Raw genomic sequence first — 57,671 nt, 5'->3', positions numbered from 1 at the left:
TGGCCCACGGCTTCCTCACCGGCACCCTTCGGGTAGACGGCGACTTGGCCCTTGTCCTCATACTCTTCGGCGAGGGAATGAGCGAAGAACAAGTCGCCTTCGCCCGACATGCTCAGACCCGCCTTCAGGAAATCACCGACCTGGAATAGCGGTCAGCCTTATCCGGAACTCCCACCCTCCTCCTCGTCGGGGCGGGTGAACAGGTCTACGCACGTGCCGAAGTCCACGACGGTATCGGCGGGAGGGTTGGACGCCAGGATCTCGGATTCCAGCGGACCCTCGATCTCGCCAAGACACAAACCCGCTTCTTCCAGAACGCCTAGGGCATCGCCAGCTCCGAGGGTGGCCACATCGGGTACTCGTACCTGTTCAGGCCCTGTGGAGACCACCACAGTGATTATCGAGTCGGCGGCCACCTCGGTTCCCGGCGGAGGCTCCAATCTCACCACGTGGTCGACCTGCACCTCATTGTCTGACACCCGCCACTCCAACACTCCCAGACGGACTTGTTCCAGCCTTTCCCTGGCCACAGCCAGCGAAGAGCCGGTTTCGATGTCGGGCACCACGCGGGGCAATGGCCCCAGCGAAACCACCAAATCCACGCTGGAGCCCGGTTCCACCTCGGTGAAGAGCTCGTCCACCTCGATGACCACTCCGGCAATCACTGTTTCGTCCGGCCGCTGGGTGATATCCCCCACCGAAAGGCCCACCGCACCCAGCGAAATCTCAGCATCCTCCACGGCGAGGCCGGCCAGGTTGCTGGGAATGGCCACCAGCTCAGGACCCAATGACACCCACACCGTGACGGTCTCCCCCTCCTCCAATTCGGTACCCGGTTGGGGCGCTTGTCGGAGTACTTGGCCCGCCACCGTGCCGTCTTGTCTCTGGTCGAGGCGGTTGAGAACCCAGCCGAATTCGCTCTCAATGCGAAGCAGTTCAGCGTCGTCGGCGCCCGTCAGATCCGGCACCGGTTGGGTTTCAGTACCGAACTGCCTCTCCCAGAGGGCAAACACCCCAAATCCGGCCGCCCCCAGCAAGACCACGACCACCAGTGCCGCCAGCAGCCGTCGGTACGGAGGACGACCGGCATCGGGCGGTGCGCTTGCGGCCTCTGAACGACTCGGAGGCACCCCTATCGCAGCGGTCTCCGCGGTATCGGGGATCTCCGGCCCTTCTTTGGGCAGCGGAAGCGGCGCCGGCCGGGGCAGTGTTCCCGCCGACGCCAGCAGCGCGAGTCCCAGATCGTGGGCGCTGGGACGATCGTCCCGTTCCGGCCGGCCTGCCATTTCCAACACCCGTCCCAACCGGTCGAATTGACCGGCCAGGTCGAGCTGGCGGCTCATCTTGGCCATCTGCGTGTATTCGGGATCGTCGGATTCAAATGGCACTCGGCCTGACAACGCCTCGGTAAGCACCAGAACCAGGGAGTACACGTCGCTCTTGTGGTCGGGAACCAGTCTCTGCGCCTGCTCCGGGGAGGAGTAGCGCACCGCGTCGATCTCCGAGAAGACCGACCTCGACATGAGCACCCCGCCCGACTCGAACGAGTTCAATACCGATGACGTTCCCAGATCAGCCAGGCGGGATCGACCGCGGCCGTCGAACAGGATGTTGGAGGGCCGAACATCTTGATGGACGAGGCCAAGGCCATGAATGTGCTCAAGCCCGCGGGCCACCTCCAATCCGACCATCAGCGTCTGAGAGGGCGACAGCAAGTGTCCAGCATCGAGCATGCCCCGGAGGCTTCCGCCCACCAGATACTCGTACACCACATAAGGGCCGACATCGGAGTCTCCCCAGTCGTACACCGCGGCCAAATGCGGGTGGACCACCGCGGCAGCCTCCTCAGCCGCCTCCAGGAAGCGGCTGGCGAATACCCCATCTCTGTTCCACCCTTCGGGCAAAACCTCCTCGGCCAGCAGCTTGACCGCCACCCGACGCGACTGAGACAAGTCGTAGGCCAAGTAGACATGGGTGAATCGACCTGCGCCGATGCGGGTCACGAGCCGGTAGCGCCCGCCCAGAACTCGGCCGATCTCCCCGCCGCCTTGGGTCATGCTGACCACCGAGGCGGTGTAGTTGACTGAGGGTCACCGGGCGCCCCGCTTGCTTGGGTCACACTCTGAGGGTACCTGGCGAATCAAGAAGTTCCGCGCCACCCAGGGTGTCTCCGCACCCTGTCAGCGGGCACACTTGAAGCGTGCTGGAATCCATCGTTCTGCGCCGGGTGCTGTTGGGCATTGCGGCTCTGATGGGGGCCGCGGCCATCCTCTTGGCTTTGTTTCTGGCCGACACCGATGACAACGACGTGACCGTTACCGGCAACGCCGCGGTGGACGAACTCATCCCTCCCCGCAACGCTGAAGTCCTCTCCCAGGAGACTGTGGGCATCGACTTGGCCGTCGGCTACGACGCCCGGCTGACCATCAACGGAGTGGAGATTCCGCCTGGTCAGATTCGACATCTCCCCAATCTCAACCGGTTCACGTTTCGACCCGATCAAGGCAAGGCGATCGAGAGCCTGCGCGCCGAACAAAACTGCGTACTGGTGACCTATTGGCGCCAAGAGGTCGGCCCCGCCGACTCCGACACCATCTCTTGGTGCTTTTCAGCCTCCTAGTCGTCAGACCCCTCTGTCTGCACCCCTCCGTCGAGGGACCGCAGGGATGCCTCCAGCATGCGCAAGTAGTCGGCGAACTCCACCGACTCTCCGTCCTGCAACCACTCCAATCGGTCCCGCTCGCGCTCTAAGTGCTCGCCCATGAGCCGGTCTATGAGGTCTTTGCCCTCCGGACTGAGCTGGGCCATCATCACCCGGCGGTCGTCGGGATCGGGCACACGACAGACCAGATTCAGCTTCTCGAGCTGGTCTACGCGCCCGGTCATTCCCCCCGAAGTGAGCATGGTCATGGCGGCCAGCTCGCTTGGCTTGGCCTGAAACGGCTCCCCGTTTCTCCGCAGCGCCGCCAGTACGTCGAATAGGCCGAGCGTGAGGCCATGGGGGCGGAGGAACTCGGCCATTGACTGCTCGAACAATCGGTCGATCCGAGATATCCGCCCGAATATCCCAATGGGCGAGGCGTCCAGATCAGGATCAGTGAACTGACTCGCCATGCTCGCCCCCCTAGTTGCTTCAGCACTCGGAATCTTAGTGCCTAAGTTCTAGGGGTGCTCAGGGGCTCAGGAAATGAGCTGGCGCTGGTGGGCCAGGGTCACTGCATAGCCAGGACGCGAAATGGCGATGAGGATGCCGCTGGTCTGGACCTCTTCGGCCGAACCCTTGCGTCGAGTGGGCGGGGTCAGGGCGATTGGCTGGCTAGTGGCCAGCTCCAATATCAAACCAGCGGCACCTTGGGTGAGGTCCAAGGCATCGGACCCTTGTCTAGCGGGCCCGAAGCTGGCCACCGCCCGGCGACGGAGCAGAACGGGATCTTGCACCGCAAGGTGGTCGTGGAGCACGACGCCGGCAGGAACGAACACCAGCCACCGCCTGGTGAGCGAATGGAGTGAGCGAGCGCCGACCATTGCGAGAGCTCCGCCTGCCGCGGTGACCACCCCTCCGATAGCCCAATGCTCAGCAGCCAACAGCAGTGGACCGCTCACCACGCCTCCGACCGTGACTGCCGCCGCTACAGGCAGCGGCCCGGCCAGCAGCAGCGCCGACGGTCTCAGCAAGAGCCGTGCTTCGTCACCATAGGAAATGCCATTCACAAACAAATGGCCCACTGGAGCGCTCAGCGACACTGCGGCCACCCCGGCGGTGATGGCCGCAACCAGGGCAACCTCGCCCCAGTCGGCCCCCTCCCTCCCCGACCAAACCAAAGCCACGACTGCGGAGGGTGTGGCCAGTCGTACCAAGACCAGAGTGGCCGGATGAGCCAGCAACGACCCCACCAGGACTACGCCCCACACCACCCATAGCCCCACCGACGCTGTGGTCCGCCAGGCCGCGCCGGTCTCGTGCAATCCATCGGCCAAGAGCGGCCCAGCAGTGAACGGCAATGCCGCCCACCACACTCGCACCAACCAGGCCCAAGCCCGATCCCCCGAGAGACCCTTCACTCGTCCCACTACAGCATCTTCCCTACCCCAAGGAAAGCCAACCTCTACCATCTCGGCTGTGAGTCGCCTTTGTTGGGTACGTCACGCTTGTTCGTCGGCTCAGATTCATGGGTGACGCACGCGGGCGTATCGCCTGGACCCGTCGCCACATGCCTGTGCTGGCATCTGCGGCCGAAGAATTCAGCCGCACCCGTCCCTTCGACGGCCTCGGCATCGGCCTGCGGATTCACTTGGAGCCCAAGACTGCGGTGCTGATCGACGCGCTCATTCGCGGGGGTGCGCAAGTAACCGCCTTGGGAAACGTGGGCACCACCCAATTCGACACCGTCGCAGAAATCGAGTCGTGGGGCTGCGAAGTGCTCGACCGTCCCGACGACGACGCCCACTCGGTGTCTGCGCACCTCGAACATATGGCCGCCATGGGATTCGATCTCTTGCTGGACAACGGCGCGGAACTGATCGTGGCGTGCATAGAAGCCGGCAGGTTGCCGCTAGGGGCCACAGAGGAGACCACCTCGGGCGCCTTTCTGCTGAGAGAGCAGTATGCCCAGCGGGTGGGGATGCCCGTTATCGTCATCAACGACAGCCCGCTCAAGTCGATTGTGGAGAACAAGTACGGGGTGGGCGAGTCGGTGGTCGACGCCGTCGTGAGCACTACCAACATCTCGCTTCACGCCAAGGTCGTGGTGGTGTTCGGCTACGGCTGGTGCGGCAGAGGCGTTGCGCAATTCGCCGCGGCCCGCGGTGCCAACGTTGTGGTGGTGGATCCCGACCCGGTGAAGTTGCTCGAAGCGGCCATGGACGGATTCAGCATCGCCAGCGCATCCGAAGCGGCGCGAATCGGGCAAGTCTTCATCACTGCTACCGGACGGGAGGGCGTGGTCGACGTCGACCTGATCCGCCAAATGCGCGACGGCGCCGTGCTCGCCAACGCGGGCCATACCGACCGGGAGATCACCGTGTCGGAACTCAAAGATGCGGCGTCAGCCAGCCCCCTGGAACCGTCGCTCACCCGCTACGACCTCGGTGCCGACAAGAGCGTGTTCGTGATTGCCGATGGGCAGATCGTGAACCTTGCCGCGCAAGGCTCACGGGGCAACTCCATAGAGTCAATGGACCTCGGCTTCACCCTTCAGGCCCGCTCATTGGAGCTTCTGGCCACCCATGGCGAAACCCTGCCCCTGGGTCCCCACCCCGTGCCCGAGGCCATAAACCACGAAGTCGCCCTGGCCGTACTAGAAGCCATGCGGTCCGCCTGACATCCGCCAGACCAAAGACTGACACCATGGGGCTAGACACTGGTCTAGCAATCTTGCTGTCACCAGCTAGCAGTACTATCCGGCAAGTGACTGAGGGAGCGGAAAACCGCCCGGAAGAGCGCATCGCGGAGCTGATCGAGCTCATCCGCTATCACGACCAGCGGTACCACGCTGACGACGCCCCGGAAATTCCCGACGCTGACTATGACCAACTGAAACAGAAGTTGCTGGAGCTAGAGTCCGCCCACCCTCAGCTAGTTCAAGCCGACTCCCCCACTCAAACGGTTGGGGCCGACCCGTCGACATTATTCGCTCCGGTGGAGCACCGGGTGCCGATGATGTCGCTGGACAACGCCTTTGACCAGGACGAGCTGAACGCATGGGCCGACCGGGCCCGGCGCCGTCTGGCTGCGGAAGACTTTGGCGACCTGGTGTGCGAGCTCAAGTTCGACGGACTGGCCGTTTCTCTGCGCTATGAGGGCGGCAGGCTGGTACAGGCTGCTACCCGAGGCAATGGGCGCGTAGGCGAGGACATCACGGCGAATATCCTGACCATCGAGTCCGTACCCCATCGGCTTCCGACGGGCGCGCCACAAGTGCTCGAAGTGCGCGGTGAGGTCTACATGCCCCTGGCCGCCTTTGGTGCTCTAAACGCTCAACAGGAAGCCGAGGGCAAGCCCCGCTACGCCAATCCCCGCAATACCGCAGCCGGGTCACTGCGACAGAAAGACCCGTCGATCACTGCCACCCGAGGACTGTCCATGTGGTGCTATTCCGTCGGCGAAGTACAGGGAGGACCGGGGCTGGATACTCACAGCGCCACCCTGGAGTACCTGAAAGAGCTGAAGCTGCCGATCAATCCAGAGACAACCACGGCCGGATCCATCGACGCAGCCTGGCAGTTCATAGAGCACTGCGGAGCCAAGCGCCATGACCTGCCCTATGAAATCGACGGCGCCGTCATCAAGGTCGACCGCCTCGATCTCCAACAGGAACTCGGATCTACTAGCCGAGCTCCCCGCTGGGCTGTCGCCTACAAGCTTCCCCCCGAAGAGAAGACCACCAAGCTGCGAAGAATCCAGGTGTCCATTGGCAGCAAAGGGAAGGCCACCCCATTTGCGGTGCTGGAGCCGGTATTCGTCGGCGGTTCCACCGTGGAGATGGCCACATTGCACAACGAAGACCAAGTAAGGGCCAAGGACGTCCGCCCCGGCGACACTGTGGTGGTCCGCAAGGCTGGCGACGTGATCCCCGAGGTGATTGGGCCGGTGCTAGCCGACCGCCCAGACGAATTGGCCGTGTGGGACTTCCCCTCGGTTTGCCCCTGCCCCCGCCAGCAGCCGCTCACCCGCCAAGAGGGTGACGCAGCCCACTACTGCCGCTTCCCCCGTTGTCCCGAACAGCTCCGAGGCTGGATTGAGCATTTCGCCGCCCGCAACGCACTGGACATCGAGCACTTGGGCGAGCAGCGAGTTCGATTGTTTATCGATCTCGGGTTCATTTCCGACGTTGGCGACATCTATGCCCTTCCCTATGAACGCATCCGCGAGCTTGAGGGGTTTGGTGAGCTCTCCGTATCCAACTTGGCCGCCGCCATTGAGGCCTCCAAGCAACAGCCCCTGTCCCGGCTGCTGGTGGGGCTCAACATCCGGCATTTGGGTGACACCACCAGCGAGCTATTGGCCGATGCCTTCGGCGGCTTGAACCGGATCATGGAGGCGCCCGTGGAGGACCTGGCCGAAGTAGACGGAATCGGGCCGATCATGGCGGAGAGCGTCCACGAGTTCTTCCAATCGGAGGTCAATCGAGAGATCGTGGAGAAGCTACGGGCAGCTGGTCTCAACTTCGCCCAAGGCACCGGCGGCGATGCAGGGGCCGAAGCACTACCCCAGACCCTGGACGGAATGACCATCGTGGTCACCGGCGGGCTCGAGGGCTACACCCGCGACGGTGTGGGCGCCGCCATCAAGGCCCGGGGCGGCAAGTCGCCGGGCAGCGTGTCGGCCAAGACCACGGCGTTGGTGGTGGGCGAGAATCCCGGGGCCTCCAAATTGGACAAAGCCGAGGAGTTAGGCGTTCCGGTGCTCGATCAAGCACAGTTCGAACGGCTGCTGGAAACTGGAGAATTCGCTTGAGGAGAAGAGTGAAGCGCTACGCGATTGTCTTCTCGGCAATCGCAATGCTCGCAACCTCGTCGTTTGCTCTCGGAAGCGGTGTGGCGGTCGCGCAGAATGACAGCGCAACCCTCCACGACATCACTGTCCGAGATCAGCTGATTGCCGCCCAGGAGTCGCTCCTCAACGTCTACCGCTGCCGATTCGACATCGACACCCAACAGGTGCCCGGCGGCTGCGTGAGTAGCCAGCCCAGCCAGGGTCCAACCGAGCCTGCTGCCTTTGCGGGAACGCCCACCCGAAACCAGGTCACGCTACGCGATGAGCTGATCGCCGCCCAGGAGTCGCTCCTCAACATCTACCGCTGCCGATTCGACATCGACACCCAACTCGTGCCCGGCGGCTGCGTCCTACAACCCGACCCGGAACAGCCCGCCCTAGCACCAATCGAAGTCCACGTCTTCTACTGCGTCCCGGCCAACGCCGGATACACCCAAGCGAACCTGCAATCTGAAGCCGACAGACTCAACGGCGACATCCGCGACTTCTTCTTGCGCGAGTCTTCGAACACGGTCGCCCTGAACCTTGTACCCGGCGGCATTGTGTCCCCCGATGTGGCGTGGAACAGCGCAAGAATTGGCGACTGGTCGGCTGAGCACGGCATGAATCCATGCGAAGCAGAGATATTCGCTTCGGGCCAATACCAATTCACGCTGATTCTTGCTGGAATCGCTCCTGGAAGTGGCGTATCAGGTTATGCAGTCGTCGAACGCGGTAGCGCCACCGTCCCGACTCTGGAGAGGTACTCCAACGACAGCAGGAATCACTCCATCCTCATAGGCCATGAATTGGGCCATTCAGTCTTCCAACTCGGTCATGACTCGCAATTCCTGTCCATCATGACTACGCCTAGTGCTCGTGCCACGCTCGGCGACAATCGCATAGGCTGCGACGACCTCTTCAAGCTGGGGTGGCCTCAGCACCACCGCTGTGATCTGAATAAGCTCAACATCCCCAAAGGCACTTTCTCCACCGTGACTGCTGCTCAGTACCACAGTTGCGGTTTACGTCAAGACGGCACCGCAGAATGTTGGGGCGAGAATTACCTTGAGGCAAAAGACGCTCCGGCAGGCTCATTCACCTCGATTGCTGCCGGTCTGTGGCACACCTGCGGCTTGCGGGCCAATGGCCAAATCGAGTGCTGGGGATTCAACGATGATGAGCGGGGAAACGAGATAGGCCTCACAAGTCCGCCTAGCGGCCAGTTCACAGCCATAACCGCGGGAAATCTACATACCTGCGGCCTGAGAGATAACGGCACGGTCCAATGCTGGGGCAGCAACCTTGACATCTGGCACAACATCTACGTAAACCAATCGAGAGCGCCCGGCGGGATCTTCACTGCCCTGTCCGCTGGCACCTGGCACACCTGTGGCCTACGGCCCAACGGCACCGCCCAATGCTGGGGATCCAACAACGACGGACACGGCAAATTCATCGGCCAATCAAGTCCCCCTGGCGGAACCTTCATTTCCCTCTCCGCTGGCACCTGGCACACCTGCGGCCTACGGCCCAATGGCACTGCCAAATGTTGGGGTTCCAATGACAACGGCGAGTTGGATGCGCCCATTGAGACCTTTGCCTCTATCGCCGCGGGAAGAGGCTACACCTGTGGATTGAAGCAAGATGGCGCCGTCAAGTGTTGGGGCACGAACGCATTAGGTGCTCTGGAGGTACCGAGCGGCCAGTTCATGACAATCGCAGCAGCGCCCTGGCATGTGTGCGGAGTAAGGGATGATGGCTCCCTCAGTTGCTGGGGCGGCGACTATTTCAAAGGCTTGCCGGTTCCCGGAGGCGCATTCACGGACATCGAGGCCGGGAGGGGATTTACCTGTGGCATTCGACGAGACGGCACAATCCAGTGCTGGGGTAGCGGAGGCCATGGATCATCCAACGCTCCCCCTGGAGCCTTCGCTGCCGTCTCCGCTGGCTATATCCACGCCTGCGGGCTTCGCGACAACGGTACTGTCATCTGCTGGGGGTCGGAGTCCGACGCGCCCTCGGGACAGTTCACAGCGGTTTCTTCGGGTCAGTGGTTTAGCTGCGGCCTGAGAGTCGATGAGACAGTCCAATGCTGGGGCGAGAACGACCATGCAAGAGCGGATGCCCCCACCGGAAGATTCACCTCGATCTCAACAAGCAGGGGTTTCACTTGTGGACTGCGCCCTGAAAGGACTGCTGTGTGCTGGGGCGAGAACAGCTGGGGACAGACCCGAGTCCCCTCCGGGCAGTTTTCGGCAATAAGCGCTGGCGGCCACCACGCTTGCGGATTACGCAATAGCGGGAACATCATCTGCTGGGGCCGCAACACATACGGGCAGTTGGACAACATCCCCAAGGGCAATTTTGCTGTCGTCTCAGCCGGGTTATTCCATACTTGCGGACTTCGAAGTAACGGCTTTATCGAATGCTGGGGATCCAATCAGGACATAGACGGAAGTGTGGTTGGACAACTGGATGGGATCCCTAGTGGAAGCTTCACTGCCATTACGGCCGGCGACTACCACACATGCGCATTGCGCGAGAACGGCTCGGTCAGCTGCTGGGGTGGCCGATACGCTTCGGCCTGACCTTCAAGGAGCTCTTGATGATCAAGGCAGTGTTTTGGGATTTTGGCGGGGTGTTCACCGGATCGCCATTCCACCTCGACGACTATGCCCGCTCGCTGGGCACCACCAACGAGCGTCTCCTGGAGCACGTCTTCGGGCGCTATGAGGCCAATGGCGACCACCCCTGGCATCGGCTGGAACGGGGCGAGGGGACTCTGGCTGAGGCACTGGATGCGGCGGCGGCGGCCTGCCGGGCTGACGGCATTGAGGGATTCAACTCCGAGGGGTTCTTCAATGCCATGTCTGGTACCAACAGCGACGAGCGACGAGAGATGGCGGTGTCAAAAGTCCGAGAGATCAACGAAGCGGGCATACCACAGGCCATCATCACCAACAACGCCAAAGAGTTCGGCGACATGTGGCGCAACCTCATCCCCGTCGACGAGCTGTTCGAGGCGGTGATCGATTCCAGTGCGGTGGGCATGCGCAAACCCGACCCGAGGATCTACCAGCTAGCCCTTGATCAGCTGGGAGTTCCCAGCCCGGATACGAGCGCATTCTTGGACGACTTCGAACCCAACGTGGATGCCGCACGCCAGCTCGGCATGCACGGAATCCTGGTGGAACACGACATTTCTAGCGCTCTCGCTGAACTCGACATGGTAATAGCCTCGAAATAGAGCCATTTGGGAAATTTCGGCTTGACCATTTGGCAAGATCACTAGCAAAATGGGGCATTGGAGGGGCGCGAAGAAGGGGATCCGGCGCGCACATGACACTGTTTGAGCGAACCGCGACCGCGCCCATCAGTTGGGGTGTGTGCGAGATGCCCGGCTGGGGATTTCAGCTTCCTGTTGAAGCCGTCCTGACGGAGATGTCCAGCGCCGGATTCACCCATACTGAGCTTGGGTCACTGGGGTATTTGCCCACCGATCCCGGCGATCTGCGAGCCGTACTCGAGCTCCACAAATTGTCGCTGCTCGGGGGCTTCGTACCCCTGGTTTTGCACGATCCCCTTCTTGCCGAGGACAGCCTGGCCTCGGCTGCTGAGTCTGCGGCGCTGATCGCCGGTGGAGGCGGTCGCTTCTTCGTCACTTGTGTGGTCAGCCACTTGGACGACTGGCGCCAAGAGCCGTTGGCCGATCACGAATGGCAAATCGTGGCCGACGCTCTGGCCGAAGTAGGACGAGTGGCCAGCGACCATGGTCTGACTCAGGCTCTGCACGCCCACTTCGGATGCCTGGTGGAGACCGCAGAGGAGGCCGAGCGCATCCTGGAAATCAGCAATACCGCTCTGGTGCTCGACACCGCGCACTTTCTGTTAGGGGGCGCTGACGTCCTGGACATGACCAAGCGCTATCTGGATCGCATTGCACTTGTGCACATCAAAGACGTCGACCTGGGCATCGCTGCCCAGGTCATGGCGGGAGAGCTGTCGCTCATGGAGGGCGTACAGCGTGGCTTGTTCCCGCCGCTAGGTCAGGGAGGGCTGCCGATCACCGAGATCGTCGACCTCCTTGAAAAGACAGGACGCGACCTCTGGTACGTCCTGGAGCAGGATGCGGCAATCTCAGAGGATGATCCCTCTGCGGTAGCTCGGCTGAGGTTCGACGCCCGCCAGAGCATCGATTTCCTGCGCAGTCTGGAACCCGTACTCGCGGGTGCCGGAACCTCACAAAACCAATGACAACTACCTTGAGAGGGGTAATTCAATAATGAGAAAGCTATGGAAGCTGTTTGCTTTGCTCCTGGCGTTCACGCTCGTAGCCGCAGCCTGCGGCAACGACGACGATGACTCCAGCGAGCCTGCACCCAGCGCACCTACCGAAGCAGCGGCACCAGCCACTGAAGCTCCAGCGCCGACGGAGGCCGTGGAAGTCGACCCCACCCAGGGTTGCGACCACACCTACCACGTCATCACCCACGGTGACTCCGGCACCTTCTGGTCAGTGGTCGAGGTGGCCGTGCGCGACGCCGCCGCAGCCATCGGTTGCGACGTCGTCTACTTCGGCTCCAACAACGACGCCTTGAGGCAAGCCCAGGAGATTGAGGCGGCCATCGCCGCCGGCTCCAGCGGTATCGCCATCTCGCTGGCCGACCCGGCCGGCGTCCAGTCGGCTGCTGAGGCCGTTGTCGCCGCGGGCATTCCGCTATACACGCTCAACTCTGGTGTGAACAACTACAAGGCCCTGGGCGCGACCACCCACATCGGGCAAACCGAGACCGTGGCCGGTAACGGCGCCGGCGAGCGGTTCAACGCTCTGGGTGCCACCCACGTGCTCTGCGCCCGCCAGGAGCAGACCAACGTGGCTCTGGAAGAGCGCTGCAATGGCTTGGCCGAAACCTTCAACGGCCAGGTGACCTCGGAGTTCGTCGGACTCGACGCCACCCCCGATGAGCAGCAGAACAATATCGCTGCTCGCCTACAGGGTGATCCAACAATCGATGCTGTTCTGGGTGTAGGACCGAACTTGCCCCTGCGGGCCCTGGCTGCCGGTGAGCAAGCCGGACGGGAACTCATCATCGGCGGCTTCGACCTGTCCAGCGACCTCATCGATCAGATTGAGCAGGGCAACGTGGCCTTCACCGTCGACCAGCAGCAGTACCTCCAGGGCTACCTGCCGGTCATCCTGATGCACCTGCAAGCCACCAACCTCAACACCGCGGGCGGCGGCTTGCCCATCCTCACCGGTCCTGGCTTCGTCGACACCGCCAACGCGGCGGACGTCAAGGCACTGGTGTCCCAGGGAACCCGATAATCCCAAAAACTGATTTGCGACGCTGAGCGCGTCGCAAGAAATAAGGAGCGCTGCCCGGGTATCCGGGCAGCGCTCCTTGCGTTTCGCTTATAGTCAACAAAATTCATTGGCCGGGTATATCGCCCAGGTATAGAGGGGGGACTCTCGTGGCCGAAGCGACCACTACGACTGATACTGCGGACAGCTTGCCGCCGGTTGAAGACGAGCGACTAGCCCATCGAGGCCCGGTCCAACAACTGCTGACCAGACCGGAGATCGGCGCGCTCATCGGCGCAGTCGGCGTTTGGCTCTTGTTCTGGCTGGTGTCAGCGCCATTTGGCACCGCAGGGGGCACGGCCAACTACCTGGACGTGGCCGCCACCCTCGGCTTGATGGCAATACCGGTGGCCCTTTTGATGATCGGGGGTGAATTCGACCTCTCCTCGGGCTCCATGACTGGGGCCACCGCGGTAATTGTGGTTTTGTTGAGCAGCGACACCGCCGAGTTGGGCGGTGCCGGGCTCAGCCTTCACCTTGCGGTCCCGCTCTCCTTGGCCTTTGCCTTGGCCATCGGCTGGTTCAACGGGACGCTGGTGGACAAGACCTCGTTGCCCAGCTTCATCGTCACCCTGGGCACATTCTTCATCCTCATCGGGGCCAAACTGGGCTTCACCAAGCTGTTCACCAACAAAGTGATCGCCGAGGGTCTCGACCGCTCGGGCGGCTATGAGTTCTGGGACAACATCTTCGGTGCCACCTGGGTCCGAAACGGTCACATCTGGGACGATCGAGACTGGGCCTGGAGCGGCCTGCTCATCATCGGCGCGGTCGTCTTGATCTTGGGCACCATGGAGTTGGCCTACGCCCGACGCGAGAAGCCCAACATGGGCGGATACCTGATCTCGGCGATCGGTGCGGCCGTTGGCGCCATCGGCTACATCCTTTTGCTCAACCAAGACAGCAAGAGCTCCAACTGGGTATTCGGAATCATTACTGGAGCGGGAGTGCTGGTGGGGGTGGCTGGCTGGTGCTTGGCCCGCTACCAACCAGCTGAGCGAGAACCAGCCCCTACAGAACACGACCCGAGGGTGGTCCAATTCCTGATCGCCGGGGTTGTGGCCATCATCGGAGCCATTTTGATCGCCGCGGTCATGGACTCCAGCAACGCCGATCGCCTCGACTTCTTGACCGGCACGCCGGGCCGTGCCGTTTTGGCCATCGGCATCGGCGCCACTGGGGTGTTGGCCGTGCTGGCCGCACTGGGCCGGGTCAGCGTGGGATACCCCGCCATCGGTGCGCTCATTGCCCTCGTCCCCGGCGTCAGCTACATGATCACCGTGCAGGGCGCCCGGGCCATCCTGTTCGGCATCTTGGCCATCGCCGGGGTGGTGCTGCTCAGCATTGCCGCCCGGCGCCGCGGCCTGGCGGCGCTGTTCACCCTCCTCACCTCGGTGGGTATCGTGATTCTGGCTTTCTTTATCCAGTCGGAAGCAGATTCCCGCAAGCTGCGGGTGGAGCTGTTCACCGCGCTGCTGTTGATCGCTCTCCTACTGGCCGCCTCCGCCGTCGCCGGGCTGATCGCAGCTCGGCGCACAAGTGCCCCACCACCTCCGATTCACGGACCCCTCGCTCGACAAATAGGGACAGTGCTCGGATTGGCCGCGGGGCTGGTGTCATTGGTCTTGGAATTGGCCGACGGCGACGGAATTCTCTACAGCATCATCATGGCGGTGGCCAAGGGTGGCATCGTCGCATTTGCGGTCTTCGCCCTGGCCACCCTCTTCCGCACGCTGTTCACCTCCGATGAGAGCGTGGGCCGTTCGCTGGTCTTCGTCGGGCTCGGATCAGTCATGCTGGGCATAGCGGCCAAGCTGATGTTCATCACCAGTGAGGAATTGGCCGCTACCCGGGCCGAGACCCGATTCGGCGTCGGCGTGATGTTGTTCTTGTTGTTTGCCGTGTTGGGGGCCTGGGTACTGGCCCGCACCCAGTTCGGCAACTGGATCTTTGCGGTGGGCGGCAACAAGGATGCTTCCCGCTCGGTGGGTGTGCCTGCGGCCCGCACCAAGACCACGCTGTTCATGCTGGTTTCGGCGTCGGCCTGGGTCACCGGCATGGTGATCGCCTTCCGGCTCAATTCGGTGCAAGCCAACGTGGGCGACGGAAACGAGTTCCGCTACATCATCGTGGCGGTGGTCGGCGGCTGCCTGCTCACCGGCGGCTACGGATCGGCTATCGGCGCGGCTATCGGCGCGGTTATCTGGGGCATGATCACCTCCGGCATCGGTTTCGCCACATGGAACAGCGACTGGCGCTTCCTGGTATTGGGCGCCTTGCTGCTGGTGGCGGTGCTGGTCAACAACTACGTGCGCTCTCAAGCGGAGAAGGTCCGATGACTATCTCGCGGCAAACCAAACGGACTACCAAGAACCTCAAGGAGACCTGCTGATGGCCGACTTCCTCGAACTGAACAACATCTCGAAGTTCTACGGGAACATCATCGCCCTAACCGGGGTGAGCACCACGGTGAACCCCGGCGAGGTCACCTGCGTGTTGGGTGACAATGGCGCGGGCAAGTCCACGTTCATCAAGATCCTGGCCGGCGTGCACCAGCACGACGAGGGCACATTGCGCATGGAAGGCGAAGACGTGCGCTTCAACTCGCCCCGCGAAGCTCTGGCCCGAGGCATCGCCACCGTGTACCAGGACTTGGCCATTGTCCCGCTGATGTCGGTATGGCGGAACTTCTTCCTCGGTGCCGAGCCCAAGACCGGCATCTGGCCCTTCCGCCAGATCGACATCGAGGGGGCCAAGCGCATCGCCAAAGAAGAGATGGCCAAGATGGGCATCGACATCCGCGACGTCGAACAGCCCGTGGGCACGCTCTCCGGCGGCGAAAGGCAGTCGGTGGCCATCGCCCGGGCCAGCTATTTCGGCGCCCGGGTGTTGATCCTCGACGAGCCCACCTCAGCGCTGGGGGTGAAGCAGTCGGGGGTGGTGCTGCGGCGCATCATTGAAGCCCGGGACCAGGGCTTGGCGGTCATCTTCATCACCCACAACCCCAACCACGCCTATCCGGTGGGCGACCGTTTCGTGATCCTCAACCGGGGCGTGTCCATGGGCAATTGGGCCAAAGAAGAGCTGTCTCAGACCGATCTGACCCAGCTCATGGCCGGTGGCGCGGAACTAGACGCCCTTCAGCACGAGCTGGCTCAAGCCGGCACATAGAGGTTGATTCGGGCCACAACTAGCATCACTGCGTGGCTGAGACCCAGGCAACCGATCTCGAAGTGCTGACCATCGGACGGGTCAGCGTCGATCTGTATCCCCAGCAGAGCGGTGTTCCACTGAGCAAGGTCCAGACTTTCGCCAAGTCGATTGGCGGATCGCCCACCAACGTGGCCGTGGCCTGCGCGCGATTGGGACGAAGGGCCGCGGTGGTGACCCGGGTGGGAGACGACGGCTTCGGCGAGTACATCCGGGCCGATCTGGCCGAGAAGTTCGGGGTGGACAACCGCTATGTGACCACCGATCCCGACCTGCGCACCGCGTTGGCCTTCTGCGCCCTCGACCCCCCGACCGATCCGCCGCTTCTGTTCTATCGCGAGCCCCGCGGCCCGGAGATGAACCTGCGGCCTGCCGATGTCCCCAATATTGCCGACGAGGTACCCGTGCTGTGGACGGCCGGATCCCGCTTCGCCCAAGAACCGTCCCGCTCCACCGTGATGGAGGTACTCGACCGGCGGAATCGCCGTCCCCACACCGTGCTCGACTTGGACTACCGCCCCAGCTTCTGGAACTCCCCCCAAGAGGCCGGGACCCACATCGGTCAGGCCGTCGAATTGGCCACCGTGGCGGTGGGCAATCGCACCGAGTGCGAAATTGCCATCGGCACCTCCGATCCCCATACCGCCGCCGATCGGTTGCTGGATCGAGGAGTGTCGCTGGCCATAGTGAAACAGGGGGCCGACGGCGTGCTGGTCGCCACCCCAGAGAGCCGCGCCGAGGTGCGCCCCATGCCAGTGGAGGTGGTATGCGGCCTCGGCGCCGGTGACGCCTTCGGAGGGTCGCTGGCCGATGGGCTGCTGGCGGGCCTCGACCCGGTTGAAATCGTCACTCGGGCCAACGCCGCCGGGGCTATCGTGGCTGGTCGCCTGGCCTGTTCTGACGCCATGCCCACCCCTGCGGAGATCGACGAGATGCTGGCCCGAGGACAATGATCGCTCCAACAGATTTCACCGGCGAGGCCGGAGCATGACCAGATCAGACAACAAGATCCGGATCTGGATCGACCGCACTCCCCCATCTGAATTGGTTATTCCCCCCGACGTTGAGTTGGTTGACGGCCCAGAGCACGCCGACGGCGTGGTGGTGGCCGCCGACCGGCCGTGGGACGACGATGCCTGCCGCCGGCTGCCCAATCTCAAGGTGGTGGCCCGCTCGGGCATCGGCTACGACAACGTGGACGTCGCTGCCTGCGCGGCCCACGGGGTGGCCGCCACCAACACCCCCGACGCCCCCACGGTTTCCACCGCCGAGCACGCCCTGGCGTTGATGCTGGCGGTGGCCAAACGGCTCAAGGGCTCAGAAGCACGTCTGGCTGCCGGTACCGCGGGTGGCCCTGGCCGACTTACTGGCCCCGGCGCGCTGGAGTTGGACGGGCGAGTGCTGGGTTTGGTGGGCTGCGGGCGGATCGGCTCCCTTCTGGGGGGTTACGCCGAGGCATTGGGGATGAGGGTTCTGGTCTACGACCCCTATCTGGAGGTCTCTCCCGTGGGCGAGTTGGTCGGCCTAGACCATCTATGGGGCGAGGCCGACGTGGTGTCGCTGCACGCGCCGGCCACCCCCGAGACCCACCACATCATCAACTCGAATTCGCTGGCTGCCATGCGCCCCGGCGTGATCATCATCAATTGCGCTCGGGGGACATTGCTGGACCAAGAAGCCCTGTTGGCCGCCCTCGACTCGGGTCTCGTGGCCGGCGCGGGCCTCGACGTCACCGAACCTGAGCCGCTGCCCCCCGACCATCCCCTGCTGGGCCGCATCAATGTGGTCGTCACCCCCCATGTGGCCTCGACCACCACAGTGGGCATCGTCAGGCTGATAGGCCAAGCGCTGGACCAGGCTCTCGCCTGGCTGCGGGGCGGAATACCCGAGCACCTGCTCGACCCTGCCGCAGCCCATCCGGGAGTGGACCGCCGGGTAGGGACCGGGTCATGACCTCCCCAAAGCGACTCGGGCTGGCCGTGGTGGGCTTCGGCTGGATGGGCCAGGCCCACACCCGCTCCTACCTGCGGCTGCCCACGCTATTCGAGGATCGGGCCTACGACGTGGACTTGGTGATCTGCTCCGACAACGTGGAGTCCCGCCGCCATGCGGCGGTTAGTACCTTCGGTTTCCGGGAGGCCACCGAAGACTGGGAGCCCGCAGTCGAGCATCCCGACGTGGATGTTGTCGTTGTCTGCGCTCCCAACATGCTGCACGAGCCATTGGCCACGGCGGCTGCCGAAGCCGGAAAGCACGTGTTCTGCGAGAAGCCGGTGGGAGGCACCCCCAGCCAAACCGCCCGAATCGCCCATGCCTGCCGCCAAGCCGGGATAGTCACCGGGGTGGGCTACAACTACCGCTTCGCTCCCCTGGTGCTCTACGCCCGAGAGCTAATCGCCACCGGTCAGCTGGGGCAGATCTCCAACTATCGGGGCCGGTTCTTCTCCATGTATGGGGCCGACCCCATGGGCCTGCTCTCCTGGCGTTTTCTGATCGACCAGGCCGGTCACGGCGCCACCACCGACATTCTGAGCCACGCGGTGGACCTGGCTTTGATGCTCAACGGTCCCATTTCCCGGGTGGTGGGCATCGGGGAGACCTTCATCAAGGAGCGCCCGCTTCCCTCGGGAGCCGGCACCCACTACGACCGAGGCAGCCCCGGCGACCCGACTGGGGAGGTCACCAACGAGGACTACTTCGCCGCGCTAGCCGTGTTCGCCAACGGCAGCCACGGCGTGTTCGAATCAAGTAGGGCCATCGTCGGCCCCCAGAGCCAGATGGCCTTTGACATTTACGGCACCGAGGGTGCGCTGAGCTGGAACCACGAGACCCTGAACGAGCTCCAGTTGTTCAGGGCATCCGACCCCCAGCAGGGCTACACCACCGTGCGGGCCAGCGAACGCCACCCCTATCACGGCGCTTTCGTGCCCGGCGACGCCAACTCCATCGGCTTCGAGGACATGGTGACCATCCAGGACCACGAGTTCCTAACCGCAGTGGCCGAGGGCCGACCCCACAGCGCGGGCATGGAGCAGGCTCTGGCCTGTGTGAGCGTGCAAGCCGCCATGCTGAAAAGCTGGGAGACCGGTGCCTGGGAAGATGTGGTATCGCTAGAGATCGAGTGAAGGGAGGGCAGCCATGGAAACCGTCCGAATGACAACTTCCGGGGCCATCGTGCGCTACCTGGCCGCGCAGCGAATCGAGATCGATGGCCAGACCGTTCCCCTCTTCGCCGGCGTGTTCGCCATCTTCGGCCACGGCAACGTCACCTGTTTGGGCCACGAGCTGGAGCAGGCCGGGGAGGCGCTGCCCACCTGGCGGGGTCAGAACGAGCAAGGCATGGCCCTGGCCGCGGTGGCCTACGCCAAGGCCAACCGCCGCCGCCGCATCATGGCCGCCACCAGCTCCATCGGCCCCGGTGCCACCAACATGGTGACCGCAGCCGCAGTAGCCATGGCCAACAGAATGCCGCTGCTTCTGCTGGCCGGCGATACCTTCAACAGCCGCATACCCGACCCGGTGCTTCAGCAAGTGGAGCACTTCGGCGACCCGACGGTGACGGTCAACGACGCCTTCAAGCCCGTCGTCCGCTATTGGGACCGCATCACCACGCCGGAGCAGTTGGTTCACTCGCTGCCCAACGCCCTCGGCGTCATGCTCGACCCCGGCGACTGCGGCCCGGCCTTCATCAGCCTCCCCCAAGACGTCCAAGGCGAGGCCTTCGACTTCCCCTCCCGCTTATTCGAGCAGGCCGTCCACGAGATCAGCCGCCCCCGCCCTGACACCGGCCAATTGCGCCGAGCGGCGGCTGCCCTGGCTGCTGCGAAGCGACCCCTCATCGTGGCCGGCGGGGGGGTTCACTGGTCGCTGGCCGAAGACCGGCTACGAACCTTCGCCGAGGCTCACAACATCCCGGTGGTGGAAACGGTGGCCGGTCGCACCTCGTTTGTGGCTGACCACCCGCTCAACTGCGGTCCCATCGGGGTCACCGGCTGCACGTCGGCTAACGCCATGGCCGCCGAGGCCGATGCGGTATTGGCGGTGGGCACCCGCCTGGGCGACTTCGTCACCGGATCGTGGACGGTTTTCGCCGGGGGCGACGACGTGCAGATCATCGGCTTGAACGCGGCTCGTTTCGACGCCTCCAAGCACCGGTCGCTGCCCCTGGTGGCCGACGCCCGCGAAGGCCTGGCCGAATTGGGCGATGCGCTGGCCGACTACCGAGCCCCAGAGGAATGGTCTGACCGGGCCTCTTCGGAGACCTCGCAGTACCACGCCTACATCGACAAGATCGCCGCCCCCGAGACGGTGGCATCGGCCGGTGGGTCCTCTGGCGATTCCGACATCTCCGACGACGAACTCCCCACCTATGCCCAGGTGGTGGGGGTGGTGGACCGGCTCGCCGACGAGTCCACCTATGTGCTGGCCGCGGCCGGAGGTTTCCCCGGCGAGCTGGTCAACGGATGGCGGGGCCAAACCGTTCACTCCTTCGACTGCGAATACGGATACTCCTGCATGGGCTACGAGATCTCCGGCGGGTGGGGGGCAAAGATGGCCCTGCCCGACCGAGAGGTGGTGGTGCTGGTAGGCGACGGCTCCTACCTGATGATGAACAGCGATCTCTATAGCACGGTGCTCACCGGCCACAAGCTCATCGTCATCGTGTGCGACAACGGCGGCTACGCGGTGATCAACCGCCTGCAATTGGCCCAAGGCGGGGTGCCGTTCAACAACCTCATCGCCGACTCCCGAGTGCAGGAGCCAGCGGCGGTTGACTTCGCAGCCCACGCCGGCTCCATGGGCTGCGAAACAGAGACCGTGACGTCCATCGCCGAACTCGAAGCCGCGTTCGGCCGTGCCCGAGCCGCCGAAAGCACTTATGTGATCGCCCTGAACACCCACGCATACCGCTGGACCGAGGGCGGCTCGTTCTGGGAGGTTGGCGTGCCCGAGGTGAGCACCAGCCCCGATGTGCGGGCCGCCCGGGCCGCCATGGACTCCGGCAAAGCCGATCAACGCGTGGGATGGTGACTTCCGTCCGGCGCGACTACCGGGTTGGAGGCCCCGAGGCAGACCGGGCCACAGCCGACGGATTGGTGGAGGCCGAGTGGTTCCGCCCGCCCATTGACCCCGAGCGCCTGCGCCAACTCCAAGTAAGGGGCAACGCCAGAGCGGCCCTCGATACCGCCGCCTGGCTCGGCCTTTTGGCCGGGTTCGGCTATCTGGCCTTCTTATCGCTGGGCACTTGGTGGGCAGTCCCGGCCTTCGCCGCCTACGGCGCCCTCTACGGCGGAGCAGGCGACTCCCGCTGGCATGAGTGCGGGCACGGTACCGCCTTCAAGACCAAGTGGCTCAACGACGTGGTGTACTACTTGGCCTCGTTCATGCTGCTGCGCCAGCCCACCTTGTGGCGCTGGTCGCATGTCCGTCACCACACCGACACCATCGTGGTGGGCCGAGACGCCGAGATCATCTTTCCCCGCCCCTCCTCACCCACCTCCATTGCGCTGCTGTTCGTGCCGGTGATGAACGTGCCCAACATGGTGGTGCGCACCGCCAAGCACGCCATTGGGCGCATCGACGACGAGGCCCGCTCGTTCATCCCCGTCGACGAGCTCGGAAAGCTGAAGTGGGAGTCGCGGGCCTACATCGCCATCTTGGCCGGAGTGACGGCATGGTCGATCGCGATTTGGTCCATCGTGCCGTTGCTCTACGTCGGGCTGCCCACCATTTACGGTGCCTGGCTGATGGTGTTCTTCGCCATCACCCAGCACGCCGGGCTGCGCGAGGACGTGCTCGACCACCGCCTCAACACCCGCACGGTGTATATGAACCCCGTCTTCCGGTTCTTGTACTCCAACATGAACTACCACGTGGAGCACCACATCTTCCCCACTGTGCCCTACTACTCCCTGCCCGCCCTTCACCAAGAGGTCAAGGTATATCTGGCCCCGGCTTCGCCCAATACCTGGTCGGCCTACCGGCGCATCCTGTCCACCCTGCGCCGGCAATGGCGCAATCCGGCCTATGACGAGCCCCGCGACGACGTTCCCGCGGTGTCCGACGCTGGACGCTCATTTGTCAACACCGGACACACTGTGTGGGCCGGCGACCGCCACGACGGGTTGTTCGACCTCGGCCCGGCCAACGCGCTGGCCCCTGGTTCGGCCCGACAATTCGAAGTGGGCGACGAGACTTACGCCCTCTTCCGACTGGACGACGGCACCCTGGTGTGCACCGAAGGGCTCTGCACCCACGGCCAGGCCTATCTGGCCGAGGGTTTGGTGCTCGACTGCCTGGTGGAGTGCCCCAAGCACAACGGCCGATTCGACCTTCGAACCGGCGAGGCGGTTCGGTTTCCGGCCACCGATCCCCTTACCTTGTACCCCGTGGAGATACGCAACGGCCGAGTGGTCTCGAGCCTGCAATCTGAATCCAAGGGGACCGGATCATGAGCCCGGTGCGCATCGGGGTGCTGGGCTGCGGGCGGATAGGGCGGATGCATGCCGAGCTGATCGCCAAGCAGGTGCCCAGCGCCGAGTTGGCTGCTGTCTACGACGTGGTAGACGCCGCTGCGGCCGCGGTTGCCGAGGAATTGGGAGCGCGCCATGCCGCAGCTCCCGAGGAGATCTTGAAGGCCGACGACGTGGACGCGGTGGCCATCTGCTCCTCCACCCACACCCATATCGACCTCCTGGTGGCTGCGGCTGAGGCCGGCAAGGCCGCCTTTGTGGAAAAGCCGCTGGCCCTCAACCTTGCCGACGTCGATCGGGGTATCGCCGCGGCAGAGGCCGCAGGGATCCCGGTGCAAGTGGGATTCAACCGCCGCTTCGACCCCAGCCACCGCTACGTACACGACCGAGTGGCCGAGGGCGAACTGGGCGACGTCCATCTGGTGCGCGTGTCCAGCCGCGACCCCGAGCCCCCTCCGCTGATGTATCTGGATGAGTCCGGCGGGATCTTCTGCGACATGACCATCCACGATTTCGACATGATCCGCTTCATCACCGGGAGCGAGGTGACCGAGGTATACGCCACCGGAGCGGTTCGGGTCGACGAGGCCATCGGAGAAGTAGGCGACCTCGACACCGCAGTGATCGTTTGCACTCACGAAAACGGCGCCATCAGCACCATCGACAACAGCCGCCAGGCGGTGTACGGCTACGACCAGCGAGTGGAAGCGTTTGGCTCCGCGGGAATGGCCGCCTCTGAGAACCCCCTAACCGCCACTGCGGTAACCCGAACAGCCGACGGGTCGCACAGCCCGACGCTGCCCTATTTCTTCTTGGAGCGGTACATCCCCTCCTACCTGGCTGAATGGGCCGCCTTCGCCGACATGATGGATGGCACACCCTCGCCGGTCACCTTGGCCGACGGGCGGGCTCCCTTGGTCATCGGACTGGCCGCATGGCGCTCGGTAAGAGAACAGCGGCCCGTGCGCATCGACGAGATCGGCTAGCTAAGGGGAGAAGCATGACTAGCGACATGCCGCAAACCGGAGAGGGAGCCTGAACAGTGCGGGCCTATGTCACCGGGGGCACCGGATTCCTCGGCTCCAACATCGTCAAGGTGTTCGCCGAGCGCCACCGCGCCACCGTTCACTGTCCAATCCACACCTTCGTGCCCGACAACCCCCAGGGCTACACCACAGAGCCGCTGGATTTGCTCGAGGCCGACGCGGTGCTGGCCAGCGTGGCCCAATTCGACCCCGACGTGATCGTCCACTCCATGATCCTCAACGACTTGGCCGGGATCTACGCCCAGCGGGATTTGGCCTGGCGCAGCTATGTGGATGCCACCCTCACTTTGGCGGAGGCAGCCAACCGAGCCGGAGCCAAGCTCATATTGGTTTCCACCGACTGGGTGTTCGACGGAACCCAATCCGGGGCCGACGAGCACACCCCACCCAACCCGGTGAACTACTACGGCGTGCTGAAGGCCCTGAGCGAGCAAGCTGCCCTGCTGCGGGCCGACCGAGCCGCCGTGGCCCGAGTATCGGCAGTCAACGGGGTCCACTGGGCCCGCGACGAGATGCCACGGGGCCAAGACCCCGGTTTCGGCTACTTCGTGACCACGGTGCTCGATGCCGTTTCTCAAGGGGAACCGTTCGGGGTGTGGGAGGGCGACGACATCAACATGACGGCCACCCCCAGCCTGGCCAGCGAGTGCGCCGAAGTCATGTGGTTGATGGCGTCAGATGGCGATGCCGATGGCATCTTCCACTGCTGCGGGGCCGAGCCGGCTGGGAGGATGGAACTGGCCCAGATGGCCTGCGAGGTGTTCGGCCACGACCCGTCGCTGCTCCGTTCGGTGCCGCCCGACCCGGAGATGATGGCATTGCTGGGCGGTGCCCGAGTTCCCTACGACACCACGATGCGAACTCCTCGCACGACTGAGATCTTGGGCTATGAGCCTCTGGGCAATCGGGAGCTGCTGGAGCGGTTCAAGCAGGAGATGGACGCCGGAGACCTTGTGCCGGCAGGACTAGGAGGCTGACCATGGCGACCGCACCCGCATCAGGACCCATCCGACCCCAGCCGGGACCGGGGCGGATTGTGGACGTAACGCCAGATTCGGCCGGGTGGGACAACGTGGCCTTCTCGGTGGTGGAGCTAACCCCAGCGGACCCGTGGTCGGGGTCCGAGACCGACCGGGAGACCGCCATCGTTCCGCTGTCCGGTTCGGGACGGGTGCGAGCCGGCGATATCGATTCTCCCATCAGCCGCACGTCGGTGTTCGAGGAGCTGGGCCGCATCGCCTATCTGCCGCCGGGCACACCCTATGAGATCACCACCGAGAGCTCGTTGACCGCCGCGGTGGGCTCGGCCCCGGCTGAGGGTCGCTACCCGGCCCGGATCTTCGAGCCCTCGGAGATGAGGGTGGAGATCCGGGGCGGCGGCCAGGCCTACCGCCAGGTTGTCCACTCGCTGGCCCATCCCCTGCCCGCGGAGAAGCTCATCCTCTATGAAGTGTTCGTCCCCCGGGGCACCTGGTCGGGGTGGCCGCCCCACTGCCACGACGGCCGCGACGGCTCGCCCTATCTGGAGGAGGTGTACTACTTCCGCCTGGACCGTCCCGAGGGCTATTGCATGCACCGGAACTGGCGCTCCGAGGAGGGATTCGATGAGGCGGTGGTGGCCCGTGACGGCGATGCGGTGCTGGTGCCGAAGGGCTACCACACGTCGGTGGCCTGTCCCAGCTCCAACATGTACTTCCTCAACTATCTGGCCGGCGAGCTGATCGGAGACGAGCGCCGCACGCCCCCCTGCTTCGCCGCCGAGCACACCTGGATCGAATCCGACTGGGGCGCCGGTTCCTGGACCCTGCCAGTGGCCGGAGCGGTACCCTCCAACTGACATGAGCGTGTCCGACCTATCCCACAACGGGCAGTTTGCGGTACTGGCCATCGACCACCGCGACTCGCTGCGCAGCGTTCTAGCGCCCGATGATCCCGCCTCGGTGACCAGCGATGCCATCGTCGATCTCAAGCGCGACCTCGTTTCCGGGCTGGCCTCCGGAGCCACCGGCGTGATGCTGGAGCCCGAATATTCCATCCCTCAGCTTCTGGACGGCACGCTTCCTCCCGGTGTGGGCTTCACCGCCGCACTGGAGGCCCAGGGTTACATGGCCGATCCCGAAGCCGCTCCTGTCGGCCTGCTGGAAGGCTGGTCGGTACAGGCCGCCGCCGATTGCGGCGCGGCTGCGGCCAAACTGCTGGTGCTCTACCGGCCCGACCGCCCCCACGCCGCCGCCCAAGAGCAGGCTGCGGCCAAAATATTGGCCGAGTGCCGCCGAGTGGGCATCCCCATGCTGGTGGAACCGCTGTTTTACGGCTTAGACGACCCCTCGGTCCGCCCCCAGATTGTGCTTGAGACCGTGGACCGCTTCGCCCCCATGGGATTCGACGTGTTGAAGCTGCCCTTCCCCGTCGATCCTGTCCACGACCCCGAACAGTCCCGGTGGGCCGCAGCCTGCTGGGAAATCACCAAACGCTGCGACATGCCCTGGACTCTGCTGTCGGGCGGCGGCACCTTCGAGAGCTACCACGCCCAACTCGAAGTGGCGGTGGCCTCGGGCTGCGCCGGATTCACCGTCGGCCGAGCCCTTTGGGGCGAAGCCGCCTTGGCCCGGCCCGCCGACCGCCCCACAGTAATCGCCGATCTGATCGCCCCCCGCTTCGCCGCCCTGCGCGAGCTGGTTATCTGATCAGTCCCCTTCAGGCCGCGACCGCTCCGCCGACTACCAGATCGCCCTGGTAGAAGACCACCGCCTGACCGGGGGCCACCCGGCGCTGGGGCTCTTCCCAGTTCACCATGCCCGCCTGGTCTACCACCCCGACCGCGGGGGTCCCGTGGGCGCTCACCTGGATGTCCATTGGGCCTTCCACGGGGCTGTCGGCCCACTGGATGCCATGCACTTCCTGGTTGGGCGTGTAGAGATCGTCGCGGCGACCCACCGTCACCCGGCCCGCGGCAATGTCCACATCGGTCACATACCGGGGCTCGTCGGTGCCGCCCAGGTTGAGGCCTCGGCGCTGGCCGATGGTCACTGCCTGCACCGCCTCAACGGTGCTCAGCTCCGTCCCATCGGTGTCCACCACGGTGGCGGGCGACTCCCCCAAACGGCGAGACAGAAAGCCCTGCCGTCCCCCGGCCCGGTTGGCAATAAAGCAAACGTCCTGGCTGTCGGGCTTGGCCGAGTTCCGCAGGCCGAGGGCGGCGGCCCGCTCCCGTACCTCGGCTTTGGTCAAGTGGCCGATGGGCAGCATCAGCCGGGCCATCTGCGGCTGACCCAGCATGTAGAGCACGTAAGACTGGTCTTTGGCCTCGTCCACCCCCCGCCGCACCCGGAACCCGTCGCTAGCCGTTTCAAGGCGGGCATGATGGCCGGTGGCCACCACATCGAATCCCAGGGCCTCCGCTCTCACCATCAGCTTGTCGAACTTGATGTGGCGGTTGCACTCGATACAGGGATTGGGCGTCAGCCCAACGGCGTGGTCGTCCACATACGGAGCCACCACCCGCTGGTCGAAGGCATCACCGAAGTTGAACACATGGTGCTGCAAGCCCAGGAAGTCGGCCACCCGGCGGGCGTCCTCCACATCAGACACCGAGCAGCACCCAGTGTCCGACTCACCGCCCCACAGCTTGAGGGTCACCCCCACCACATCGTGGCCCTGCTCGGACAGCATGGCGGCGGCCACTGAGGAGTCCACGCCCCCCGACATCGCCGCCAAAACCCGCATCGCTTCGGCCCTTTCCCTTAGCCCTTGCCGTAGGCCCGCAGCCGGGCCACCGCGTCAGGAATGACAGCCAACACCCGATCGATGTCGGCGTCGGTAGTCTCATAGCCCAGCGAGAGCCGCAACGATCCCCCGGCCAGCATCCGGTCATAGCCCATGGCGGCCAGCACATGGGAGGGGTCCTGTGCCCCGCTGGAGCACGAAGACGCCGCCGACGCGTACACCCCGGCATCCTCCAGCAGAAACAGCAGCGCCTCCGACTCGATGCCCTCGAAACAAAGGTGGGCCGACCCGGCCACCTTGCCAGCCCGCTCTCCAGTCTCCACCGTGCCTTCCACCGCGCCCAGCACACCGTCTGCCAGCCGGTCCCGCAAACCGGCCAACCGCACCACCTGCTCGGCCCGGCTCTTAAGCACCACCTCGGCGGCGGCGGCCATCCCAGCGATTCCGGCCGCGTTGTGGGTGCCCGAGCGCAAACCCCTTTCCTGGCCACCACCCAACAACAGCGGCGACAGTTCCACGCCGTCGCGCACGACCAGCGCGCCCACACCCTTGGGACCGCCGAACTTATGGGCGCTCACCGAGATCAGATCGGCGCCCGAGGCCAGCGAAGCCACGTCCAGCCAAGGAAACGCCTGCACCGCGTCGGTGTGAAGCACAGCATTGGGAGCCAGTGAGCGAACCAATTCCGCCACTTGGCCCAAAGGCTGGACCATGCCGGTCTCGTTGTTGGCCAGCATCACCGAAACCACGGTCACGCTCTCATCGAGCGCGGCGGCCAATCCCTCCAAGTCGAGAACCCCAAAAGCATCCACCGCCACCACCCGTCCACCCAGGTGCTCTACGGGCTCCAGTACCGCATGGTGCTCGATGGCCGAGCACACCGTCACACCGCCGACCTTCATGTGCCGACCTACCACCGCCAGATTGTCGCCCTCGGTGCCCCCGCCGGTGAACACAATCTCCCCGGGCTCCGAACCCAGGGCCTCGGCCATCACGTCGCGGGCATCGTCGATCCGTCGGCGCGTATCGCGAGCCATGCGGTGAGCCCCGGTCGGATTGGCATACAGCTCTCGATGCAGGGGCGCCATGGCCTCCACCGCCTCGGAGCACAGCGGGGTGGAGGCTGCGTTGTCCAGGTAGGCGATCGCCTCAGATGCCATGGCAACCATCTTTCTTCTACACCGAGGGGAATACCAGGTCGTCGCGCCGAGAGCGCTTCAGTTCGGCGAACGACGGCCATTCGGCCAGCGTCACCACCGCGTCCCACAAGCGCACGGCCTCCTCCGGGGGTGGCACTTGGCTCACCACCGGTCCGAAGAACGACGTGGAACTTCCGTTGTGGTGAAAGGTGATGATCGGAGTTCCCACATCCCGCCCGGTACGGCTCAGCGCCTCTTCGGTGGAGTCACGCAACGCATCATCCAGCGACTCGTCCTCGGCCGCCGCCACCGACTCCGGCGAAAGGCCGGCCATTTCCAGTGCGCCCGCCAAGTGCCCGTCGGAAGCCACCTCACCCATGGCCGAGCGAATATCCGCATCTGGATTCCAGATGGTGGACCCGTAGGCGGTGTACAGGTCTCCGGCCGCGGCCGCGCCATGCTGGTTGCGCACCGCCTGGGCCACCCGCAACATGCGCCGGCCCTTGTTGTGCAGGTCCCGATAGCCCTCGGGGAAATTGTCGTAGTCGCTGTCCTCGTTGAGGATCGACAGGCAGATCAGCCGCCAGTCCACTTCGTATTCCCGCTGGCGGGCCACATCGGTCACCCACCGAGATGTGAGCCATGCGAACGGGCAGATCGGATCCCAGAAGAACTCGATGTCGGCATCGGACATGGCCTGAATTCTACGGTCCAGTGGTGTGTCTTGGACTGCCGGACCAACTTTAGAATCAGAGTGAATGGCCAGGATCAGGGTTTCCACCACAATCGAGGCGTCTTTGGACTCGGTGTGGGAGTACGTGCGCCGAATCGACAGCCACACCGAGTGGATGGCCGACGCCGAGTCGATTTCTTACCAGAGCGACCAGACCGAGGGGGTAGGCACCGCTTTTGAGTGCCTCACCAAGGTCGGGCCGCTCCGCCTCAACGACACCATGGTGGTCACCGAATGGGCCGAGAAGGAGGCCATCGGCGTGCGCCATACCGGATTGGTCACCGGCGAGGGGCGTTTCACCCTCGCTCCGGCGGGCACCGACCGCACCGAATTCTGCTGGAACGAGGAGCTTCAGTTCCCCTGGTGGATGGGAGGCCTGCTGGGTGACATCGTCGGGGCCCGCATCCTCGAGTGGGTGTGGCGCCGCAATCTGAAGACGCTGCGAGCCCAGTTCGCCTAGCTGAGCAAAAGAACCACGTTGGACCGGCTGGCAGCCCATAGGGCGCCGACAAAGGAAGCCCCGGCCACCACTGCTGCGGCAAATACCGGGATCACGGTGGTGTGCTGCCGTCGGCGGATGGCCTGAGCAGCGGCTGCTCCCACAATGAAGCCGCCGATGAGACCACCGATGTGCCCGCCCAGCGAAACCGACCGAACGGTGAAGCTGATCACCAGATTGATGGCGAGAATCGGCCCAATCGGGGTCTGGAACAATCCCACCCCCTGGGACAGCGAAAGGGCGACGTAGGCACCCATCAACCCGAAAATGGCCCCCGATGCCCCGGCAACCAGCGAGTTGGGCGCTTCGATCAATGCTCCGAACGAACCGCTCACCAACGATGACAAGTACACCGCCGTGAATGAGACCTTCCCCAGGGATCGCTCAAGGGCCAGTCCCAGGATGTAGAGCGAGAACATGTTCACCCCGAGGTGGAATACCCCGTGGTGCAAGAAACCCCCGGTGAACACTCGCCACCACTCGTTCAAGTACTCGATATTGCCCCCCAGCGTGGCCGCACGATAAACGAGACCAACTTCATCGCCCCCGCCACCCAAGCTGTCGCCCATGGCCACGCCCACGATGAACACCACCACGTTGACGGCGATCAGCCCATAGCTGACGTACCAGGTATCGGTTCGCTGCGGGACCATGCTGGGGCGAAGTCGGAGGCGACTACAGGCCCACCGGTGAGCCGTCGCTCAGAAGGTTCTGGCCCACATTGACCACCTCGGTCACCCCTTCAACCCGGTCTTTGAGGATCCGCTCGACTCCGGCCTTGAGCGTCACGGTGGAGGCTGGGCAGCTCACACATGCGCCTACGAGCTCCACGCTGACCACTCCGGTTTCCTCATCCACCCCGCGCAGGAAGATATCCCCGTCGTCGGCTTGCACCGCAGGGCGAATGGCCTCGATCACCTGGGCTACGGCTTGCTCCACGTCCCTATTGTCTCAGCAAGCGGGCCGTTCGCCAACCTTCACCCCGGTCTCTTTCCTCAACTCGACGGTGGTCTGGCAGACTCGGCCCTATGGGAGTGCTGGCGGAACTGCTGGCCCATCAAGGAGGTTGGGACGAGATCCTGATGGTTGCCGCGCCCCTAGTCCTGCTGGCGGGCTTGTTGTTCCTGGCTAACCGCCGAGCCTCTCGCGGCGGACGTCGGCCTTCGAAAGGCGAGCAGAAAGCCAGATCCGACTAGCCAAACTGCCGCATCCTTCGGACGTCGGCCCCAAGAGCGCTGAGCTTGCCGGCAAAGTCCTCGTAGCCCCGGTCAATGTGGTGAGGATCGGACACCACCGTGACCCCATCAGCAGCCAGCCCGGCCACCACGAGGGCCGCCCCGGCCCGGATGTCGGAAGCCCGCACCGGTGCACCGCTGAGCCGCTCCACCCCCCGGATCACCGCGTGGTGGCCCTCGGTACGGATATCGGCTCCCATGCGCACCAGCTCGTCCACATAGCGGAACCGGCCCGAGAACAGGTTCTCGGTCACTATTCCCACCCCCTCGGCCACCGACAGCATGGCCACCAGCAGGGGTTTGCAGTCGGTGGGCAAGCCGGGATACGGCAGAGTGGACACATCGGCTGATCGGAGGCGCCCGCTGCACATAGCCCAAATCCCATCGGGATCGGCTGAAGTCCGCACCCCCATATCGCCGAGTTTTCGGCACAACATCGCCATATGGTCAGGTCGGGCGCCCAAAAGGGTGATCTCCCCGCCAGCCACCCCCAATGCCGCCAAGAAGGTGGCTGCCTCTATTCGATCGCTCACCGCGGTGTGCTCCACCGGATGCAGCTCCTCCACCCCCTCCACCACAATGGTGGATGTCCCAGCTCCGGAAACTTGGCCACCCATGTGGTTCAAGAACCCGGCCAAATCGGCGATCTCCGGCTCTCGGGCGGCGTTGTCGATCACCGTGGCGCCCTTGGCCCGGACGGCGGCCATCATGACATTCTCGGTGGCCCCCACGCTGGGATACTCCAACAGCACCGAATTGCCCACCAGATTGTCGGCGGTGGCTATGACATCGCCGCCGGAGATTTCGAACTGGCAGCCGATGGCCTCGAGTCCGGCGACATGCATGTCAATGGGGCGAGGACCGAAATCGTCCCCACCGGGCAGGGCTACTCGGGCATGGCCGATGCCGGCGAGCAGCGGCCCGAGCACCGCGGTGGACGCCCGCAGTTGCTCTGTCAGCGCATAGGGGGCCTCAGGGACCATGGATTCCGGGCGATCTATGGTGAGAACGTCGCCCGATTGACTCACCGTCACCCCCATTGCCCGCAGCACTTCGCCCATCACCGCCACATCCTCGATGTTGGGCACGTTGCGGATCACAAAGGTCCCCTCGGTGAGCAAGCAGGCGGCCATGAGCTTCAGCACGGAGTTTTTGGCCCCGCCAATGGCCACTGTGCCCTCTAGGGGCCCGCTGGCGCGCACCTCCATGCGGTCTTGCCCGTCGATTTCCTCGCGGTGGCTGCGCTCCACGAGACAAGTATGGTGCCCTGTCGAGCACAGTCATAGTCAATGCAAGGTCGCGGAGCGCTGGTGACCCAAAAGTAAACTGCTCACCAGTCCATGCCCCAGGTGATCTCTCGTCGCGTCCTGAGCGCCGACGCCGCTGATGTCGTTCTGAACGGCCCCGACGGCCTTCTGTCCCCCCGCTCCGACATCGTCTTGGAGGGCGCCACCGGCGAAGCCGACTTGAGCACCGCCGAAGGGGTGTTCGCCGCGGTCGAGGGACCGGTTGAGCACTATCGCCGCACCGTCACCACAGAGCTGTTGAGCGATGGCCGAGTGCAGATAACTGAACGGTTCGACTACCGGCTGGCTATCCCGGTGTGGTGGGTGCTGTTCACCGTCCCTTTCAGCCGCGCCCTGCGCCGTGGACGGGATTGGCCCTGGTGGCATCCCCCCGACCGATTCACCGCCCGACAGGCCAGAATCGTGGCCCTGCTGGCCACTCTGGCAGTGATCGCCGGGTTCTTGGGGACGCTGCTCGGTCAGACAATCACCTTCGCGCGAGACGAGTTCGGGGAAAGCAAGTCGGCCGCGGGCGTTGCTCTATCGCTAATCCGACTCAGCATCCTGATCACAGTGGCAGTGGCCGCGCTGGCCGACCGGAAGGGTCGGCGGCGCACTCTGCTCTATGCCGCATTTGGCGCCATCTTGGCCTCGGCAGCGACATCCCTGGTTGCCAATCTGGCCACGTTGACCGCGGTCCAAGCAGTCTCCCGGGGACTTTCCCACGCCATGGCGCTGCTCATCTTTGTGTTCGCCCTCGAAGAAGCGCCAGCTGGCTCCCGGGCATTTGTGGCCTCCATGCTGGGGATGGCCGCCGGGCTGGGCTCGGGAATTGCCGTAGGGTCCGTGCCTTTGGCCGACCTGGGGGCTACCGCGTGGAGGCTCAGTTTCGTGGTGGCGCTGGCCGGACTGCCCCTGGTGTTGTTCGCGGCCCGCAGGCTGCCTGAATCGCAGCGGTTCGAAGCCGCTCAGCGACAGCCTCGAACCAAATCACCAACGGAATACCGCTTCCGACTGCTGCTGCTGGCCGTGACCTCGTTTGCCGTGCTGCTGTTCGCCGCCCCGGCCTCTCAGCTGCAAAACGACTTCTTGCGGGACGAACGGGGCTTTAGCGCCACCAAGATCACGATCTTCACCCTGCTTACTGCGTGGACGGCAGGTCCGGGCATGCTCATAGCCGGCAAGCTGGCCGACCTTCGGGGCCGACGGGTCCTTGCCTCGATCGGCGTGAGCGGCGGCGCGTTGTTTGCCCTATGGCATTTCACCTTGGCGGGTTGGCCGATGTGGGTCCTCATCGCAGTGGGAACTTTCATGACCGCCACCACGGTGCCCACGCTGGGGGTCTACCGAGCTGAGATGTTCGGCACCATACGGCGGTCGAGATCCAACGGACTGCTCGGTATTGCCGGGGTAGCGGGCAGCGCTGCGGGCCTGGCAGCCGCGGGGATAATGGCCGACGCCTGGGGCTATGGCACCGCATTCACCATTCTGGTTGCCGGTCCAATCCTCGTCGCCATCCTCGTCCTCCTTTTCTACCCCGAGACCACGCGGAGGTCGTTGGAAGAGCTCAACCCCGAGGATGCTTAGAGGCTTTCCAACCAGCTAGCTATCGCGGCCACGATTTCCGCATCGGCCTTCTTGGGGTCGTGGCCCTCGCCTTCGAGCCACACGGTGGTCACCGGGCCTTTGATGGCGGGCAGATGGGCGCTGAACTCCTCGGGACTGCCGAAGGGGTCGCGGTCTCCGGAGATGAACAGGCAGGGCACACCGACCGCGCCGAAATGCTGGGTCCGCAGGTTCTCGGGCTTCTTCGGCGGGTGCAGCGGATAGCTCAACAGCACCAGGCCGGCGGCGGGCATTCCATCGGCCACCGCCATCGAGCACATCCTCCCGCCCATCGACCGGCCGCCCAGCACCAGGTGCCCAGAGTCGGTTTCCAGACGAGCAGCGATGGCGGGAATCTCCTCGCTGAGGAAAGCCAGCAGTTTGGGGGCTCGGTCGGGGGGTCGGCGACCCTGATTCCGATAGGGGAAGTTGACGCGCTCCACCGGCAGGGGGTCGAGGCCCTCGGCGATGGCCACCAATGTGTGCTGGTCGCGATCTCCACCCGCACCGTGGGTCAGCACTAGGCCATCGACCTTGCGAGAAGCCACTACATGTACCGGCGCAGCAATTCCCGCAAGGTCTGTGCCGCTTGCTCGGCGGGCGCGTCACCCTCGGTGGGATCGGGTCCGGCCACCAATGCCTCCCGCAACTCATCGGCGGCGTCGAGCATGGCTCGCCAGAAATCGGCGTCGTAGCCCCACGGCAGGCTGAGCTGCACCACCTTCTCGTGGGCCAGCGCAAAGTCCTCCACCGCCTTGCTGTCGGAGGTGTTCCGGCGAAGCCGGTCGGCCGAGAAGAACAGCGCCTCCAGCACCTCATAGGGCTCCACTCCCGGCAGTCCCGGTCCGAATTGACGCTGGGCAACCGCGCTGGCCAGTCGGTCGAACAGTGCATCCACCGCCTCCTCGTCGGCCTCCCCCACTTCCAGGTTCCCGGCGTAGTCCACCTCGTGGGCGATGCCCTCGGTCAACAGCTCGCTCAGAATGTCGGCCTTAAAAGCGTCCTCGTAGTCCCCTAGCTCGTACACCACCGCGGGCTGGCTCTTATCGAGTGCGGGAAGCCGGGCCCGAAGAACTCCTTCTACCGCCTGGTCGACCGCCTCCTCGTCGGACTCGCACACGATCAGTGTTGGGCCTAGCCAGGCGTGCTCCAACCCAAGGGATCGCAGCTCAGCCTCCAATCCGTTGCGGGCGTCGTAGACCCATTCGTGGAACTCGTAGGCCAGCTGCTCGTCGTCGGGGCCACCCACCTCCTCGGCGGGCTGCGGCGGCGAGGCGAAGGTGGCCACACCGCACTCCACACACTCCGACACGTCATCGTCGAAGGGTGCACCGCATTGGAAGCACCAAACCATGGGAGAAATGGTGCCAGACCACGCGATTCCGGTCGCATCGACGGGCCGACAGATTCCTCACAAACATGCTGGCAGAGGGTGAACCGCCAGTACGAGAACGCTACGGTTGGGCAACGTGAACGCATCGCCTGAGAACCCCGACCGCAACTTGGCGATGGAGCTGGTCAGAGTGACCGAAGTCGCTGCGCTGGCCGCCTCCCGATGGATGGGCCGAGGCGACAAGGAAGGGGCCGACGGCGCCGCTGTGGAGGCCATGCGAGTGCTGCTGCGGACCGTGCCAATGGACGGCATCGTGATCATTGGCGAGGGCGAGAAGGACGAAGCCCCCATGCTCTTCAACGGAGAGTTGATCGGCGATGGAACGCCTCCCGAGTGCGACATCGCGGTCGACCCCATCGACGGCACCACGCTCACCTCTCTGGGCCGGGGCAACGCCCTTTCGGTGATCGCGGTGTCCGACCGGGGGACCATGTTCAACCCCGGACCCTGTGTCTACATGGAGAAGATTGCCTTCGGTCCCGAGTGCATGGGCTATGGCATCTCGATGGACAACTCGCCTACCCGCAACCTGGAGCTGGTGGCCGAGGCCAAGAGCGAGTCGGTGAGGGATGTGACCGCGGTGATCCTCGACCGCGATCGCCACTCGGAGCTGATTGCCGAGGTGCGCGATGCCGGGGCCCGCATACGGCTCATTCCCGATGGCGACGTGGCAGGGGCCATCTCCACCGCGTGGCCCGACTCGGGGGCCGACATCCTTTTCGGCATCGGTGGAACCCCGGAAGGGGTAATCGCTGCGGCCGCCCTCAAATGCATGGGCGGCGAGCTCCTCGGGCGGCTTTGGCCCCGCAACGACCGAGAGCGCAAGGAAGCCGAGAAGTTGGGACGCGACGTGAACAAGGTGCTCACCGCCGACGACCTGGTTCAGGGCGATAACTGCTTCTTCGCGGCCACTGGTATCACCGATGGCGATCTGCTCAAGGGCGTCCACTACTACAAGAACCACGCCAGCACTCAGTCGCTGGTCATGCGGTCAAAGTCGGGCACCGTTCGGCTGGTTAACGCCGACCACCAACTGGAGAAACTGAACAGCTTCTCCGCTATCGAGTTCGGCTAATCCACTGCCCCTGAACTCGACAGAGGCCTTACCTCACTGATCAGTGCGAAACAGGTAGCGCAGGTCCCAGTAGCCGTACAGCGTCGGGGTGTAGTTGCCGAACACATTGCGAACCGCTCCCAGCCGCTCAGACTGCGTGGTGTAGATGAGCGGGACGTTCTCGGCGATGATCGCTTGCGCATCCCAGTAGTGCTGCACTCGCTGTTCGTGGTCGAGTTCCTTGCTGCCAGCGATGTACAGCTCGTCGATCTCCGCCTCCCACTCCGTGGCGGGCTCGGGTTGATTCGGATGCCAAAGGTGCAGGCCTTCACCGCTGTGCCACACGGTCATGCCGCCGAAGGGATCGGGACTCCCGGTCAGTCCCACCACCATGGCCTCCCAGTCGTAGGTGGCCGTGAGCTGGGCCACCATGCTGCCGAATTCCACTATCTGAAAGTCAACGTCGAGGCCGACCGCGGTCATCCCCTCGTGGATGATGCCGGTGATTTCGGACCGCACACTGTTCCCCTCGTTGGTAACCAAGGTGAACGAGATGGGGTTGCCCAAGTCGTCCTCGCGGATGCCGTCGCCATCGGTGTCGATCCAGCCCAATTCGTCGAGAATCTCGTTGGCCCGATCCACGTCGTAGGCGTACTGGCGCACTTCGGGGTTGTGAAAGTCACCGGCTGCCGGGCTTACTGAAGACCACTGCGGATAGCCCAGACCGTGCTGGACCTGGTCGATCATGGTTGGCTTGTCCATGGTGTAGGCAACGGCCTGTCGAAATGCCCCGTTTTGGAACCAGTGCAGTTGAATCGGATCGACATAGGGGTCGCCGGCATCGTTGGTCCCAGGGTTCTGATTGAAGGCCAGGAAATTGGTGCCGAATCCGGGGCCGCGGCGGTGCAGGGTGAAGTTCTCCGCCTCGGCCACTGGGTCGAGCGTGGCAAACTCTTCGCCCAATACGCCGTGAGAGTCGGTGGTGCCGTCGCGGAACAGGGCCAGCTCGTCCTCCAAGTCCTCCACGATCAACCGCACCACCCGGTCGAGATACGGCAGGCGCTCTCCAGCATCGTCCACCAGCCAATAATCGGGGTTTCGCTCGAAGACGAAGCGCTCGCCGGGGGTGTACTCCCCGATGGTGAACGGACCGGTGCCGATGATCTCGGTGGGATCGGTGTCGATGCCCCAAAACTCGGCAAAGGTACCCGCTTCGATAGGACTTTCTAGGATGTGTTTGGGGTAGATGGCGGTGCCCAACGAGCGCAGGAAGGGCGCGAACGGCTGCGGGAGGACAAACTCCACCGTGTGGTCGTCCAGCGCCGTCACCGTCATCTGCGACTGCTCCCATTGACCGGTCTCATCATTCAGGAATCGGAATTCGAAAGAAGCTCGGCTCGCCGCTTGGAAATCGTCGTTGTAAATCACTCGGTTGAAGGTGAATTCCACGTCGTGGGCGGTGAACAGAGTGCCGTCGTGCCACTGCACGTCGTCGCGCAAATGGAACACCCAGCGCAGCCCATCTTCGGAGCGCTCCCACGACCGCGCCAGCAGCGGCTCGATCTCATCGTTCAGCCATGAGGTCTGGGTAAGGCCCTCGAACAGGTACCCGAGCACCCCGGACGATCCGGCGTCCCTGGCCAGTGCGAGATTGAACGTGAGGGGCTCCGAAATCGATGCCACCGTGAGCGTGCCGCCGTGATTGCCGATTTCATAGGAGAATCCTTCGGCGTTCCGGCGCAATTCCTCCACGATGGCCATAGACGGAACAAGGCCCCCGAACGCCGCCGCCGCGGCCATGCGACGCCGGAGTTGCTCCAGAGCGGACTCTTCTTCCGGCTGGGCTACCTCTAAGTCTGTTTGTCCGGCGTCTTGTGGCTCGGCGTCTTCCGGCTCTGTGTCCTGCGGCTCTGTGTCCTGCGGCTCGGCGTCCTGCGGCTCTGGTTCAGCCTCATCGGCTTCCTCGGTTGGAATGGGCTGGTCGGACTCTGCGGTCGTCTCTCCAGGATCAGACTCAGCAGCGTCGGGCTCCGGGGCGGCGGTGACATCAGGCGTCGACGCAGCAGGCGCGGGATCATCATCCGAACAAGCGAAGGCAAAAACAAGAACGAGCACAAGCACGACGCCAAGCCACTGATTGCGATTCATTCCAGTAATCCTTACCAGTATTAGGGGGACGAACTAGTTGCGTCGGGTGAACCAGCCGATGGTTGCCCGACGGAAGTGTCGTGGAGCCTTGGTGGTAATGACGGCCAGTGCCCGGTTGTGCCAGCTCGTTATCACCTCGGGCCGCGACTTTGCCGCGGCGGTCAGCGTCGCCGAGGCCACGGCATCGGCGTTTTGCCATCCCACCGAGGGCCACTTGTCCAGGTTCCAGCGTCCCCGCTCGTGGAACTCGGTACGGGTCAACCCGGGAAGCACGGTGGTGACCGTTACCCCGGTTCCCTTGTGTTCCTCGTACAGGCCCTCGCCAAAGCTGGTGATGAACGCCTTGGTGGCCGAATACACAGCGGTCATGGGCATACCTTGCAGCGATGCCATCGACGACACCAGGATCACCTGGCCCCGGTCCCGGGCGGCCATCGACCCCAGAGCGACGTGAGTCAGTCGCACTAGCGCCACTACGTTCACGCTGATGGTCTCTGAGATTTCAATGGCGTCTTGAGAGTGAAACGGCCCCTCATAGCCCAACCCGGCGTTGTTCACCAGCAGGTCGATGGGCGCCTCGTCAGCCGCCACCCGCTTCTCCACCAAGGCCAGCCCAGACAGATCAGATAGATCGGCAGGCAGAACCTCCACCTCTGGACCCGCGCCGTTGTCACGCAGTTCCTCAGCAAGCTCATCGAGTCGATGGCCGTCTCGGGCCACCAGCACCAAACCCACTCCGGAGGCGGCCAACTGCTTCGCCACAGCGCGGCCAATGCCCGCCGAGGCTCCAGTCACCAACGCCCGCTCCCAACGCGGCTCCCGCGACCGTCTCAAGCCCACTCCAAGCATTCTCTTCTGTCCCACACCTGTAGCACTAACCCCGCCAAGCTAGCGAGCGGTTAGCTGACGGTGGCGGAGTCGCTGAGGAGGGCGACGTTGTCGTGGGAGACCTCCACAAAGCCGCGTTCGACGGCGATGGTGGTCTTGGCGCCGTCGGTGGTGTACACCCGTACGTCGCTGGGCACCAGAACGCCCAAGAAGGGCACGTGGCCGGGCTGGAACGCGATCTCCCCGTCGGTGGTGCGGGCCACCACCATCTCGGCTTCGCCGGTGTAGACGATCTCCTCGGGAGAGACGAGCTCGACAGCAAGAGCCATGCTTAAGCCGCCTGAGCCTCGAGTTCGGCGGCCTTGCGGTGGGCGTCTTCAGCGCCGCCGACCATGAAGAAGGCCTGCTCGGGCAGATCGTCCAGATCGCCGTTCACCAGCGCCTCAAACGAGTCCACCGTCTCGCCAACCGGGGTGAACACGCCGGGCAAACCGGTGAACACCTCGGCCACGAACATGGGCTGGGACAAGAAACGCTGCACCTTGCGGGCCCGGGACACGATCACCTTGTCCTCCTCCGACAACTCGTCGAGGCCCAAAATGGCAATGATGTCCTGAAGCTCCTTGTAGCGCTGGAGAATCTCCTGCACCCGGCGGGCCACGCCGTAGTGGCGGTCCCCCACCACCTCAGGAGTGAGAATGGTCGAGGTGGAGGCCAGCGGGTCCACCGCGGGGTAGATGCCCAGCGCGGCAATGTCGCGGCTCAGCTCGGTGGTGCCGTCGAAGTGAGTGAACGAGGTGAACGGCGCCGGGTCGGTGTAGTCGTCGGCCGGCACGTACACCGCCTGCAACGAGGTGATGGAGCGGCCCCGGGTGGAGGTGATGCGCTCCTGAAGCTCGCCCATCTCGTCAGCCAGGGTGGGCTGATAGCCCACCGCCGAAGGCATCCGGCCCAACAGGGTGGAGACCTCCGAGCCAGCCTGCACGAAGCGGAAGATGTTGTCGATGAACAACAGCACGTCCTGGTTCTGAACGTCGCGGAAGTACTCGGCCATGGTCACCCCGGCCAGGCCCACCCGCAGCCGCACGCCGGGGGGCTCGTCCATCTGGCCGAACACCAGGGCGGCCTTGTCCAAGACGCCCGACTCTTCCATCTCCAAGAAAAGGTCGGTGCCCTCGCGAGTGCGCTCCCCCACACCGGCGAACACCGAAACGCCGCCGTGCTGGGTGGCCACCCGGTTGATCATCTCGGTGATCAACACGGTCTTGCCCACACCGGCACCGCCGAACAGGCCGATCTTGCCGCCCTCTTTGTAGGGGGTGAGCAGATCGATGACCTTGATACCGGTCTCGAACATGCGGGTCGATGGCTCCAGCGAGTCGAACGACGGGGCCGGGCGGTGGATCTCCCACTCCTCGCCCACGTCCAAGGTGCTGCGGTCGGTGTCGAGGCACTCCCCCACCACGTTCCATACGTGGCCCAGGGTCACGTCGCCCACCGGCACGGTCATGCCCTGGCCGGTGTTGCGCACCACCGTGCCCCGGGTGAGGCCGTCGGTGGGCTTCAGGGCAATGGCTCTCACTCGACCATCGCCGATCTGCTGGGCCACCTCGGCCTTCACGGTGATGATCTCGCCGTCGACGTTTACGTCGAACTCGAGGGCGGTGTTGATCTCCGGCAGGGCATCCGGGGGGAACTCGGCGTCGATCACCGGGCCGGCGATTCCCACGACTCGCCCGTCTTTGAGGTTCTCCGACATCTGAACTTCTTCTCCTACTGGTTGGCGGTGGCGAGGAGGTCGGCGATTTCACCGTCATCGTCCTCGTCCTTTAGGGCTTCGGCACCGCCGACGATCTCCATGATCTCGGTGGTGATGGCGTCTTGTCGGGCCCGGTTCATGGCCCGGGTGAGCTTGGTGATTAGCTCCTCGGCGTTGTCGGTGGCCGCTTTCATGGCCCGCTGGCGGTTGGCGTGCTCAGAGGCGGCCGCATCCAACAGCGCCGAGAACAGCCTCGACTCCACATAGCGGGGCAACAGCGACTCCAGCACCCCCTCGGGAGAGGGCTCGAACTCGAAGGCGGCTCGCAGTTCGCCCGTTCCGGCCGCGGCGATCACGTCGATGCTCTCCAGCGGCAAAAAGCGGCGCACCGCAACCCGCTGGGTACCGATGGTGAAGAACTCCATGTAGGCCAGGATCACCTCGTCGATGTGGCCTGATTCGAACCGGTCGGCCACGATCTCGGCCACTTGGCGGGCGTCGTCGTAGGTGGGGGTGTCGCTCATGCCGGTGAAGGCCTCGTCGATCCGGTAGTTGCGGAACTGGAAGTAGTCCTGGCCCTTCTTGCCGATGAGCATGAGCGAATAGTCCCGCCCCCTGGTCTGGGCGTCCATCAGCTCCCGTTCGGCAGCCTTGATCACCGAGCTGTTGTACGGCCCGGCCAGACCCCGGTCAGAGGTGATGACCACAAAGCCCACCCGGCGCACCGGCTCCCGGCGCTCCAGCAGCGGGTGGGAGGCCTCGGCCCCTCCGGCGGCAACGTCCTCGATGACGCTGGTTAGCTTGGTGGAGTAGGGCCGGGCGGCGTGGGCCCGCTGTTGGGCCTTCACCACCCGGGTGGCGGCGATGAGCTCCATGGCGCGGGTGATCTTCTTGGTCGACTGCACCGACGAAATGCGTCTGCGCAGCGCGCGCTCTTGACCACCCGGCATAGATCAGCCTTCTTCGGGCCGCTGAATGTCGGTCTCGGGCAGGGTGTGGTCGGCATCGACCACCCCGGCCTCGGCTGCGGCCTGGGCCTCAGCGTCGGGCTCGTCGCCCTCGGGTTCAGCCGACGACTCGAACTGGGCGGCAAAGGCCGACACTGCGGCCTCTAACCCGTCCTCGTCCACCGCACCGGTCTCGACCACCGCCGACATCAGGTTTGCATTGCGGGTCCGGACCCACTCCAAGAGCTCCGACTCGAAGCGAGCCACGTCTTCGACAGGGATGGTGTCCAGGTAGCCCCGGGTGCCGGCGTACAGCGACACCACCTGCTCTTCCACTGGCATGGGCGTCTGGATGCCCTGCTTGAGCAGCTCGGTAAGGCGATAACCCCGGTCAAGTTGAGCTTGGGACACCGCGTCGAGATCAGAGCCGAATGCGGCGAAGGCCTCCAGCTCGCGGAACTGCTGGAGATCGGCCTTGAGCGTGCCCACCGCAGTCTTCATGGCTTTGATCTGGGCGGCAGAACCCACTCGGGATACCGAGATGCCCACATCCACCGCGGGCCGCACCCCCGACTTGAACAGGTCGTCCTGCAAGAAGATCTGCCCGTCGGTGATGGAGATCACATTGGTGGGGATGTAGGCCGACACGTCGCCAGCCTTGGTCTCGATGATGGGCAGCGCGGTAAGTGATCCCGCTCCCCGATCATCGCTCAGCTTGGCGGCCCGCTCCAGCAGCCGGCTGTGCAGGTAGAAAACGTCGCCGGGATAGGCCTCCCGTCCGGGCGGGCGGCGCAGTAGCAACGCCATCTGGCGATAAGCCTCGGCCTGCTTCGACAAGTCGTCGTACACCGCCAGGGCGTGACCGCCGTTGTCCATCCAGTGCTGGCCCATGGCGCAGCCGGCGTAGGGGGCCAAGTACTTGAACGGAGCCGGGTCGGAGGCGGGGGCTACCACCACCACCGTGTACTCCATGGCCCCCCGCTCGGCCAGCGTGGCCACCGCTTGGGCCACGGTGGAGGCCTTTTGGCCGATGGCCACATAGATGCACTTCACCCCCTGGCCCTTCTGATTGAGAATCGTGTCCATGGCCACGGTGGTCTTGCCGGTCTTGCGGTCGCCGATGATCAGCTCTCGCTGGCCCCGGCCAATGGGGATGAGCGAGTCGATGGCCTTAATGCCGGTCTGGATGGGCTCGTGTACCGGTTTGCGGCCGGTGATGCCGGGGGCCTGCACCTCCATGCGGCGGGTGTCGGCGCCGACGATGGGCCCTTTGCCGTCCACCGGCTCGCCGAGGGCGTTCACCACCCGGCCCAATAGGGCGTCTCCCACCGGAACCGACAGGATGTCGCCGGTTGAGCGGACCGCCTGGCCCTCTTCGATCTCATCCACCTCGCCGAGTACCACGGCGCCGATGGAATCCTCGTCGAGGTTCAGGGCCAATCCGATGGTCCCATTCTCAAACTCCAGCATCTCGTTCACCGCCGCTCCGGGCAGCCCAGAGATACGGGCGATACCGTCGCCCACCTCGGTGATCCGACCCACCTGGGCCAGCTCAACCTCAGGCTGGAAGCCCTCCAGGTTGCGGCGGATGGCCTCGGCGATGGAACCGGTGTCGATGGTCAGCTCTGCCATTGCTCTCCTCGGTATGAAACTCTCTTCGATTCTGTTGCCACGGGACTAGAAGGTGTCCCGAAGCTGGCTCAGGCGGTGGCGTACCGACCCGTCGATCACCTCGTCGCCGATGGTGGCCACCACGCCGCCCATGACGCTGGGATCGACGATCACCTTGATGTCCACCCGATGGCCGGTAGCCGCGCTCAGCGCGGCAGCCAGCCTCTCGGCCTGGTCATCGGTCAGCGCCACCGCAGACCGCACCTCGGCCACTGAACGGCCTCGGTCGCGGGCGTTGAGCTCCACCGCCTCCTGGGCTATGCCAGCCAGATCAGACGACCGCCCCGCAGCCACGATCATGGAAACCATGGCGGTAGTGGTATCCGATGCATGGCCGCCCAGCAGATCTTCCACGATCTGCTGGCGGCGAGCGGCGGGGATCTGACGATCAGACAGCGTCATCCGGAGTTCGTCGGAACCCTCCAGTGCCCGAGCGACTCGGAAGAGCTCGTCGGACACCAGATCGAGGTTCCCCTCGGCCCGGGCCACTGCGGCCACGGCATCGGCGTAGCTGGCAGATCGCTCGGCCATGGTGAACCTAGCCCTGGTCGGCGCCCACGCGGGCGATGTAGTCGTCGACGAGCTGGCGCTGCATCTCCGGGTCCTCCAGGCTGCGGCCAATCACTGCCTCGGCGGCACCGAGGGCAATGTCGGACACCTCCGACTGCAAGTCGGCGATGGCCTGGCGCTTGGATGCCTCCACATCTGCCGCGGCCCGTTCCCGCATCTCGGCGATGTCGGCTTCGGCCCGAGCTTGAAGATCGGCCCTCACGGTCGCGGCCTGCTCCCGGGCCTCATCCACGATACGGGCGGCCTCGGCCTTGGCGTCGGCCAGCTCGGCTTCGTAGTTGGCCTTAACCTCGGCGGCCTCGGCCCGTTGCCGGTCGGCGTCGTCGATGGCGTCTTGGATCCGCTGGGTGCGCTGTTCCATAAGGTTTTTCACCGGCGGGAATAGCTTCCAGTACATGAGGACCAACAGAATCACGAACGCCAGACCGCCCCATATAATTTCGGTGCGCTCGGGGAAGATCGGGTTCGGCGCCTCAATGCAGCCTTCAAGGTCGTCGCCAAATGCCTCTTTGAGGTCTTTGGCGTGCTTGTCACCCGCTGCCGCTTGGGTTTTTAGGTTCTTGGCGGCGGTAAAGCCTTCACCCTCGATTCCCTCGAACTCGGCAGCAGCAATCTCATCAAGAACGCAGGATCCCACTGACTCCGCGGCGTTGGCCACCGACGCGCTGAGCGCGACCGCGGCCACCATCACAGCGACCGCGGCCCAAAGCCGCCGCATCATGCGAACGCTAGGAGGACGAAGACGACGAACCCGATGAGGGCCAGCGCCTCGGTAAAGGCGATGCCCAAGAACATCGTGGTCCGAGCTACACCGGCTGACTCGGGCTGTCGGGCCATGGCGGTGATGGCGTTCCCCACCACGATGCCGATGCCGACGCCGGGTCCGATGGCGGCGAGGCCGTAGCCAAGACCAGCGCCGATGGCCTTCATGCCCGCTTCGCCGTCACCGGCCAGCTGGGCAAGGATGGTGGATATCAGTGCAAGCAAGGTAAATGTCTCCTAGTGCTCGGGGTGTAGGGATCCGCCGATGTACACGGCGGTGAGAATGGTGAAGATGAAGGCTTGGAGGGCCGACACGAAGATCTCGAACGCGGTAAGCAAGATCAGCATTGCAAATGGCAGTACCGCGGGTACGTAGAGGGTTCCCCACAGTGCGGCCGATAGCACGGCAAAGGTCACCAGCAGGAGATGGCCGGCCACCATGTTGGCCCAAAGCCGGATGGCCAGCGATAGCGGCCGGATCAGGATGATCTGGAGTAACTCGATCGGCACTACCAGGACATAGAGGAACGTGGGCACACCGGGTGGGAACAGCGCGCTTTTGAAGTACTGAATGAAACCCTGAGCTCGGATGCCCACCACGTGGTAGACGCCCCACACCACAAGAGCAAGCAGTAACGGGATTGCCATTCGGGAGTTGGCCGGGAACTGGATGAACGGGACGACCTCGAAGATGTTGCTGAAAAGCACAAAGAAGAAGATCGTGGTCAAGAAAGGTAAGAACCGGCGGCCGTCGGGGCCGATGGTCTGCATGACAATGTTGTTTTCAATGAATTCGATCCCCGCCTCGACCACCGTTTGCGTCCCGGTAGGCACCAGCGAGCGGCGTCGGGCCGCCGTCCAGAACAGCACGGCAGTAAGAACCAGAGTGACCAAATAGATCAATCCGGTTTTGTTGAGAGCTATCCAGTCGTTGCCGGCAAACAAGAAGTCAGGCCAATCGAACAGCTGCGTGACCGGCGGAAAGTCCAGGGCAAACACGTTCACTGAGCAGCTCCTTGCGGCTTCAAGCCGGGATAAGCGAGGGACATGGAGACATATCGGGTCTCCCAAACCAGCAGAACAATATGGGCCAAGACCAGCGTGATGACAAACGGCAGCGCCTCAAACCAGCCGGTATTTCTCACCAGGAAGTAGGCACCGGTGATAATGCCCAGGCGAATGAAGTACCCACCCATCACTCCGGCCATCAGCATGGTGGGCGAAATCCGCATCGACCAGGTGATGAGCGAGGCCGCCAGCCAGAAGTTGATCAGGATCAGCCCGAGGGCGTAGCCGCTGGACCACAATCCGTCGAACCCCCATACACCGGCGCAAATCCCGACCAGCACCGGCCCGCCGATCATCCCTCGGCGGATGATGTCAAGAGCCACAGCCTTCTCGGGAGCCTCCTCGCCGGTCGCCACCGGCCGCTCAGCCATCGGAGGCCTCCAGCTCATTATCAACCCGCCGACTGGGCAGTTTCCGGTCGTAGGCGTCCATGCGGTCGCTATAGGCCTTGACGGCCTTCCATCCTGCGTAAACCGCAGTCAACAAGCACAAGACCAGTGTGAAGACCGGCCTGGTGCCCACAGCTCCGTCGATGAGCCATCCGAAGAAGGCAAACAGCGCCGGGGTGGCCACCAACTCGAAGGCGATGGAGAGGGCGTCTCCTGCGCTCTGGCGGTTGTATAGCTGGCGATTCTGCGTCATTGCAGTTGGCACGAATTGGGCCCCTATGGCAAGCGGATTGGCCTCGCCGAAATGGTTTCGCGTACCAGGCTACGGGGCCAAATCATCAGACTGGCTGCCAGTGAAGGAGTTCAGGTGGTGCGACGGCGCAAAATGGGGTGGAAGACGGTGTAGAGCATCAACACCAGCACTGCGGCAGCCGGGACCATGATGGCCTCGCCCTCCCCGGTGTAGGTGGGGTAAAGCACCAGGGTGGACATCAAGGCGGTGAACAGCCAGAGGATTAGCACGCTGCGGCGGTGGCCGTGGCCCAGGCTCATCAGCCGGTGGTGCAGGTGCTCCTTGTCGGGGGTAGTGATGCTGGTGCGGGCCCGGGTCCGTCGCAGCACGGCCCACAGAACGTCCACCACCGGCACCGCCAAGATGATGAGCGGAATGAGCATGGGGGCGAACAGGAAATAGGTCTGCCCCGCGAACGGCTCGCTGCTGCGACCGCCGACCGACACGGTGGAGGCGGCCAGCAGCGTGCCCAGAAACAGCGCCCCGCCGTCGCCCATGAAGATGCGGGCCCGGTGGAAGTTCTGGGGCAGAAATCCCACCGCCACCCCGGCGGCGACGATGGCGATCAGCGGCCCGATGTTGTTGGGCAACAGCACCTCTTCATCGGTGAGCTTGATGGAGTACACGAAGAACGTGAGCCCGGCGATGGCCACGATGCCCGCGGCCAGGCCGTCCAACCCGTCGATCAGGTTGATGGCGTTGGCGATGGCCACCAGCCACAGCACCGTGACCACAAAGGCCAGATCTTGAGACAAGATCAGCGCATCCAGCACCGGCAGCCGCAGATTCAGCACGGTCACCCCGGCGAACGACAAGATGCTGCCCGCCAGCACCATGGAGGCCACTTTGGCCGGCGCCGACATCTCCTTCACGTCGTCGTAGGTGCCGAACACGATCATCACCAGTGCAGCGATCACTATTCCCACCGGCTCTGATGCGGTGGCAAACACCACGTCGAAGTCGCCTAGCAGCCAGGCCACTCCCATGGCCGACAGAAACCCGATGAACATGGCCACGCCGCCCAGCACCGCGGTGGAGCGCTCGTGGACTCGCCGGGCATCGGGCTCCACCATCAGGCCCCATCGCTCGCTGAGACGACGCAGCACCGGGGTGGCCACCAGCGTGACCCCCGCCGCTACGGCAAAGACGACAAGGTAGCTGTCAACACCGGGGGCCATGGCGTTTCGAGGCGCCCTCTTCCACGCCTAGCCAGCCAGCGAATACGGGGTGAACCGACCACAGAGGTCGGCAACCTCAGATCGGACGTCGGCCACCACAGCTTCGTCGTCTCGCTGGCGCAGAGTGCGGCCGATCATGCCCGCGATTAGACCCATCTCCGCCGGTCCCATTCCCTGGGTGGTGGTAGCCGGGGTGCCGATCCGCACCCCGCTGGCCACGAAGGGGGAACGAGGGTCATCGGGCACGGTGTTCTTATTGAGGGTGATTCCCGCCCGGTCGAGCACCTCCTGGGCCACCTTGCCGGTCAGGTCGTCGTCAAAGGTCCGCAGATCCACCAGCAGCAGGTGGTTGTCGCTGCCGCCCGACACCATGCGGAACCCCTCCTCGGCCAGACCCTTGGCCAACGCGCCGCTGTTCTCCACGATTCGAGCGGCATAGTCGGCGAACTCCGGGGTGGCGGCTTCGCCGAAGGCCACCGCCTTGGCCGCGATCACGTGCTCCAGAGGACCGCCCTGAAGGCCGGGGAACATAGCCTTGTCTATCGCCGGGGCGAGATCCTCGGTACACAAGATGGCCCCGCCCCGGGGGCCTCTTAGCGTCTTGTGGGTGGTGAAGGTGACGATGTCGGAGTGAGGCACCGGGTTGGGGTGCATGCCTCCGGCGATCAGCCCGGCAATGTGGGCGGCGTCGAACATGAACAGGGCGCCCACCTCGTCGGCGATGGCCCGGAACGGCGCCGGATCGATGATGCGGGGATAGGCGGTGGCGCCGGCCACGATGAGCTTGGGCTGGTGCTCGAGGGCCAGATCCCGTATCTGGTCGTAGTCGATTCGCTCATCGCTGGGGGTCACCCCATAGGCCACGAATCGGTAGGTACGCCCGCTGATGTTCACCGGTGAGCCGTGGGTGAGGTGGCCACCATGGTCCAGGCTCATGCCCAGAACAGTGTCTCCCGGCTCCAACACGGCCAGGTAGGCGCCCACGTTGGCGTTGGCTCCCGAGTGGGGCTGCACATTGGCGTGATCGGCCCCGAACAGGGCGGTGGCCCGCTCCCGGGCGATGGACTCCACCTCGTCGATCACCATGTTGCCGCCGTAGTAGCGGCGACCGGGGTACCCCTCGCTGTACTTGTTGGTGAGCACCGATCCGGTGGCGCTCAACACCGCGGGCGAGGCGAAGTTCTCCGAGGCAATGAGCTGCACGGTGGTGTTCTGGCGCTCCACCTCCCGGCGGACCATGTCGAACACCGGGTCTTTACTGCTATCCGGCCACATCAAGGCGCTACCTTTTCATCGGGCATTCTCATTGGGCATCCTGATTGGGCAATAGGGCGTCGATCTTGGCCACCCGAGCAACGTGGCGGCCCTCCTCGAAGGTTGCCTCGAGAAATGCCTCCAAGGCTTCCTTGGCCAACTCGGTACCAACCAGCCGCTCGCCCAAGCAGATCACGTTGGCATCATTGTGCTCTCGGGTCAGCCGGGCTGAGGTCACATCGTGCACGGTGGCCGCACGCACACCAGGCACCTTGTTGGCCGCCATGGCGATCCCAATGCCGGTGCCGCACACGCACAGACCCAACTCGGCCTCGCCAGCAGTTACCTTGCGGGCCACCGCCTCGCCGTAGTCGGGATAGTCCACCCGGTCGAGACCATGGGTGCCGCAATCAACGACGTCGTGGCCCAACTCCCGCAAATGGGACACCAGCACGTCCTTCAACTGCACCCCAGCGTGGTCGGCCCCGGCGGCGATTCGCGCCATAGGGGTCAATCTACCCAGCCTGCGTCCTGATTGATGACTCTTTACGGCGATCTTGTCCTTCTATGTGAACGAAATCGGCGATTGCAGCCACCAAGGCCGGTCGCTGGTTCTGATCTCAACCACCCACTTCACCCACCACAGCCCCCGCCGCCCGGGGGCCACCAAGCGAGCGGGAGCACCGTGGCCCCGCGACAGCGGTTTCCCGCCCAATTCATGGGCCAACATCATCTTGTCGGCATCGCCGAGTGGAAAGCGGCGGGTGTAGCCGGTGGCCGAGCGCACCTCCAGGCTGCGCCCAGTGATGCCGGGACCGAGAAGCTCGGACAGCAGGACTCCGGTCCAGCGCTGCGTGCTGAACCACCCGTTGGTGCAGTCCAGCGTTGCCTCCTTGGTGGTGGTGTGGGCAGCAAGCTCCTGATAGTCCACGTCGCGCTCCACCGATCCCCGCAGGCGCAGCACCCAGTCGTCGGGATTGATTCTTGGGGGCGAATCGTTGAACCACTGCACCACCGGCATCTGCCGGGGGTCTCCCGACCCCACCTCGTGGGAGCCGGTGAAGCGCCGATCCGATGAAGCCCATCTATCGAAAACGGTGCGGAACCCAAACGCGATCCCGACCACTCCCAGGGCCTGAAGCCACGTGCGTCGGGAGAGGTCTATGGGGCGGATCCGCTGGGGGCGGGTCACCACATGCAGAATCGCCAAGGGCACTGCCGCAAGGGCGAATATGACATGCAGGCCAATGGGCGACCACACCCCGAACGGCCCCCAGACGTCGAGAGTGTGGATCACCCCGGTGATCAGCGCGCCGGTGACAACGGTGGCCAGCGCAATCGACGCAAAGCGATTGGGTCGGCGACGGCTGAGGCCCCGCTGCACCACCGGCGACTTGGGGCGGGCCAGAACTAGCACCACAAATCCAAGCACACCGTGCAAGGTCACCAGCCACGCCGTGGAGGAACTCCCGAGCAAGAAGGAGGCACCACCGGTGATCAAGGCCAAATTCAACGTGATCAGCAGGGCCAAGTTGGTCTTGCGGCCTCGCGAGGCAGGGCTTTCGGGACGGCTCATCCCACGATCCCCTCCACGTCAACGGCCCCTTGGCGAAGGATGTTGAGCCCGTCTTCGGTCACCTCCACAACCGTGGACGCGGGAGCTTGGAGTCGGCCGCCGTCGATTACCAGCTGCACGGCTGGAAAGGCGTCGGCAGCTTCCGCCGCGGTGTGGGGGGTGGGCTGGCCGCTCAGATTGGCGCTGGTGGTGGCGATCGGTCCAACCGCGGCAGCCAGGGTCTGCACCAGCGGGTGGTCGGGACAGCGCACGCCATGGCCGTCTTGGACGATGGTTAGCGCTCCCGGCCAGCAGGCCTCCATGAGCCGCCGAGTGGCGGGCAGCGGGTCGAAGAGCTGTTCGGCATCGGCGGGATGGGCCACCAGGATGGCCACCGCCTTGTCCGGAGGGCGCTGCTTGAGCTCGAACAGCAGGTCCACGTTCTCGGGCAAGGCGGCCAGCCCGTACACCGTGTCGGTGGGAATGATCACCGCTCGGCCCGCCCGCAACTCGGCGACAGCCATCTCCACCAGTCCGGCTGCGTCGCCCATGCCTACTAAGCCCTCCGGCAGTGCAGCACCCGCTCGCGACCGGCCAGGTCGGGGTGTACGGCTTCGACGACCAGCCCGCCGGCTTGGGCCATTGCTGCGGCAGCCTCCATCTGGTCGGGCGATAGCTCCAGCAGCACCGAGCCCTCAGGCCTCAGCCAGCCCCGGGCATCGGCCAAGATGCGACGGGCACCGTCCAACCCGTCGGCCCCGCCCCTCAGTGCCATCGCCGGCTCCCAGTCAGCCACGTCGGGGGGCAGCGTCTCGTCGTCGCGCACGTACGGAGGATTGCTCACAACCACGTCAACCGTCCCCACCATCGACTCGGGCAGGGCTTCATACCACGACCCCTGGGAAGCCGACACCCGCACCGCGGCCCGGCCCAGTCCGGCCAGGTTGGCCCGGGCCACCGCCAGTGCCTCGGCTGATGAGTCGGTGAGCACCACCCGGGCTGTGTCGCACTCGGCCGCCACCGCCAGCCCCACTGCCCCGCTGCCGGTGCCCAGGTCCACCACTAGGCCGCCCGGCGGGTGGCGGCGGGACAACTCGGCAACCGCCAACCCGGCGAGGGTCTCTGTCTCGGGACGGGGGATGAGCACCGCGGGGCTAACCATCAAGTCCAAGCCCCGGAAGCCCCATCGCCCCAGCACATACTGCAACGGCTCACCAGCCAGGCGACGGCCCAGCATGGAGTCCAAATGGGCCAATTGCCGCTGGGAGGCCCCCCGGGTCAGCCCTACGTAGTACTCCCCGCCCTCAAATCCCGAAGCCTGCTCCACCAGGCGGCGGGCCTGCACCTCCGCGTCGGCCACCCCCGCATCGCCCAGTCGGCGAGCGGCGTCCATCGCCACATCGCCCCAGGTCACTGTCTGGGCCGCCAAGCTCACGATCCGGCGGTGTGTTCGTGGCGCTCAGCCTCGGCCAGGGCGTCCACCACCTCGTCCAAGGCCCCGGCCAAGATGCGATCGAGCTTGTAGAGGGTCAGTCCGATGCGGTGGTCGGAGACCCGGTTCTCCTTGAAGTTGTAGGTCCGGATCTTCTCCGAGCGACCGCCGCCGCCCACCTGGCCCCTGCGCTGTTCGGAGAGCTCGTCTTGTCGGCGCTGCTGTTCGGCTTGCAACAGCCGGGCCCTGAGAACGGCCATGGCCTTGTTGCGGTTCTGGAGCTGGCTTTTCTCGTCCTGCATCGAGACCACCATCCCGGTGGGCTTGTGGGTGATGCGCACCGCCGAGTCGGTGGTGTTCACCGACTGGCCGCCCGGACCCGACGACCGGTACACGTCCACCTGGAGGTCCTTCTCCTCGATGTGCACCTCCACCTCCTCGGCCTCGGGCAGCACCGACACGGTGGCGGACGAGGTGTGTACCCGGCCCTGAGACTCGGTCACCGGCACCCGCTGAACCCGGTGGGGACCGCCCTCGTACTTCATCTTGCGCCACACGTCATCGCCCCGCAGCATGAACACCACGTCGGTGTAGCCCCCCATGTCGGAGTTCTGGGCGTTCATCATCTCCAGTTTCCAGCGCTGCTGGCCTGCGAAGGCCGAGTACATGTCGAAGAGGTCGCGAGCGAACAAGTTGGCCTCCTCGCCCCCTTCGGCCCCTTTGATCTCCACGATCACGTTCTTGCCGTCGTTGGGATCCCGGGGAACCATCAATTCGACCAGCTCGGCTTCCAACCCCTCGGCCGCCGCGGAAGCAGCTTCGATCTCGGCCTCCAGCAGGCTCTGCTCAGCCGCGTCGGCGTCAACCAGCATCTCGGTGGCGGTCTCTATGTCCTCTCGATGGCCCCGCAGTTCCCGGATTCGGACAGCCTTGGCCTCCAATTCCTTGTAGCGACGGGCTGTGGCGGCATATGTATCACGATCGGCCAGCAACTCCGGATCGGCTAGCTGTCCCTCAAGCGCGACGAACTCCGCCTCAATCTCTTCGTAGGCGGCGTTCTCCTCCATGCTTCCAAACTACCCGGGGGCCGAGTTGCCGACGGGAACAGAATGCGAGGTTGGGCCGGGTCAGCTCTCTTTGGACGACCGCTTGCGATGCCCGTAGCGGCGCTCAAAGCGCTCCACCCGGCCGGCCGTGTCCACGATGGTCATCTGGCCGGTGAAGAATGGGTGGCTGGCGCTGGAGATCCCCACCTTGGCCAGGGGGTACTCGTTGCCGTCCTCCCACACCACCGACTCGGAGGTCTCAATGGTGGACCGGGTGAGAAAGGACGTGCCCGCGGAGGTGTCCTGAAACACCACCAAGCGGTACTCGGGATGGATTTCGGGCTTCATGTCGCTCCTAGCCTCACACCCCAGCGGGGCCTTTCGCCACTTCCTCTAGGAATGCGGCGTTGTTGGGGAAAGTGCGCAGTCGATCCATCAGCAACTCCAAGCCGGCTGCCCCGCCCCCGTTGCCGTCGCTGGAGAGGCCGTTGAGCACCCGGCGCAGCTTCCAGACCTGCTGGAGCTGACGGCGCTCGAAGAGCAGCTCCTCGTGACGGGTGGAGGAGGCGTCCACGTTGATGGCCGGGTAGATGCGCCGCTCGGCGATGTGCCGGTCCAGGCGCAGCTCCATATTGCCGGTGCCCTTGAACTCCTCGAAGATGACCTCGTCCATCCGGGATCCGGTCTCCACCAGCGCGGTGGCCAGGATGGTGAGCGAGCCGCCCTCCTCCACGTTGCGGGCCGCGCCGAAGAACTTCTTGGGGGGATACAACGCACCGGTGTCGATGCCGCCGGACATAATTCGCCCGGTGGCCGGTGCGGCCAAGTTGTAGGCCCTGGACAGGCGGGTGATGCCGTCGAGGACGATCACAACGTCTTCGCCCCGCTCCACCATGCGCTTGGCCCGCTCGATGGTCATCTCGGCCACGTGGGTGTGCTCTTCGGCCGGGCGGTCGAAGGTGGATGCCGCCACCTCACCCCGCAGCAGCCAGCGCCGCATGTCGGTGACCTCTTCAGGGCGCTCGTCCACTAGTAGCACCAGGAGATGCACTTCGGGGTTGTTCAGCTCGATGGATCGGGCGATCTCCTTCATGATCGTGGTCTTGCCCGCTTTGGGTGGTGACACGATCAGACCGCGTTGACCCTTGCCGATGGGCGACAAGAGGTCGATGATGCGGCAGGTCATGTTGGCCGGATCGTCGTCGCGCTCCAGTCGGAGTTGCTCGTCGGGGAATAGAGGAGTCAGATCCTCGAACTTGGGCCGCTGCTTGACCGACTCGGGGGCCACCCCGTTAACGCTGTCGATGTGCAGAAGGGCGGGGTTCTTCTCGTTTCTGGTGGCCGGGCGGCAGCCTCCGGCCAGAAAGTCTCCCTTGCGCAACCCGAACTGGCGGACTTGCTTGACCGATACGTAGGCATCTTCCTTGCTGGGCTGAAAGCCCTTTATCCGCAGGAATCCATAGCCGTCGTCTCTCAGGTCCAAGTGGCCTGAGATGGCGATGGGATCGCCCTCCCAGGGTTCCTCGGGCCGATCCCGGTCATTGCGGCCCCGACGCCGCCGGCGACGGTTGCCGATCTCGGGCTGGTCATCCTGTTGGCGGGGACGGTCTTGGCGATCCCGATCCTGACGGGAGCGATCCTGGCGATCCCCCTCTTGGCGGGAGCGGTCTTGGCGATCGCGGTCCTGGCGGGGACGGTCGTCGTCACCGCGATTATCGCGGTCTTTATCGGAGCGGCTGCGGTCCGTCTTCTCTTCCTCTCCGGCTTCTTCGGCCGGTGCGTCTTGCCGCGCCTCGGGAGCGTCGTCCTGCTGAGCCTCGTCCTGCTGGGTGTCGGGCGACTCGCCCTCAGAAACGGGCTCTTCGCCCTGCTCTTCTTTGGATTCCTCGATGGACTCCGCCTGAGCGGGGGCGGCCCCATTGCCAGCGGAATCGGCTGCAGCTTGGCCGTCGCCGTCGACGCCGGCGAGCTCGAGGATCATGTCCACGATGTCTGCTTTTCGGGCTTTGGGCTCTGGGCGTCCGCCCATGGCCCTTGCAATTATCTGAAGCTGCGCCCGGTCTTTGCGCTGAAGTTTCGACCGAGACAGCTCAGTGGTCTCTACGCTCACATTTCTCCCTTGATACGCCACAACTGGAGGGCATTTGTTACTCCCTTGAAGTGCCACAGCTTTGTGAGTGCACTTCGTGTTGTTCGGCACGCCATCCGCGAGTGCAGAAGGCATGAATTAGGCAGCCATTAACCACCGGGACGCTGACAAAAGGAATGTCGAAATCGACCGAGTGGTCAGAAGGCTTCCCGTAGAACCGCTAGAAACACCGCAGTTCCAACGCCCGAAAGAATACCGTAATCGCCCACCAGTGGCAACATTCCAGGCTTTTTTTGGCCTAGCTGGCCCGGGCCAGGAGCCTCCCCATCAGGTGATGGCCGGGTACCACCTCAGCTGAGGCCGCCCCCTGTTCGGTGTAGACGCCGCCGGGGCCGTCGACCTCTGAGTCGACAATCAGATAGGGAACTGGATCATCGATGTGGCTCCTGGTGGTGAGCGGTGTGGCGTGGTCGGGCAGCAGCAGCAGCCGCCAAGGGCCCAATTGATCCAAGCCGTCAATCAAACCGGCCAGGATGCGACGGTCCCAGTTCTCCAGGCATCTGACCTTCTCGGCCACATTGCCCTCATGCCCGGCCTCGTCACTGGCCTCCACGTGGATTGCATACAGGTCTGCGCCATCGGCCAAACCGGCCAGAGCTGCATCTCGCTTCCCCTCGTAATTGGTGTCGTACCAGGCGGTGGCTCCCGGCACATTGGCCACCGTCATGCCGGTGAGCGCCCCGATCCCTCGCACCAAGTCGACTGCGCTGACCATCCCAGCTTCCACGCCGTGCATCTCCCGGAAGGAGGGCATCTCCGGCTGGAATCCCTGACCCCACAGCCAAATCCGGTTGGCCTTCAATCCGAATCTGGGCACCACCGACCGGGAAGCCTCCTCCAAAGAGGCGAGCTTGGGCCCGGCTGGGCCCTGGGGTCCCACCACCGGCAGATCGGAGAGCTCGTGGGGCGGAGTGCAGATCGCGTCGGCCCACTCGGCCGGAGCAATCATCGTGTGGCGGTACTGAACCCCGGCATGAAAGCTGACCTCGCCCCCCAATTCCGCGTCCAGTGCGGCTATGACCTCGGCGGCCCGAGCAGAGTCGGGGTGGCCTCCGGAGAAGTCGGCCATGATGCCGTCTTCGGTCACCGTTACCAGATTGCAGCGGTAGGCCACCTGGTCGGGGGTGAGGGTGAGGCCTAGTGCGGCAGCTTCAATGGGCGAGCGCCCCGTGTGGTAGCGGGTGGGGTCGTACCCGAAGATGGACATGTTGCCCACGTCGCTACCCGGCGGCATTCCCGGAGGGATGACCTGGGCCAATCCCACCTGTCCCCGGGCAGCCAGGGCGTCGAGCACCGGAGTGCGAGCCGCTTCCAATGGGGTGGCCCCGTCAAGCTCAGGTACCGGCAGATCCGAGCACCCGTCGGGTATGCACACCACGTATTTCACGATGAACGACTCTCTTGCTCTGTTCGACAGCACCGCAGGCTGGCTACACACACCACGAACTTCACGATGCTCGATTCTGCCAGATCAATTGTGGTCAGCCGCTATCCGAAAGCTCGTGCCGAACACTGGGCGACATGGGCCTTCACCGCCCTCAAGTCGTTGGGAAGGCGTTCGCATCGCTCGGTGCGGTCGGCCAACTCAGCCAGCGCGGGAGGCAGCGGTGCGGGCGAACCGATGGCGGCCTCCACTGCATCACCGAATTTGGCCGGGTGGGCGGTGGCCATCACCACCATGGCCCCGTCGGCGTCGCGTCGGGTGTGACGGGCGGCGGCCAGACCCACCGCAGTGTGGGGATCGACGATCATGCCGGTGTCCCGAAAAAGCTCGGCGATGGCGGCGGTGGTCTCATCCTCGTCCACCCGTACTCCCGACCAGTTCTGATTCAACTCCACGGAGATGCGGGGATCGATCCTCATCTCACCGGTGGCCCGGAAGTCCTCTAGCAGTTTGGCAGTGCGAATCCCGTCCCGATCCAGCAGCTCGAACAGCAGCCGCTCAAGGTTGGACGACACCTGGATGTCCATGCTGGGCGACATCGTGGGGTGCACTTCGGAAATGGCCATCGAGCCGGTGGTGAAGAACTGCGTCAAGATGTCGTTGCGGTTGCTGGCCACGATGAAGCGGTCCACCGGCAGGCCCATCTGGCGGGCGACATGGCCGGCCAGCACATTTCCGAAGTTGCCGGTGGGCACCGAGAACGACACCCGCTCCAGGCCATATCGGGTGGCGGCGGCCACGTAATACACGGTTTGAGCCATTACCCGGGCCCAGTTGATGGAGTTGACGGCCGAAAGCCGCTGTTTGGCCCGGAATTCGGCGTCGCCGAACATGGCCTTAACCAGGTCTTGGCAGTCGTCGAACGTACCCTCGATGGCCACGTTGTGGACGTTGGCGCTGTCGACGGTGGTCATCTGCCGCCGCTGCATCTCTGAGACCCG

General features: G+C 64.5%; 55 protein-coding genes and 1 pseudogene (2 of these 56 running past the window's edge). 22 read left to right on the top strand and 34 right to left on the bottom strand.

The window, feature by feature from the left end:
- On the top strand, window positions 1-149 hold the end of the coding sequence (locus ACOGXH_RS07385) for a hypothetical protein (RefSeq protein WP_419928463.1). 277 nt of this gene lie to the left of the window's left edge; 149 of the gene's 426 nt are visible here — the last part of the coding sequence; the start codon falls outside the window, past its left edge; its stop codon occupies window positions 147-149.
- A gap of 9 nt (window positions 150-158) precedes the next feature.
- Here ACOGXH_RS07385 and ACOGXH_RS07380 read toward each other — a convergent pair whose 3' ends face one another.
- Complete coding sequence (locus ACOGXH_RS07380; protein ID WP_419930339.1) at window positions 159-2,057, bottom strand: protein kinase domain-containing protein; 1,899 nt, start codon at window positions 2,055-2,057, stop codon at window positions 159-161.
- A 143-nt stretch (window positions 2,058-2,200) separates the two neighbouring features.
- Between ACOGXH_RS07380 and ACOGXH_RS07375 the strand changes: the two genes are divergently transcribed.
- A complete protein-coding gene (locus tag ACOGXH_RS07375) occupies window positions 2,201-2,620 on the top strand; it encodes a hypothetical protein (RefSeq protein WP_419928462.1) in 420 nt (139 codons plus the stop codon).
- On the opposite strand, the gene ACOGXH_RS07370 is transcribed toward ACOGXH_RS07375, so the two are convergent.
- Both ACOGXH_RS07370 and ACOGXH_RS07365 read right to left on the bottom strand, forming a co-directional pair.
- A complete protein-coding gene (locus ACOGXH_RS07370; protein WP_419928461.1) occupies window positions 2,617-3,114 on the bottom strand; it encodes a MarR family winged helix-turn-helix transcriptional regulator in 498 nt (165 codons plus the stop codon). The genes ACOGXH_RS07375 and ACOGXH_RS07370 overlap by 4 nt on opposite strands.
- A 66-nt stretch (window positions 3,115-3,180) precedes the next feature.
- Window positions 3,181-4,071 (bottom strand): hypothetical protein, encoded by an 891-nt coding sequence (locus tag ACOGXH_RS07365; RefSeq protein ID WP_419928460.1) that lies wholly within the window; start codon window positions 4,069-4,071, stop codon window positions 3,181-3,183.
- Between the two features lie 92 nt (window positions 4,072-4,163).
- Here ACOGXH_RS07365 and ACOGXH_RS07360 point away from each other — a divergent pair.
- The 17 genes and pseudogenes from ACOGXH_RS07360 to ACOGXH_RS07280 form a co-directional block, all read left to right on the top strand.
- Window positions 4,164-5,321, top strand: a pseudogene (locus tag ACOGXH_RS07360) (adenosylhomocysteinase); the annotation flags it as partial.
- Between the two features lie 86 nt (window positions 5,322-5,407).
- Window positions 5,408-7,456 (top strand): NAD-dependent DNA ligase LigA, encoded by a 2,049-nt coding sequence (gene ligA / locus ACOGXH_RS07355; protein WP_419928459.1) that lies wholly within the window; start codon window positions 5,408-5,410, stop codon window positions 7,454-7,456.
- 80 nt (window positions 7,457-7,536) lie between these two features.
- Window positions 7,537-10,065, top strand: a complete 2,529-nt coding sequence (locus ACOGXH_RS07350; protein WP_419928458.1) for an RCC1 domain-containing protein — start codon at window positions 7,537-7,539, stop codon at window positions 10,063-10,065.
- A 17-nt stretch (window positions 10,066-10,082) separates the two neighbouring features.
- Complete coding sequence (locus ACOGXH_RS07345; RefSeq protein ID WP_419928457.1) at window positions 10,083-10,724, top strand: HAD family hydrolase; 642 nt, start codon at window positions 10,083-10,085, stop codon at window positions 10,722-10,724.
- Between the two features lie 92 nt (window positions 10,725-10,816).
- A complete protein-coding gene (locus tag ACOGXH_RS07340) occupies window positions 10,817-11,731 on the top strand; it encodes a sugar phosphate isomerase/epimerase family protein (RefSeq protein ID WP_419928456.1) in 915 nt (304 codons plus the stop codon).
- A gap of 28 nt (window positions 11,732-11,759) precedes the next feature.
- Complete coding sequence (locus ACOGXH_RS07335; protein ID WP_419928455.1) at window positions 11,760-12,803, top strand: substrate-binding domain-containing protein; 1,044 nt, start codon at window positions 11,760-11,762, stop codon at window positions 12,801-12,803.
- 146 nt (window positions 12,804-12,949) lie between these two features.
- Window positions 12,950-15,178: an ABC transporter permease gene (locus ACOGXH_RS07330; RefSeq protein ID WP_419928454.1), complete on the top strand. Its 2,229-nt coding sequence runs from the start codon at window positions 12,950-12,952 to the stop codon at window positions 15,176-15,178.
- Window positions 15,179-15,230: 52 nt separating this feature from the next.
- Window positions 15,231-16,010, top strand: a complete 780-nt coding sequence (locus tag ACOGXH_RS07325; RefSeq protein ID WP_419928453.1) for an ATP-binding cassette domain-containing protein — start codon at window positions 15,231-15,233, stop codon at window positions 16,008-16,010.
- Between the two features lie 32 nt (window positions 16,011-16,042).
- Window positions 16,043-17,002: a 5-dehydro-2-deoxygluconokinase gene (iolC, locus tag ACOGXH_RS07320; RefSeq protein ID WP_419928452.1), complete on the top strand. Its 960-nt coding sequence runs from the start codon at window positions 16,043-16,045 to the stop codon at window positions 17,000-17,002.
- A 34-nt stretch (window positions 17,003-17,036) separates the two neighbouring features.
- Window positions 17,037-18,002 (top strand): NAD(P)-dependent oxidoreductase, encoded by a 966-nt coding sequence (locus ACOGXH_RS07315; RefSeq protein WP_419928451.1) that lies wholly within the window; start codon window positions 17,037-17,039, stop codon window positions 18,000-18,002.
- Window positions 17,999-19,174: a Gfo/Idh/MocA family protein gene (locus tag ACOGXH_RS07310; protein ID WP_419928450.1), complete on the top strand. Its 1,176-nt coding sequence runs from the start codon at window positions 17,999-18,001 to the stop codon at window positions 19,172-19,174. Before ACOGXH_RS07315 ends, ACOGXH_RS07310 begins: the two co-directional genes overlap by 4 nt.
- A 13-nt stretch (window positions 19,175-19,187) precedes the next feature.
- Window positions 19,188-21,080 (top strand): 3D-(3,5/4)-trihydroxycyclohexane-1,2-dione acylhydrolase (decyclizing), encoded by a 1,893-nt coding sequence (gene iolD, locus ACOGXH_RS07305; RefSeq protein ID WP_419928449.1) that lies wholly within the window; start codon window positions 19,188-19,190, stop codon window positions 21,078-21,080.
- Window positions 21,077-22,504 carry a fatty acid desaturase gene (locus tag ACOGXH_RS07300; RefSeq protein ID WP_419928448.1) on the top strand — a complete coding sequence of 476 codons (1,428 nt, stop codon included), beginning with the start codon at window positions 21,077-21,079 and terminating at the stop codon, window positions 22,502-22,504. Before iolD ends, ACOGXH_RS07300 begins: the two co-directional genes overlap by 4 nt.
- Window positions 22,501-23,508 (top strand): inositol 2-dehydrogenase, encoded by a 1,008-nt coding sequence (iolG, locus tag ACOGXH_RS07295; protein WP_419928447.1) that lies wholly within the window; start codon window positions 22,501-22,503, stop codon window positions 23,506-23,508. Before ACOGXH_RS07300 ends, iolG begins: the two co-directional genes overlap by 4 nt.
- Before the next feature lie 56 nt (window positions 23,509-23,564).
- Window positions 23,565-24,545 (top strand): SDR family oxidoreductase, encoded by a 981-nt coding sequence (locus ACOGXH_RS07290; RefSeq protein WP_419928446.1) that lies wholly within the window; start codon window positions 23,565-23,567, stop codon window positions 24,543-24,545.
- 2 nt (window positions 24,546-24,547) lie between these two features.
- Window positions 24,548-25,405, top strand: coding sequence for a 5-deoxy-glucuronate isomerase (gene iolB, locus ACOGXH_RS07285; RefSeq protein ID WP_419928445.1), 858 nt, complete (start codon window positions 24,548-24,550; stop codon window positions 25,403-25,405).
- A 1-nt stretch (window position 25,406) separates the two neighbouring features.
- The gene (locus ACOGXH_RS07280; protein WP_419928444.1) at window positions 25,407-26,255 is read left to right on the top strand and encodes a 2-deoxy-5-keto-D-gluconate 6-phosphate aldolase domain-containing protein; all 849 of its coding nucleotides are present in this window, start codon (window positions 25,407-25,409) and stop codon (window positions 26,253-26,255) included.
- Window positions 26,256-26,265: 10 nt separating this feature from the next.
- On the opposite strand, the gene mnmA is transcribed toward ACOGXH_RS07280, so the two are convergent.
- The 3 genes from mnmA to ACOGXH_RS07265 are packed head-to-tail and all read right to left on the bottom strand — an operon-like array spanning window position 26,266 to window position 29,127.
- Window positions 26,266-27,294, bottom strand: a complete 1,029-nt coding sequence (gene mnmA, locus ACOGXH_RS07275) for a tRNA 2-thiouridine(34) synthase MnmA (protein WP_419928443.1) — start codon at window positions 27,292-27,294, stop codon at window positions 26,266-26,268.
- A 17-nt stretch (window positions 27,295-27,311) separates the two neighbouring features.
- On the bottom strand, window positions 27,312-28,454 hold the full coding sequence (locus ACOGXH_RS07270) for a cysteine desulfurase family protein (protein WP_419928442.1): 1,143 nt from the start codon (window positions 28,452-28,454) through the stop codon (window positions 27,312-27,314).
- A gap of 16 nt (window positions 28,455-28,470) precedes the next feature.
- A complete protein-coding gene (locus ACOGXH_RS07265) occupies window positions 28,471-29,127 on the bottom strand; it encodes a hypothetical protein (protein ID WP_419928441.1) in 657 nt (218 codons plus the stop codon).
- 64 nt (window positions 29,128-29,191) lie between these two features.
- Here ACOGXH_RS07265 and ACOGXH_RS07260 point away from each other — a divergent pair, with 64 nt between their 5' ends.
- Window positions 29,192-29,626: an SRPBCC family protein gene (locus ACOGXH_RS07260; protein WP_419928440.1), complete on the top strand. Its 435-nt coding sequence runs from the start codon at window positions 29,192-29,194 to the stop codon at window positions 29,624-29,626.
- Here ACOGXH_RS07260 and ACOGXH_RS07255 read toward each other — a convergent pair.
- From ACOGXH_RS07255 to murA, 3 genes are all read right to left on the bottom strand, one after another.
- Window positions 29,623-30,318, bottom strand: a complete 696-nt coding sequence (locus ACOGXH_RS07255; protein ID WP_419928439.1) for a rhomboid family intramembrane serine protease — start codon at window positions 30,316-30,318, stop codon at window positions 29,623-29,625. The two genes, ACOGXH_RS07260 and ACOGXH_RS07255, sit on opposite strands and share 4 nt — an antisense overlap.
- A gap of 22 nt (window positions 30,319-30,340) precedes the next feature.
- Window positions 30,341-30,604, bottom strand: coding sequence for a NifU family protein (locus tag ACOGXH_RS07250; RefSeq protein ID WP_419928438.1), 264 nt, complete (start codon window positions 30,602-30,604; stop codon window positions 30,341-30,343).
- Window positions 30,605-30,857: 253 nt separating this feature from the next.
- On the bottom strand, window positions 30,858-32,150 hold the full coding sequence (gene murA, locus ACOGXH_RS07245) for a UDP-N-acetylglucosamine 1-carboxyvinyltransferase (RefSeq protein ID WP_419928437.1): 1,293 nt from the start codon (window positions 32,148-32,150) through the stop codon (window positions 30,858-30,860).
- A 90-nt stretch (window positions 32,151-32,240) separates the two neighbouring features.
- On the opposite strand from murA, the gene ACOGXH_RS07240 reads away from it, so the two are divergent.
- Window positions 32,241-33,773 carry an MFS transporter gene (locus tag ACOGXH_RS07240; protein WP_419928436.1) on the top strand — a complete coding sequence of 511 codons (1,533 nt, stop codon included), beginning with the start codon at window positions 32,241-32,243 and terminating at the stop codon, window positions 33,771-33,773.
- On the opposite strand, the gene ACOGXH_RS07235 is transcribed toward ACOGXH_RS07240, so the two are convergent.
- Window positions 33,770-34,339, bottom strand: a complete 570-nt coding sequence (locus ACOGXH_RS07235; protein ID WP_419928435.1) for an alpha/beta family hydrolase — start codon at window positions 34,337-34,339, stop codon at window positions 33,770-33,772. The two genes, ACOGXH_RS07240 and ACOGXH_RS07235, sit on opposite strands and share 4 nt — an antisense overlap.
- Window positions 34,339-35,145 (bottom strand): hypothetical protein, encoded by an 807-nt coding sequence (locus tag ACOGXH_RS07230; RefSeq protein ID WP_419928434.1) that lies wholly within the window; start codon window positions 35,143-35,145, stop codon window positions 34,339-34,341. The genes ACOGXH_RS07235 and ACOGXH_RS07230 overlap by 1 nt, the downstream gene beginning before the upstream one ends.
- Before the next feature lie 154 nt (window positions 35,146-35,299).
- Between ACOGXH_RS07230 and glpX the strand changes: the two genes are divergently transcribed.
- A complete protein-coding gene (gene glpX, locus ACOGXH_RS07225; RefSeq protein WP_419930338.1) occupies window positions 35,300-36,259 on the top strand; it encodes a class II fructose-bisphosphatase in 960 nt (319 codons plus the stop codon).
- Window positions 36,260-36,292: 33 nt separating this feature from the next.
- On the opposite strand, the gene ACOGXH_RS07220 is transcribed toward glpX, so the two are convergent.
- The 23 genes from ACOGXH_RS07220 to thrC form a co-directional block, all read right to left on the bottom strand.
- Window positions 36,293-38,386: an ABC transporter substrate-binding protein gene (locus ACOGXH_RS07220; protein ID WP_419928433.1), complete on the bottom strand. Its 2,094-nt coding sequence runs from the start codon at window positions 38,384-38,386 to the stop codon at window positions 36,293-36,295.
- A gap of 33 nt (window positions 38,387-38,419) precedes the next feature.
- Window positions 38,420-39,181: an SDR family NAD(P)-dependent oxidoreductase gene (locus tag ACOGXH_RS07215; RefSeq protein ID WP_419928432.1), complete on the bottom strand. Its 762-nt coding sequence runs from the start codon at window positions 39,179-39,181 to the stop codon at window positions 38,420-38,422.
- A 104-nt stretch (window positions 39,182-39,285) separates the two neighbouring features.
- The gene (locus ACOGXH_RS07210; protein WP_419928431.1) at window positions 39,286-39,543 is read right to left on the bottom strand and encodes a F0F1 ATP synthase subunit epsilon; all 258 of its coding nucleotides are present in this window, start codon (window positions 39,541-39,543) and stop codon (window positions 39,286-39,288) included.
- Window positions 39,544-39,545: 2 nt separating this feature from the next.
- Window positions 39,546-40,973 carry a F0F1 ATP synthase subunit beta gene (gene atpD / locus ACOGXH_RS07205; RefSeq protein WP_419928430.1) on the bottom strand — a complete coding sequence of 476 codons (1,428 nt, stop codon included), beginning with the start codon at window positions 40,971-40,973 and terminating at the stop codon, window positions 39,546-39,548.
- 14 nt (window positions 40,974-40,987) lie between these two features.
- Window positions 40,988-41,923 (bottom strand): F0F1 ATP synthase subunit gamma, encoded by a 936-nt coding sequence (locus ACOGXH_RS07200; RefSeq protein ID WP_419928429.1) that lies wholly within the window; start codon window positions 41,921-41,923, stop codon window positions 40,988-40,990.
- Window positions 41,924-41,926: 3 nt separating this feature from the next.
- A complete protein-coding gene (gene atpA, locus ACOGXH_RS07195; protein ID WP_419928428.1) occupies window positions 41,927-43,552 on the bottom strand; it encodes a F0F1 ATP synthase subunit alpha in 1,626 nt (541 codons plus the stop codon).
- Window positions 43,553-43,597: 45 nt separating this feature from the next.
- Window positions 43,598-44,122, bottom strand: coding sequence for an ATP synthase F1 subunit delta (atpH, locus tag ACOGXH_RS07190; RefSeq protein WP_419928427.1), 525 nt, complete (start codon window positions 44,120-44,122; stop codon window positions 43,598-43,600).
- 7 nt (window positions 44,123-44,129) lie between these two features.
- Window positions 44,130-44,879: a F0F1 ATP synthase subunit B gene (gene atpF / locus ACOGXH_RS07185; RefSeq protein ID WP_419928426.1), complete on the bottom strand. Its 750-nt coding sequence runs from the start codon at window positions 44,877-44,879 to the stop codon at window positions 44,130-44,132.
- On the bottom strand, window positions 44,879-45,091 hold the full coding sequence (gene atpE / locus ACOGXH_RS07180; RefSeq protein ID WP_419848265.1) for an ATP synthase F0 subunit C: 213 nt from the start codon (window positions 45,089-45,091) through the stop codon (window positions 44,879-44,881). The genes atpF and atpE overlap by 1 nt, the downstream gene beginning before the upstream one ends.
- Window positions 45,092-45,160: 69 nt before the next feature.
- The gene (gene atpB, locus ACOGXH_RS07175; protein ID WP_419928425.1) at window positions 45,161-45,928 is read right to left on the bottom strand and encodes a F0F1 ATP synthase subunit A; all 768 of its coding nucleotides are present in this window, start codon (window positions 45,926-45,928) and stop codon (window positions 45,161-45,163) included.
- Window positions 45,925-46,362 (bottom strand): ATP synthase subunit I, encoded by a 438-nt coding sequence (locus ACOGXH_RS07170; protein ID WP_419928424.1) that lies wholly within the window; start codon window positions 46,360-46,362, stop codon window positions 45,925-45,927. The genes atpB and ACOGXH_RS07170 overlap by 4 nt, the downstream gene beginning before the upstream one ends.
- A complete protein-coding gene (locus ACOGXH_RS07165; RefSeq protein WP_419928423.1) occupies window positions 46,355-46,645 on the bottom strand; it encodes an AtpZ/AtpI family protein in 291 nt (96 codons plus the stop codon). Before ACOGXH_RS07165 ends, ACOGXH_RS07170 begins: the two co-directional genes overlap by 8 nt.
- A gap of 98 nt (window positions 46,646-46,743) precedes the next feature.
- Window positions 46,744-47,850: a glycosyltransferase family 4 protein gene (locus ACOGXH_RS07160; protein ID WP_419928422.1), complete on the bottom strand. Its 1,107-nt coding sequence runs from the start codon at window positions 47,848-47,850 to the stop codon at window positions 46,744-46,746.
- A gap of 27 nt (window positions 47,851-47,877) precedes the next feature.
- Window positions 47,878-49,125 carry a serine hydroxymethyltransferase gene (gene glyA, locus ACOGXH_RS07155; RefSeq protein WP_419928421.1) on the bottom strand — a complete coding sequence of 416 codons (1,248 nt, stop codon included), beginning with the start codon at window positions 49,123-49,125 and terminating at the stop codon, window positions 47,878-47,880.
- Window positions 49,126-49,153: 28 nt separating this feature from the next.
- Entirely contained in the window at window positions 49,154-49,609 is a 456-nt protein-coding gene (gene rpiB / locus ACOGXH_RS07150; RefSeq protein WP_419928420.1) for a ribose 5-phosphate isomerase B, read from the bottom strand.
- A gap of 60 nt (window positions 49,610-49,669) precedes the next feature.
- Window positions 49,670-50,680 (bottom strand): molybdopterin-dependent oxidoreductase, encoded by a 1,011-nt coding sequence (locus ACOGXH_RS07145; RefSeq protein WP_419928419.1) that lies wholly within the window; start codon window positions 50,678-50,680, stop codon window positions 49,670-49,672.
- A complete protein-coding gene (locus ACOGXH_RS07140) occupies window positions 50,677-51,210 on the bottom strand; it encodes an L-threonylcarbamoyladenylate synthase (protein WP_419928418.1) in 534 nt (177 codons plus the stop codon). The genes ACOGXH_RS07145 and ACOGXH_RS07140 overlap by 4 nt, the downstream gene beginning before the upstream one ends.
- A gap of 5 nt (window positions 51,211-51,215) precedes the next feature.
- Complete coding sequence (gene prmC / locus ACOGXH_RS07135) at window positions 51,216-52,094, bottom strand: peptide chain release factor N(5)-glutamine methyltransferase (protein ID WP_419928417.1); 879 nt, start codon at window positions 52,092-52,094, stop codon at window positions 51,216-51,218.
- Window positions 52,091-53,158 carry a peptide chain release factor 1 gene (gene prfA, locus ACOGXH_RS07130; protein ID WP_419928416.1) on the bottom strand — a complete coding sequence of 356 codons (1,068 nt, stop codon included), beginning with the start codon at window positions 53,156-53,158 and terminating at the stop codon, window positions 52,091-52,093. The genes prmC and prfA overlap by 4 nt, the downstream gene beginning before the upstream one ends.
- 60 nt (window positions 53,159-53,218) lie before the next feature.
- Window positions 53,219-53,485 (bottom strand): type B 50S ribosomal protein L31, encoded by a 267-nt coding sequence (locus tag ACOGXH_RS07125; RefSeq protein ID WP_419928415.1) that lies wholly within the window; start codon window positions 53,483-53,485, stop codon window positions 53,219-53,221.
- 13 nt (window positions 53,486-53,498) lie between these two features.
- Complete coding sequence (rho, locus tag ACOGXH_RS07120) at window positions 53,499-55,247, bottom strand: transcription termination factor Rho (RefSeq protein ID WP_419928414.1); 1,749 nt, start codon at window positions 55,245-55,247, stop codon at window positions 53,499-53,501.
- Window positions 55,248-55,524: 277 nt separating this feature from the next.
- Window positions 55,525-56,706 (bottom strand): 2,3-bisphosphoglycerate-independent phosphoglycerate mutase, encoded by a 1,182-nt coding sequence (gene apgM, locus ACOGXH_RS07115; protein WP_419928413.1) that lies wholly within the window; start codon window positions 56,704-56,706, stop codon window positions 55,525-55,527.
- A gap of 68 nt (window positions 56,707-56,774) precedes the next feature.
- Window positions 56,775-57,671, bottom strand: partial view of a threonine synthase gene (thrC, locus tag ACOGXH_RS07110; protein ID WP_419928412.1) — the 3' portion only. Its footprint extends 504 nt past the window's final position; only the last 897 of its 1,401 coding nucleotides appear in the window; its start codon lies beyond the right edge, outside the window; it ends in the stop codon at window positions 56,775-56,777.

Origin of the sequence: Candidatus Poriferisocius sp., from assembly GCF_965208355.1 — a bacterium.
GTDB lineage: Bacteria > Actinomycetota > Acidimicrobiia > Acidimicrobiales > Bin134 > Poriferisocius.
Note: the sequence above shows the minus strand (reverse complement) of the source record. Positions and strands in the feature narration are given on the sequence as shown.

Coding starts and splice junctions, on each gene's coding strand:
- ACOGXH_RS07380 (WP_419930339.1), bottom strand. CDS start 2,057: ATGACCCAAGGCGGCGGGGAGATCGGCCGAGTTCTGGGCGGGCGCTAC.
- ACOGXH_RS07370 (WP_419928461.1), bottom strand. CDS start 3,114: ATGGCGAGTCAGTTCACTGATCCTGATCTGGACGCCTCGCCCATTGGG.
- ACOGXH_RS07345 (WP_419928457.1), top strand. CDS start 10,083: ATGATCAAGGCAGTGTTTTGGGATTTTGGCGGGGTGTTCACCGGATCG.
- ACOGXH_RS07340 (WP_419928456.1), top strand. CDS start 10,817: ATGACACTGTTTGAGCGAACCGCGACCGCGCCCATCAGTTGGGGTGTG.
- ACOGXH_RS07335 (WP_419928455.1), top strand. CDS start 11,760: ATGAGAAAGCTATGGAAGCTGTTTGCTTTGCTCCTGGCGTTCACGCTC.
- ACOGXH_RS07325 (WP_419928453.1), top strand. CDS start 15,231: ATGGCCGACTTCCTCGAACTGAACAACATCTCGAAGTTCTACGGGAAC.
- ACOGXH_RS07315 (WP_419928451.1), top strand. CDS start 17,037: ATGACCAGATCAGACAACAAGATCCGGATCTGGATCGACCGCACTCCC.
- ACOGXH_RS07310 (WP_419928450.1), top strand. CDS start 17,999: ATGACCTCCCCAAAGCGACTCGGGCTGGCCGTGGTGGGCTTCGGCTGG.
- iolD (WP_419928449.1), top strand. CDS start 19,188: ATGGAAACCGTCCGAATGACAACTTCCGGGGCCATCGTGCGCTACCTG.
- iolG (WP_419928447.1), top strand. CDS start 22,501: ATGAGCCCGGTGCGCATCGGGGTGCTGGGCTGCGGGCGGATAGGGCGG.
- iolB (WP_419928445.1), top strand. CDS start 24,548: ATGGCGACCGCACCCGCATCAGGACCCATCCGACCCCAGCCGGGACCG.
- ACOGXH_RS07280 (WP_419928444.1), top strand. CDS start 25,407: ATGAGCGTGTCCGACCTATCCCACAACGGGCAGTTTGCGGTACTGGCC.
- mnmA (WP_419928443.1), bottom strand. CDS start 27,294: ATGCGGGTTTTGGCGGCGATGTCGGGGGGCGTGGACTCCTCAGTGGCC.
- ACOGXH_RS07270 (WP_419928442.1), bottom strand. CDS start 28,454: ATGGCATCTGAGGCGATCGCCTACCTGGACAACGCAGCCTCCACCCCG.
- ACOGXH_RS07265 (WP_419928441.1), bottom strand. CDS start 29,127: ATGTCCGATGCCGACATCGAGTTCTTCTGGGATCCGATCTGCCCGTTC.
- ACOGXH_RS07260 (WP_419928440.1), top strand. CDS start 29,192: ATGGCCAGGATCAGGGTTTCCACCACAATCGAGGCGTCTTTGGACTCG.
- ACOGXH_RS07255 (WP_419928439.1), bottom strand. CDS start 30,318: ATGGTCCCGCAGCGAACCGATACCTGGTACGTCAGCTATGGGCTGATC.
- ACOGXH_RS07240 (WP_419928436.1), top strand. CDS start 32,241: ATGCCCCAGGTGATCTCTCGTCGCGTCCTGAGCGCCGACGCCGCTGAT.
- ACOGXH_RS07230 (WP_419928434.1), bottom strand. CDS start 35,145: ATGGTTTGGTGCTTCCAATGCGGTGCACCCTTCGACGATGACGTGTCG.
- glpX (WP_419930338.1), top strand. CDS start 35,300: ATGGAGCTGGTCAGAGTGACCGAAGTCGCTGCGCTGGCCGCCTCCCGA.
- ACOGXH_RS07220 (WP_419928433.1), bottom strand. CDS start 38,386: ATGAATCGCAATCAGTGGCTTGGCGTCGTGCTTGTGCTCGTTCTTGTT.
- ACOGXH_RS07210 (WP_419928431.1), bottom strand. CDS start 39,543: ATGGCTCTTGCTGTCGAGCTCGTCTCTCCCGAGGAGATCGTCTACACC.
- atpD (WP_419928430.1), bottom strand. CDS start 40,973: ATGTCGGAGAACCTCAAAGACGGGCGAGTCGTGGGAATCGCCGGCCCG.
- ACOGXH_RS07200 (WP_419928429.1), bottom strand. CDS start 41,923: ATGCCGGGTGGTCAAGAGCGCGCGCTGCGCAGACGCATTTCGTCGGTG.
- atpA (WP_419928428.1), bottom strand. CDS start 43,552: ATGGCAGAGCTGACCATCGACACCGGTTCCATCGCCGAGGCCATCCGC.
- atpH (WP_419928427.1), bottom strand. CDS start 44,122: ATGGCCGAGCGATCTGCCAGCTACGCCGATGCCGTGGCCGCAGTGGCC.
- atpF (WP_419928426.1), bottom strand. CDS start 44,879: ATGCGGCGGCTTTGGGCCGCGGTCGCTGTGATGGTGGCCGCGGTCGCG.
- atpE (WP_419848265.1), bottom strand. CDS start 45,091: ATGAAGGCCATCGGCGCTGGTCTTGGCTACGGCCTCGCCGCCATCGGA.
- ACOGXH_RS07170 (WP_419928424.1), bottom strand. CDS start 46,362: ATGGCTGAGCGGCCGGTGGCGACCGGCGAGGAGGCTCCCGAGAAGGCT.
- ACOGXH_RS07160 (WP_419928422.1), bottom strand. CDS start 47,850: ATGGCCCCCGGTGTTGACAGCTACCTTGTCGTCTTTGCCGTAGCGGCG.
- glyA (WP_419928421.1), bottom strand. CDS start 49,125: ATGTGGCCGGATAGCAGTAAAGACCCGGTGTTCGACATGGTCCGCCGG.
- rpiB (WP_419928420.1), bottom strand. CDS start 49,609: ATGGCGCGAATCGCCGCCGGGGCCGACCACGCTGGGGTGCAGTTGAAG.
- ACOGXH_RS07145 (WP_419928419.1), bottom strand. CDS start 50,680: ATGAGCCGTCCCGAAAGCCCTGCCTCGCGAGGCCGCAAGACCAACTTG.
- ACOGXH_RS07140 (WP_419928418.1), bottom strand. CDS start 51,210: ATGGGCGACGCAGCCGGACTGGTGGAGATGGCTGTCGCCGAGTTGCGG.
- prfA (WP_419928416.1), bottom strand. CDS start 53,158: ATGGAGGAGAACGCCGCCTACGAAGAGATTGAGGCGGAGTTCGTCGCG.
- ACOGXH_RS07125 (WP_419928415.1), bottom strand. CDS start 53,485: ATGAAGCCCGAAATCCATCCCGAGTACCGCTTGGTGGTGTTTCAGGAC.